The organism is Sporanaerobacter sp. PP17-6a, assembly GCF_900095615.1.
Taxonomy (GTDB): Bacteria; Bacillota; Clostridia; order Tissierellales; family Acidilutibacteraceae; genus Acidilutibacter; species Acidilutibacter cellobiosedens.
Genome location: NZ_FMIF01000017.1, coordinates 57672 through 115342 on the forward strand (window position 1 = coordinate 57672; position 57671 = coordinate 115342).

Genomic DNA, 57671 nt, shown 5'->3' on the forward strand with positions numbered 1-57671 from the left:
TGTGAAGACAGTTACATTACGATTAGCGTTTTTGCCTTTTCCGATGATGAGCTGATAAGTACGGATAGAGTGACAGCATTGACTGCATTCAAAGTGGGCTATGGGGATACTGATCACCATTTACAGGAGTACGGTGCATCTGTCAATCTAAAATCATCTTATATGCAAGATCAACATGACGATGACAGAGCCACAGGGACAGTAACGGGGATGTATATTGATCTGCCGAAAAGCATAGATGCTTCGGCACTGAAACCGGATGATATCAAATGCCAAGCAGTATTTATCAGCGGTTTTGCGATAAAGAAAAATGAATCCGACTGCCACGTTCTCACGACAGGCATTAACGTATCCGCAAATTATACGAGCATTAGTACGAACTGTATATTTAAAGATAATCACGGCGATCAGCAGCTTTCCCAAATCGGTTCCTATGCAAAAGCTACTGTTCTTTACTTAACCAAAAACGGAAATTTAGCTGTATTTATTCCCGATAAATATAAGCGAAGTGATGATGCCGTAAAGCTGGACGATGTTCCGAATCATTTTAAAAATATCAATGCAGACGGCATTAAGGAATATTGGCCGGGACATTTAGATTCAGGCAGCATCACAACTAAACTTGGACAAAAATCTCATATACAAGGGTTCGCGTCATACACGAACTTAAATATCCGTGTTTTTTCTCATAGTTATTTAAGTGATTATGGTTTCTTGATCTTCTCTTACCCAAACTCCTCAAATTATATTAAGATACCGACCTGTGACAATACATTTAATCATCCGGGTGGCATTCAGTCCATAGGGGATTATTTGCTGGTGTCATGTGAAAAATGTGATAGCAATAATGAATCCTACATCAGACTCTACGATATGTCCTTATTAAAATTAAATTTACCGCCTGAACCATGCGAACAATTTCAAATACATCGTAATAGTGAGAATGCCACAGCAGCCGGTATTACCAAATATGATGATATCTATGGTAAATGGTATTTACTCGTGGTACTAAACTGGGGAATATGCGATTTTTATAAAGCAAAAGCCGATAAACCATTGCCTGATTGCGAGTTTGTACATATTTCCCGTCGTGATATGGGAAAAATATGGGATCCTTACGGGAAGGGATATGATGTACAGTGTATTAATCTGGTCACACAAAGCAGAACAGAGCAGACTGATACTACAGAAAAAGTATATATGATTGCTTTTGCCACAAAGGAGTCAGGAGGACCAGCGGGTACATTTGAAGATCATGCTATTCTTATTTCAATTTGTCCGAAAGTCGAAAAAGAAATCAAACCATACGGTTGTACAAATGAAGGATTAGATTGTATCTGTTTTGTGCAAGACAAACATATATATTGCAAGCATAATGAAGCTGTAGGTAAACTGGGAGTACATTTCCGTTACGGTGCAGCCCTTGAGGTAAAAGATAAAAAACTGGTTCTATACGCGACAGGACGAAATTTTAGCAATGGCAAAGTTCTATGCAACTATTTTGTTGAAGATGCAGGAAACAAAGGTGATAATTATGATCGGTAAATTTTATCAAGCTGGCATTCTGTGTCATAGGTACTCTGCTTAGCATATAAATAAAATAATATGAACAGAACAGAGGAATATGGTGGTTAAAATCACTATATCCCTTGTTTTTTTATGCCTTAAATTAATAATTGATTTGGTTAGGGAAATCAACCTATGAGATATGTATAGTGGGTTAAAGCTAAAAAATAGTTTCAAATTACAACTTTATAGTTCCTCGGTATATTATTTATGATATCATATATTTAAATTTACTTATGAGGAGTTGAAAAAATTTGAAAATTTTATACGGAACAGGGAATATTGCAAAAATCAATTCTATGAAAAACATGCTGAGAAATTTAGAAATAGAAATTATTTCTTTAAATGATGTCAATTTAAAAGTAGAAAAAATATATGAAAATGGAAACAGCCCTTTGGAAAATGCCAAGATAAAAGCTTTTGCCTATTATAAAGTGTGGGGGAAACCTGTTTTTTCATGTGATTCCGCCTTGTATATAGACAGAATGGATTTTTATCATCAACCCGGCGTTCATGTAAGAAGGATAAATGGCGGAGAATTAAATGATGAGGAAATGATAAAATATTACACTGAACTTGCCTCAAAAGCAGGCGGTGAAGTAAAGGCAAAATACAAAAATGCAATATGCCTGATTTTAGATGAGAAAAAGGTCTTTGAATATGATGGAAATGATATTGCGGAAGAGTTTATCATTACTTCTGAACCACATAAGAAAAGAAAAAGAGGATTTCCTTTGGACTCAATATCCAAAGATATTAAAGCAGGTAAATATTATATGGATCTACCTTATTATACTGAAAGTCAGAAGAATATGATAAACGGATTTAGAGATTTTTTTATAAGCAGTTTAGCTCTATAGCGATTTCTATGATATAATAATAAACTGTGTGGAAAATTAGAACTTTAGATTTTACATGATAATGGGGGTTTGTTATGAAGGCCATTGTGACAATTATAAGGCAAATGGGAATTATGTACATATTAATGTTTATTGGGTTTATTGTATATCGAAAAAAGATAACTGATGAAAAAGGTTCAAGGCAGATGGCTAATTTACTGGTTTGGGTAATTAACCCGATAGTTATGTTAATATCTTATCAGATGGAATTCTCTATGGAAAAGCTGAAACAGTTAGGCATTTCTTTTGCTCTTTCTTTAGTTTCCATGATTATTGGCATCATTATAGCAGAGATTATATTTAAAGATAATCAAGGTATTGACAAGTTTGCGGTTAGTTTTGCAAATGGAGGGTTTATAGGTATTCCGTTAGTTACTAATGTATTGGGAGTTGAAAATGTATTTTTTTTATCTGCTTACTTAGTTTGTTTTGGAATTTTAAGCTATACTTATGGGATTTATAGAATATCAGAAGATAAGAGTTTGATTACATTAAAAAAGATATTAGTGAACCCGGGAATTATTGCAGTAATTATTGGTTTTCTAATTTTTATTTCTCCGGTTAAACTTCCCAAAATAGTTTATGATGCCTTTAATTTTATCGGAAACACCAACACTCCTATTGCAATGATAGTTTTAGGCACTTATATTGCGGAATCTGGTTTGACTACACTGTTTACAAATAAGCATACATATTTTATTTGTTTTATAAAATTGATTGTAATTCCGCTGATAATGGTAGGACTATATAAGCTACTGCCATCTTCTTTGAACGATATTAAACAGGTGGTACTTATTGCCATGTCTGCCCCGGTTGCTGTAACAGTATCTATGTTTTCCCAAATGTATGAAAGGGATTATAAATATGCTGCACAATTAGTTGGTCTGAGTACTCTGCTGTCATTAGTAACTATTCCGTTGATTATGCATTTGGCCAATATTTTTTGGTAGTACTTTAAGAAATATTTATAAAATGAATATGAAGTGGAAAAAACTTGGGGAAATTTAAATTGTATAAGATTGAAAGCTTTATTATTAAAAAGCTTAAAATTTTTATGCTTTAAAGTTAGAGGATTTTTATAGAATAATTATGGGGAGAAATGATATCATGGATTTCTTTTATGAATTTATAAAAAGGGATAGTGGATTTCCTTTTAAGGTGTTTATCCATAGTGTAGATGAATTTGAGATGCATTATCATAATGAAATGGAAATGATATTGGTATTAAGCGGTTCTATTGAAATAAAGGTGGAAAACAAAACATATATTTCTAAGGAAAATGATGTATTCTTAATAAACAAAAATGAAATGCACAGCATAAACAGGACAAGGGAAGACAATATATTGTTGGCATTGCAAATCGATTTGGAATATTTTTCCCAGGATTATCCTCAAATCAACAATATGGTTTTTGATTGCAAATCTTCTTGTTTTGAGAGAAATAACCGGGGAAAATTTGATTTGATAAGGAAGAATATTGCCCAAATAGTCTGGATTCTCAATAAAAAAAGAAAAGGATACGAACTTGAAGCAAGAAGTGAGATATATTTGATTTTGTCAGATTTGGTTAGATACTTTGATTATTATCTGGGAAATAGGAAAAAAGGTGATTCAAATAAAGCTGTAAGAAGAGTTAAAGAAATTGTGGAATATATAAATGAAAATCTTAATAAGGATATCGACCTTAAAAAAATATCGGATACCCAGAATATCAGTATTCCTTATTTATCTCATCTTATTAAAAATAATTTGGGTATAAGTTTTAAGGAATATTTAGATACTCTAAGGTTAAATAAGGCACTTAGCTTACTGACAAATACCAACAAAACGATAACGGATATTTCATATAGCGTTGGTTTCCCGAGTGTTAAATCATTTAATAATTCTTTTAAGAAAATATTCAAATGCTCTCCTACGGGATACAGAAAAAGAAACGTGAATGAACTGTACCTTCAGGCTCAAAGGCCCGAGGCTGCCGGAAAGCATAAGAAAGGCAGAACTTATCTTGATGTTGACAGGGAAGCTGCTTTAAAAAAGTTATTTTCGTATTTGGATTTGGAATCGGACACGGAAGAGGATTATGTCAATATTACCGGTGAAAAAGAGATCATAAAGTTAAATGACGGGGATAAAGGTACTTATTTTAAACATTATTGGGAAAAACTCATTACATTTACAAGGGCATCGGAAGGATTGAGGGAAGATTGGCAAAAACAGTTTAAAATATTGCAGAAAGAAATTGGTTTTAAATACATAAGATTTCACGGAATTTTTTCTGATGATATGATGATATGCAATTTGGATGAAAACTGTTCCATTGTTTATAATTGGAACTATGTAGACAAGTTGTTTGACTTTTTTAAAAAAGTAAATATCAAACCTTTTATTGAATTCGGATTTATGCCTTCGGAGATAAAAAAGTCCGATGAAACAATGTTTTGGTGGAAAGCGAATGTGTCCCAACCTAAGGATATCAGATTGTGGATAAATTTGGTGACGGAGTTTTTAAAACATTGTATTAACCGATACGGGTTAAAAGAAGTGGAAAAATGGTATTTTGAAGTATGGAACGAGCCGGAATTTGAATATATTTTTTGGGTTGGGAGCAAGGAAGAATATTTTAAATTTTATGAAGAGACTGCGAGGGCTGTGAAATCCGTTTCGGAGAATTTAAGAATAGGAGGACCTTCGATTACCTATATGGATTTGACCGATAAGTTGTGGATGGATGATTTTTTAACTTACTGTGTCAGAAACGACGTGCCCTTGGATTTTATTTCTATCCATATATATCCGGAATCATATGGAGAAGATATAAATTTTAAAGATACTATTGAAAAGATAAAAAGGAACAAAAATAAAGAAGAGTTTATCAAAGATTTAGAAAAAAATCATAAAATTTATTTAGACAAAGACCACACTTACTATGCACTGAAATTAATTGAAGAAAGAATAAAGAAAAACTTATCATACCGCCCCGAAATCCATGTAACCGAATGGAATGCTTCTTCTTATAGCCGAAATTTTATTCATGATACATGTTTTGTATCGACATTTATTATACACAATATTTTAAAATGTATGGGGAAAGCCGATTCTATGGGTTACTGGACATTTACCGATATAAATGAAGAACAGAAAGCCGGCATTTCCGAATTTCACGGGGGATTTGGACTTGTTACTAATAACGGATTGAAGAAACCGTCCTATTTTGCTTATTATCTGTTATCTAAATTAGGAGATGAAATTGTTCGGCAGGGAGAAGATTATATAATAACAAGAAAAGATAAAGATGTACAAATATTAGCTTATAATTATGCGTATTTTGACGATCTTTTCCTTCATGGAGATACTTCTGCATTAACCAAAACAAACAGATACAACATATATGAAGAAAATTCGGAGAAAGAAATTTTAGTTAGTATAAGGGGACTTTCAGGATACTATAAGATTACCGAGTATCAATTGAACAGAAAGAAAGGCTCAGTATTTGACCAATGGGTCAACATGGGGGCTCCAGAGAATATGAATCGGGAGGAATTGGAATATCTTAAAGGCAAGTCTTTTCCCCAAATAAAGGTAAAGTATTTAAAAACAGATGGGAAATTTGAAGAATCAATACATTTGCCGGTACATGGAGTGGAAATGATAACATTGGAATATAAGTTATAGCAGAAAAGGGTATAAATACAGGATATTTTCGACGAGAAGAGAAAATAAAATTTTATCTTATTAAAAAAGGGCATATGTAAAAGCATCATAAGGATAGATATAGAAAATATAATTAAATATAATAATTGATGTATGATTAAATTAATATGGGAAAGGGGAGTTTAATTGAAAAGCTTTTACAAACATTGTAAAGTCGAAATAATTCTGATAATTATTTTGACATTATTAGTACAATTACCGTTGTCAGGTCAGAATTTTTATTCTTATGCTGAAGAAGACACAAAAATGACCGAAGACGGTAAAGCAGAAGGGGAAGAAATATCGTCTGAAGAAGAAATTGAATTACAATCAAAAGAGAGAGAAGAGGTGTCTTTAGAAGAAGATGAATTGGATTCTGAGGATGGACCTAAAGAGGTCAATACAATTGACTCCGTTGAAATGAGGGATAGGGAAGGCAATATAATTGACGAAAATTCAGAAGAACCCATAAAGCAGGATTCTGCCGTGTCCTTATACTATACCTGGTCCATTAAGGATGGGCAGGAAGTTAAACCCGGAGACTATACGGAAGTAAAGGTTCCTGAAGAATTCAGCATATTCAATAATGTGGAAGGCGATCTTGTTATTGGCGGAGGAGAATCGGCGGGAAGGTTTTATCTTGACGCGTCGGGAAATTTAAAGCTGGTTTTTAATGAAACAGCAGAGGAACTTTCTAATGTAGAAGGAACGGTAAAGTTTAACACTGAGTTTAATGTTGAGGTTATCAAGGGAGAAAATCCGGTGGAAATAGTATTTCCTATATCCGGAGAAGAGTCCAAAACAATTGTAGTGAGATTTGAACCTGAGAATATTTCGGGACCGGTAGAGAAATCAGGGAAGGCAAACAGCAGCCTTAATGCAGACAGGATCACATGGATCATTGATGTAAACAAGTCCTTACATAAAATAGACGGGGCAGTGGTGACGGATATTTTATGTAACGGGCTGGAATTTGATGAGAGTTCAGTAAAGGTATATAAACTGAATGTAGACCTTGAGGGTAATGCTGAAATAAAGGGGGAACCCTTAAAAGAAGGATATACGGTAGCTGAGACCGATAACGGATTTACAGTGGATTTGGGAAATATTAGTACAGCTTACAGGGTCACATATGATACAAAGATTACAGACAGAACCCAGACTTCTTTTGATAACATCTCACAGTTCAATGGAGGAGAAGCTACGGCTGATGTCACTACGGAGAAGGGAAGCTCCATAGAAAAAGAAGGGAGACCCGATAAAAGTTATAATCCTGATGTAATCAACTGGACTATTGATGTGAATAAGTCCTTATCCGAAATAGAAGAAGCAGTAGTAACCGATACTTTAGATGAAGGATTGAACCTGAAAGAAGGTTCAATAAAAATTTATAATTTGGTTTGGGAAAACGGAGAATTTGTTGAAGGATCCGAAGTTTCTCCGGCTGATTATTCTGTGGATGAAGGGAAGCTTTCGTTTGGGTTGGGAGATATTAACAGTGCTTACAGGATAAAATATAGCACGGATATTATGGATGAAACCAAAACGGAATTTAAAAACAATGCAACATTTGGAGGAGAGACAGCTTCCGATACGGTAGAGATAAAGAGAGGAACTCTGATAGGAAAATGGGGAAAGGCTCATATAGGTTATAGTGAAAAATATATTGACTGGACAATTGATGTAAATACCAGGGAATCCGAAATGAAAAATGCGGTGGTGGAAGATAGTTTCGGACCCGGACAGAGTTTTCATGAAGGCTCCGTAGAAGTTTATAAATTGGAGTCAGATGGTAACGGCAAATTTACTGAAGGAGAAGAAGTAACACCGCAGATAGGATATATTGAGGATAAGGGAGAAGTCATAGGTTTTAAGGTAACTTTAGGGGATATTGACAGCGCCTACAGAATAAAATACCGTACGGATATTACAAATAATGATCAAGAAGGGTTTAGCAATAAAGCTTCAATATATTCCGGCACAGGACCGGGAACAGGAGAAGGTAAAAGTACAGAAATTACGGTGAAACCTGAAATAAAAAACTATTTTTATAAAGACAATATAAAGAATGGAATTGATTATGCTGAAAAGACCATGGATTGGAAAATTACAATTAAACCGATAAGGGAACCCATCAAGGCTCTTAAAATTGATGATACCTTCCCCAAGGGCGGATTGACTATGCTTCCTGATACAATAGTGGTTAAAAGAGGAAATGCTGAATTAATTAAAGATACGGATTATACTCTTAAGCCTAAGGAAGGAGAAGATTGGAGCAGAGGTTTTGTATTGGAGTTTAAAGACGAAGTGAAAGGAGAAGATTACGTTATTACTTATAAAACGCGATTCGATCCTTCTACTCATTCCAAGGGGGATATGGAATATATCAACGAGGCATCTTTTAGCTATGAGGGATTGGGGACCACCATAGAAAAAAGTGCATCTTATGATATAAGTGATATTGCAAATAACAACGGAAGCAAATTTGGAATTCTGGATAGAAATAATAAAAAAATCACATGGAGTATTAATCTCAATTATTTGTCTAAGAATATGGGAGATTTCGAGGTAACAGACGATATAGAAGAAAACCAGATTCTTGATAAAAACTCCATAAAGGTATATGAATACAGTGTTGATAAGGAAGGGAATATAACAGTTGGGAATTTGGTAGGCAGTAATAGATATGAAATTACGGAGCTCACGGATCATAATTTTAAAATTAAATTTAACTCCGCTAATAGTTCCTACCGTATTGTATTTGATACTAAGATTGTAGGGAAAACTCAGCCCGAATATGTCAATGAAGCTGTTGTAGGAGATACTACTTATAGGGGAAAGGTTTCCTATGAAGATTCTGAAAAGTTTGTGGAGAAGGAAGGAAAACAGTCCGGCAATGATATTAGCTGGAAAATTATAGTAAATAAAAGTCTTTCGGAAATTGACAAGGCTGCCCTTATAGATACATTGAGCTACGGTCATGAGGTTATAGATGACAGCTTTAAGGTATATAAGCAGCCGGGAAATAATTTGGTTTCTCCTGATGAATACAAGGTAACGGTAAATAAGCCAGATCTGACGACAGGAACTCAGACATTTAAATTTGAATTCCTAAACAAAATAGATTCCGTTTATACTATTGAATATAAGACGAGAATTACTACTGAAGAGGATAAGGCTTCAATTACAAACAATGTTTACTTTGAAGGAGAGGGAATATCTACCGAAAACCAGCCCTTTGAAAAGGAAATAGTTGTAAGGATTACGGAAGGCTCGGGAACGGGAAGTGGTGAACTTGGCACATTAAAGATAGTCAAAGTTGACGGAAGTAATTCCGAAATCAAATTAAAAGGAGTTGAATTTGAACTATTTGATTCTAATGGGAAAAGCAAGGGGACGGGAAAGACGGATGAGGAAGGAATTCTTATTATACCCCGTCTTAAATTCGGAAAGTATTTATTGAGGGAAATAGGAGCAGCCGACGGCTATCAAATTCTTGGAGAAAGTGACAATAGTATAGAAGTGGAGATAAACTCGAAAGAAGAAAAGGAAGTACCGGTTTATAATTATAGATTCGGTTCAATAAAAATTAAAAAGGTTGACAGTAAAAACGGGGATGAATTACTGAAAGGAGCAGTATTTGAAGTCAGAGATTCGAAGGGCGATATAATAGCAACCCTTACAACAGGTGAAGACGGCAGTGCTTCAGTCGGTGATTTGGCCTTCGGCGAATATAAGATAGCGGAAGTCAGAGCACCTTTGGGATACAGATTGACTTCGGGGGAGAAAGACGTGACCTTAAATAAGGACAATATTGATATAGAGCTGACATTTGATAATGATAAGATAATACCGAGAGAACCCGATGAAAAGGATGAACCGGATAATCCGGAAGGGCCGGTTAAACCCGAAATTCCGCCGGAAGTTGTGAATCCTCCGAAAACCGAAAATCCGGCAGAACCTGTAATTCCGACTGAACCGGAAAATCCCGGGGAACCTGAGAAGTCAGGAGAACTTACGGAAGAAAATGAAGGCAAAGTTCCCTTCGGAGATACGACGGTAGGTGAAAATGAAAATCCAAAGAATCCGTCCGTTTCTCGACTTCCGAAAACGGGAGAAAACGGGAGAGAAAAATTTTATGCTGCAGGAATATTATTTATACTGATAGGTATAGTTTTGAGGAAAAAAGTCAGAGGATAGTTTAAAAAGGCAGGGTTAAAAACCCTGCCTTTTTAAAGAAAGGTAAGTTGATATGATGAAAAGGAATATAATTTCGTCAATATTTATATTTATGGGAGTTTTGATATTAATGTATCCCAAATTAACAGAGATGTATGCTGATTACCGCCAGAAGCAGATGATAGAAGAATGGCAAAAAAGTTTGTCCTTTGTGGACAGGGGGGAAAAACCTGATGGTGATGGGACGAAAACAGGGTATGATGGCGAAGATGATAACAGCATTGTAATAGATAAATTTAAGAGATATAAAATTCTTAAAGATAAAGAAAAAAAGGAAGAGAAAGCCAAAGAAGAATATATTAAAAATCACATGGAAGGAATATTAAAAATCGATAAAATAGATTTAGAATTGCCTATATTGAAGGGTGCTACAAAAGAGAACCTGAAAATATCCATAGCAAGTGTAGAAGGTACCTGCGGAATAGGCGAAATAGGTAATTATTCCATAGCAGGACACCGAAGTCATGCCTACGGGAAAAATTTTAACAGGTTGGATGAAGTGGAAATAGGAGACATAATAAAGGTTGATAACGGAAAGAGGGAATATAATTATACCGTATTTGAAAAATTGTATGTTTCACCTAAGGATGTATGGGTATTATATCAAAACAAAAAGTACAAGGAAATAACTTTGATTACATGCCACCCTATGATAAATCCGACTCAGAGGTTGATAGTAAAGGGAAGGGTTATTCAATAGATATAGTTAATTAGGACTATATACAATTATAAAAATTTATGATATTATCAACCAATAATAAAATATTATTTGGTGATTTTCCACCGATAAAGGCAAATTTACCGAAAGGTAGAGACGCAAAGCTATAGGGTCTTCCTTATAAAAAAGATGACAGCCAGTTACCGAAAGGAGAATTTTTAATGTTTCGATTACGAATTTTGAGTTTTCTTTTACTTTTGTTTTTATTCTTTCCTACGGAAACATTCGGACAAGTTCCTGACCTGATTTTTGATGATAATTTGGAAAAGGGGATAATATCAGTTAATTATGATCTCAACAAAAACGCTAAAAGAAAAGTAAGGATTGTTAAGGGAAATACAAAATACACTTATGATTTAGGGGCATATAATATTTTTCCTCTCCAGATGGGAAAAGGATTGTATACAATTTCCGTTTTAGAAAAAGTGGAGGGGACTATATACAAAATAGTAGAAGAGAAAAAATTGGATTTTAAACCTAAGGATAAAAATGAAGTTTTTCTTCAATCAATACAGATTATTAATTGGAATAAAGATATGAAGGCTGTAAAAAAGGCTAAAGAATTAACGCAAAACTCTAAAAATGATATGGAAAAAATTATAGTAATATATGATTATATTACTCGTAGTATCGATTATGATTATAGTAAAACAGATGATATTGACATAAGTTATATACCTCACATAGATGAGATTTTAGAATCATCAAAAGGAATATGTTATGATTATGCGGTTTTATTTGCATCAATGCTTAGAAGTATAGGTATTCCTACAAAGTTGGTAGAAGGATATAGAATGGGTATAGATAAATATCATGCGTGGAATGAAGTTTATTTAAAAGATACCGATGAGTGGCTCATTATAGATACCTGTTATGATTCCCCCTTTGTGAAAAAGGGCAAACCTGTTTCCATGATAAAAAATGGGAATCAATATTTTACGGAGAGGCAGTATTAAATTCGGAAAGTTTGTATAACAAGGGAGGGCTGTTATAAGACTTTGCGATGAAAAAGGATAAGAGTAATATACCGATCAGCATAATGAGAATTTTATTTTAAAGCTACAATAAAGGAATAATTACTAATTTGTTTCTTTATTTGTGACTTTTTATTTATGCACTGAGGTTTGAATTATTAGTGATATATTTTAAGACTATGTACTATATTGGCATAATGGATTAAAAATTACGAGCGATTTTTAATTTTTTTAATCGCCCAAAAGGCAAAAATTACTCCTACTGCCAAACATCCAAGAATAATATAGGAGTACATGTTTATTTGGTTTACAAGCTCTTTCCATTGAGAACCTGCAAATGCACCTAAGAATATTAATACGGAATTCCATATAAATGTACCTATACCGGTATAGAGCAAAAATATCCATACATTCATTTTTGCCATCCCTGCCGGAAGGGAAATGAGGCTTCTTACTATAGGGATAAATCTGCAAAAAAATACGGTTATATTTCCGTGACGTACGAACCATCCCTTTGCTTTTTTGACGTCTCCAATTTTTAAATGAAAAATATGCCCCCATTTGTTGATCCATCTTTCTAAACTCTTTGTATTTACGAGCCTTCCTAAACTATAAATTATAATGGCACCTATTGAAGAACCTATTGTGGCAAACACTGCGGCAATCCATATGTTCATTCTGGTATAATTAGTCATAAAACCGCTTAATGTTAATATTACTTCAGAAGGGATAGGAGGAAAGATATTTTCAAGAGCAATTAACAACATTATTCCGATATAACCCGAAGAGTCTATGATTTCAATAATCCAGTCATCCATTTTATAAAATTCTCCCATTATTGTATAAACAAATTTTTAAGATAATATTTCTGTAGCTTTCCTGTTTCAGAAATGATATCATATATTTATTATTTTTATTTTACCATGAATTCCTTGAGGAGGCAAGATGAGTTGCAGGAGAAATGTATGGATAAAATAATTGAAATACCGGATTATAAAAATTGGCGACGGATAGAACAAATAAACAAAGGTTGGTCTGATGATGTAAAATATCACGTTATAGATAAGGACGGCAATGAGCTTTTATTAAGATTATCTGATATTAGTAAATTTGATAATAAACAGGCCGAATATAATTTTATTAAACTTATTAATAATCTTGGTTTTTCTATGTCGGAAGCAATTGATTTCGGAGTTTGTAATGGAGGGAAAAGTACATATATGCTGCTTTCATGGGTTGACGGGAGATCATTGGATGAATGTATTTTATCATTTCCCATTATGGAACAATATGAGTTAGGAATCAAAGCAGGGAGAATTTTAAAACAAATTCACTCAATACCTGTTAATGATAATCTTCCGCTTCATTGGGAAACCAAAATGAAAAATAAAATAGTTTCAAGAATAAATGATTATAAAACTTCTGATTACAGAGTTAAGGGAGACGAAGCCGCAATTCTTTATGTAAGAGAAAATGTAAAGTTAATTGATAATGTTAAAAAAGTATATCAGCATGGGGACTTCCATATGGGAAATCTGGTCCTTACAGATGATAAAAACATCGGTGTAATTGATTTTAACCGATGGGATATAGGTGATTTTGTTGAAGAATTTTATAAGACTCAATCTTTTGATAGAGAATCAAGTATCCCATTTGCAAGAGGAAAAATCGACGGATACTTTGATAATATTCCACCTTTGGAATTTTGGGAAAGGCATGCGCTTTATGTTGCATATTCGTCACTTTTTTCGATCATATGGTCAATACCTTTCGGAAAATCTGATGTTGAAAGTATGATTACACGCTGCCAAATGGCTTTAAATGATTACGACAATTTTAATATTATAATTCCCCGTTGGTACAAAAATATCCTCTGATTTCAGAGGATATTTTTTATTTGGCAAACAATTCTTCCGTTAAATTTTTAATCGTTTTTAATTTTTCCGGAATTTCAATTGACTGGGGACAATGAGTAGCGCATTTACCACAGGCAATGCAATTGTTAATTCTTTCAGATTCGGGCACTTTATTATATGATGTTTTATAACCGTCTTTGTTTTTGCTAATTGCATATTCATTATATAATTTAAATATTTTGGGGATGCTCACACCTTGGGGACAAGGCATACAGTAACGGCATCCGGTACAGGGAATGGTAATATTGGTCTTATATGCAGCCACTGATTTTTCAATGGTTTTATAATCTTCTGAGTTTAACGGTTCGAAATTTGTCATGGTGTTAACATTATCAATAATTTGGTCCATAGTCGACATCCCGCTTAAAACAGTCATAACATTCGGCAAGGTTGCTGCATATCGAATTGCCCAAGATGCAATGCTCTTATCCGGTCTTGCCGCTTTAAATATCTTATTTGACGTATCGCAAAGATTTGCTAAAGCTCCGCCCCGAACGGGTTCCATGATGATACAGGGGATATGGCGCTGTTCCAATATTTCATATTGCTGTTTAGCATCCTGTACTTCCCAGTCGAGATAATTTAATTGTATTTGTACTACATCCCATTCATAAGTATCACAGATTTCTCTTAAAACATCAGGGGTATCATGAAAAGAAAATCCCAAATGACGTATTATTCCCTTTTCTTTTTTTTCTGATAAAAAATCATATAACTTAAATTCCTTGCATTTTTTAAAATGCTCTTTTGTTAAGGAATGAAGCAGATAAAAATCAAGGTAATCTGTTTGAAGCTTTTCCAATTGATCATTGAAAATTCTTTCTATATCCTTAGGAGTATCGACCATCCATACGGGCATCTTGGTAGTTAAAAAATAACTGCTTCTGTCATATTTTTTAAGAGCATGGCCTAAAAATTTTTCTGATGTGCCATCATGATACATATACGCCGTATCAAAATAGTTGATACCGTGAGTAATAGCATAATCGATTATTTCCTGTGCTTTTTCATAATCGATATCACCTTTATCGGGATTTATCTTTGGAAGTCTCATACATCCTAAACCTAATACTGAAATAGATAAATTGGTATTTTTGTAATTTCTTTTTAACATATTAATACCCTCCCCTTATATAATAATTATATTGTAATACTCCAATTTCTTACAAGTCAATAGTGAATAATTTGAATTAGGAATTAAAATATATTTATATTGGATAAAAGGTTAAAATATGCTATAATCAAAAATAATGATTTGTAATACAAATTTTTCGATGGGAGGTGTGTTGTTAAATGATTAAAATTATTGTAGATAGTACTTGTGATTTGCCCCAAGATATACTGAAGGAATACGATATTAAAGTGATGCCTCTCAATGTTCTGATTAATGATGTGGAATATAGAGATAGAGTTGACATACAGACGGATCAGGTGTATGAGTATATGAAAAAAGGAGTTGTTCCCAGAACATCACAGATATATCCTGAGGAAATATATAATACATTTATTGATTATGCCAAAAAAACATATGATTTTATATATTTGGCATTTTCTTCAGCCCTTTCAGGTACGTTTGATTTGGCAAAGATGATACAAAAGGAAATTAAAGACCGATATCCCAAAGTTCATATGGAAGTGGTTGATTCAAAATCCGGTTCCTTTGCAACGGGGATTATAGCACTACAGGCTGCTAAATTAGCAGATAAGGGGTATGAAATTTCTGAAATATTAGAACAAGTAAATTTTATGGTAAAACATATAGAACATATTTTTGTAATTTCGGACTTATCTTGGCTTTTAAAAGGAGGAAGGATAAGCAAAATAGCAGCAAAAACCGGGAGCATTTTAAATCTTAGGCCTTTGTTGGACGTGCAAAATGGACATTTGAAAGTTATCGGCGTGGTTAGAGGAAAGAAAAAAGCACTTCGTGCTATTGTGGATCTGGTTGCTCAAAGAATTAAAAATTTTCCAAACCAAATTGTGGGAATAAGTCATGCTGATGATTTGCAAACGGCTCAGGAGGTAGTAGAACTTTTGAAAGAAAAGATAGGCATTTCAAATACTATGATTGAAAAAATAGGATGTGTATTGGGAGCTCATCTGGGGATAGGCGGTGTTGGAGTATTTTTTCTAAACCTTAAGCCTAAATTATACATAGATTAGTTAATGATGGAATTTATCAAAATAAATTAAAAAATTAATTAAATTTATTCAAATTTTTATTGACAAAGTTTGATGAAACATGTACTATGTCTCATAGTATGTATTTTTGTTGTGCATAATATTAAACAAAGGAGAGATGTGTATATGACTGATTCAAACTCAAAAATTATAGGTTATTTACCTGATGAAACTCCTTCAACGGGGAAACTTTTGCTCTTTTCGCTGCAGCAAATTTTGGTTATGTTTCCGGCAACGGTAACAGTAGCACTTCTTACGGGGTTTCATGTATCTACTACAATATTTGCCAGCGGGTTGGCAACTTTGTGCTTCTTGTTTATAACTAAAGGGAAGATACCTCTTTATTATGGCTCCAGCTTTTCCTATATTGCTGCTATATGTGGGATTACGGGAGCCAAATTTGGAGTTGTTGCCCCAGATGCCCTTATTTCTCAGGCCCAGTTCGGAATTATTTGTTCAGGATTTGTTTCAATTTTAGCAGGAGTTATTGTTAACCGATTTGGGATGAAATATATCGAAAAGGTTTTGCCACCTACCGTTACAGGGTCCATTGCTATGGTAATAGGAATATCCCTCGCAGGTACAGCAATAACAAGTGCTCTGGGATATGATGCGACAACAGGTCTTACCAATAACGCTTCTTCCATTGCTGCTATTGTTACTCTTCTTGCCACTGTTATTTTTTCGGTATACTTAAAAGGAGTTTTAGGACAACTTCCCATTCTTTTCGGAATAATTGTCGGTTATATTGTTAGTATACCTCTTGGTTTAGTCGATTTCTCTCAAATATTCACAGGTAATATTTTTATGGTTCCTCATTTCACGTTACCCACTCCAAATTGGATGTCCGTTGCGGCAATAATGCCTATAGCCATTGCAACAATTCCTGAATCCACTGCTCACTTATTCCAACTTGATGTATATATAAATGATCTTTCTCGAAAGAAAGGAAAAGGCAAATATAAAATTGAAGATAAACTTGGTCTTAACTTAATAGGAGACGGTATAGGAGATATTGTTGCATCAATGTTCGGAGGACCGGCAGGCACAAATTACGGAGAGAATATATCTACTATGGCAATTACTAAAAATTTTTCGGTTGCAATGCTCAAAGTGGCATCAATTATGGCAATGATATTTTCATTCTTTGAACCCTTATCCAATGCTATAAATTCGGTGCCATCTTCTGTAATTAACGGCGCATGTATATTTCTCTTTGGAGTTATCGGCGCTCAGGGAATTGCCATTATGATAAACAAAAAGGTTGATTTATTTAATACTAAAAACCTTTCGGTTATTGCAATAATATTAGTTATAGGTCTTGGAGGACATTATGGTTTCCCTGACAATATGATTCCTTTCTTTGGGATTAAGTTACCCGCTATTGCAACAGCAGCAATTGCAGGAATTATACTTAATCTTATTCTTTCTATAGGAGAGAAAAAAACCACTGATGAAAATTAGAAAATATATATTTATTTTCCGATAATCAAAAGGCAATCAGCAAACATTCAATTTAAGTTTGTTGGTTGTTTTATTTATATGGAAATGATGTTGAAGTTAAATTATAATAGAACGTAGATAGGGGGTGCAAAGAGTTGAAAAGGATTTTGGAAACAGAAAGAACTTATCTACGTGAATTGGCTTGGGAAGATTATGATGATCTATGTGAGATTCTGCAGGATGAGAAAACCATGTATGCATATGAACATGCTTTTAGTGACGAGGAAGTGAGAAATTGGCTTAATAATCAATTTCGAAGATATAAAAATTTTGGGTTTGGATTATGGGCTATGGTTGATAGGAATACCAATTGCTTTATAGGACAGATAGGACTTACCATGCAGAATGTAGAGAACAAACAGGAACTTGAAATAGGATATTTACTTAAAAGAAAATTTTGGCATAAAGGTTATGCCACCGAAGGAGCAATTGCCTGCAAAGAATATGCTTTTAATGTATTAAATAAAAATAGGGTTGTGAGCACTATACGAGATAATAACTATGCTTCTCAACATGTTGCCGAAAGAGTAGGGATGAAAATTGAAAAGCAGTTTATAAAGCATTATTATGATATGGACATGATTCATTATTTATATGTTATAAACAAGATAAAATAGATTATATTCATATATTGTATTAATAAAAGGAGGGGCGATAAGATGTATTTGGTAAGTTTATGTTTGGCAGGTTTTAATTGCAGGTATGACGGAAAAAGCAAAGGAAATGAAGGTATAATTGAATTGATCAATCAGGGCAAGGCTATTGCCCTATGTCCCGAGCAATTATCAGGATTGTGTACTCCGAGACTTCCATGTGAGATTATTATAGATGAAAGGGGAAACAGAAAAGTAATCAGGCAGGATGGAAAGGACCTCACCAAAGAGTTTATCGAAGGCGGAAATAGGGTTTTATCTATAGCAAAAGCTATGGGTATAAAAAAGGCAATATTAAAATCAAAGAGTCCTTCCTGCGGTTGTGGACTTATATATGATGGAACATTTTCAGGGAAAACAGTTCCAGGGAACGGAATAACAACTGAAATTCTAATTAAGAACGGTATTGAAGTTTATACGGAAGAAGATATACATAAACTATCAGGAAAGTTCTAATTTACCTTGATATATACTTTCCGTAAGTGGGTTTCAAGAAAGGCTTCCATTAAAACACAATATATTAATGGAAGCCTTTCTTATAAATTTCTCTAATTATTTCTTGGTATTCCTTGCAGTTCATCTTTAGAAGCTAAACATATTTTATATATATGATCGGCAATTCTTTCAAAATGAGTTATAATGTTTAAAAATATAATTCCTGATTCTACAGAACAAGTTCCATTTTCTAACCTTTTCACATGAGCATTGGAAAATTCTTTACATAGGTCATCGGCTTTGTCCTCAAGCTTTAAAGTTTCTATTAAAAGGGGAATGTCTTTTTCTTTTAAAACTTTTATAGTATTATCATACATTTTGATGACTACATTTTGAAGCTCATGAAGTTCATCTATTGCTTCGTTTGAAAACACAAGTTTTTTTTCAACTTTGATTTCTATAAGTTTTACAATGTCTTCAGCATGGTCTCCTATTCTTTCTATGTTGTTAATACTGGTTATCATTGCCGGTACCATTATGGAACCCGAATCTGAAAGAGCTCTTTTAGATAATTCAACTATATAAGTAGTAATATCTTTTTGCATTTGATTTACTGTTTCTTCATATTCATGAACTTTATTTATCTTATCAAGTTCATTGTCGTAAAAGGCTTCCATTACATCCTTCAGCATCTGTTCAGATATTTCTGCGCCTCTTGTTATTTCTGATATGATAGCTTTAAAAGCAGCAACAGGAGTATCTAAAAGGAGTTTGTCCAAGTATATGGAAGGGCTTTCATAGTTAGGTCCTTTATCTTTAATTATAGTCTCTAAGAATCTTACATAGTATTTAGTTATAGGCAAAAATATAAGGGCACTTAAGACATTAAATATTGTATGAGAATTTGCTATTTGAGCTCCTATATCTGCGTTAGGTTGTATGTAATTTGTAACAATTTGTATTGCATGAACAAATTGAGGCAAAATTAAAGCAGCAATCAAGACACCGGAAATATTATAGATAGTATGTGCCCAGGCTGTTCTTCTGGCATTTATGTTTCCTGTCAAGCTCGCAAGCTGAGCGGTAATACAAGTGCCTATATTATCTCCCAGCATAATACAGACAGCAGACTTTAAATTTATTAGATTTGCTTTTCCCAATATCATTACTAAACCTACAGTGGCACTACTACTGTGAACCATAGCAGTAGCAAAAGCACCCAGTAATATTCCTATAACGGGAACGGATGCGTAGGTCTCAAAGAAGTACCTTAAAGTTTTACTGTGTTCCATATACGGTACTCCGCTGTTTAATATTTTTAGCCCTAAGAACATCATTCCAAAACCCATAATTGCATTACCGATATTTTTGGCGGTTTTATTTTTACTGAAAAAATTTATTCCGAAACCAATTCCGAGTATTGGAAGAGCTATATCCGTTAGCTTAAAATCAAAACTCAAGGCCATAAGTTGAGCCGTTATAGTAGTGCCGATATTAGCTCCGTATATTATTCCTATGGCTTGAGAAAAATTCATAAGACCCGCATTGACAAAACCTACAGTTAGTACAGTCACTGCGGTACTGCTTTGAACAAGGGCTGTCAGAAAAGTACCGACTAAAAACGCACTCCATATTCTTCCTGTCAGAACGGAAAGCATTTTTTTCATCATTTCACCGGAAGCCTTTTCAAGCCCGTCTCCCATTTTGTCGACTCCATACATTAATAAGGCAGTGCCTCCAATTAAACCATAAATTAACTCTGTCATAAATTTCCCCCAAACTATAAATTATTTTTATAACCCATAAAAAAATTCTATTTTGTCTTATTACAGACTTGACCCTAAATGGATTTCAAAAAAAGTTTTTGTTAATATATTAATGCTTTAATGGATACCTTTTCATTATATTACATAATAACTATACAGCAAATAAAAAAACTTATCAACACGAAAATATGGAAGATGCCTATTATGATTTTCATTCAGGAAAGTGTTAATATATTAATTATATGCATTATTATAGATAAATTTATCATGAAGCAATTGATTCTGAAAGTAAAAAGTGTTATTATAATTAACAAAAGATATTTGCGGGGGGACTCCTTTGAGTTGAGAAGGTAAAACCTGACCCTTTGAACCTGTTAGTTAAGACTGGCGTAGGGAAGCAAAATTTGTATGATTGTATTTAATAAATGGTGCTTGCCAAGATCGGCAGGTGCCATTTTTAATTTATAGGAGGAGATAAATTTGGAAAAAGTTCTTACAATTGCCGGCTCTGATTGTAGCGGCGGTGCGGGAATTCAAGCTGATCTTAAAACCTTTGCGGCCCATGGCGTTTACGGCATGAGCGTAATCGTATCGGTAGTTGCGGAGAATACATCCCGTGTTATTGATATACAGGATGTTGCTCCTGAGATGATTGAAAAACAGATTGATGCCGTTTTTGAGGATATCGGGGTAGATGCCGTAAAAGTGGGTATGCTTTCTCAGCCTTGTTGTATGAAAGCTGTAGCACGTAAACTTAAGGAGTATAAACCCCAAAATGTAGTGATCGATCCCGTTATGTATGCTAAAAATGGGTGTCCTCTCATGAATCCCAGTGCCATTGATATACTGATTCATGAAATACTTCCCCTGGCAGATGTTCTTACACCAAATATTCCGGAAGCAGAAAGAATTTCCGGAATACAGATAAATTCTGCTGAAGATATGGAACAAGGGGCAAAATATATATATGATTTGGGAGTGAAAAATGTGCTGGTCAAGGGAGGTCATGCTGTTGGAGATGCCTTGGATATTCTATATGATGGCAAACAGTTTTATTATTTCAGAGCACAACGTATCAATACAAAAAATACCCATGGTACAGGCTGTACATATTCTTCTGCCATTGCTTCCAACTTATCTTTGGGATTTGATTTGCAGGAAGCTGTAAGGAGAGCAAAGGAATATGTCACAACTGCCATTCGTCATTCACTTGCTATTGGTAAAGGCTGCGGTCCTACCCACCATTTTTATGATTTATATCAAAATGGATTGACCAAAACTATCATCAAAAATAATTGACAGTACTATATTTCTTACATATAATTAAAGAAGGTATTTAAATTATTAAGGGGAGCTTTACTAAATGAGCACAATATTAAGATGGATTGTATTTGAATCGAATATTAACGCAAATTTTTCTCTTTACGGGATAGGTGCGTCCAAAAATAGATTCAAGCTGCAAAAACCATATTAGTATTGAGGGATAAACATATTTAAACATGTCCAGTGGAACCCAAGGCTAATTTTGGCTTTGGGTTTTTTTATATATATTTTATGGTCGGGTGGGAAAAGGACGTTTGCAGCGTAATAAATATGGAAAGGAAGATAATAATGATTGAATGCAGTATAAATAATTTAATTAAATATTATGGTGCAAATAAAATATTTGAAAATATATCCTTTGAATTGAAGACAAACGAGAGAATAGGGCTTATCGGAAAAAACGGATGCGGGAAAACCACATTGATGAAGATTCTCATAGGAGCTGAAGATTATCAGGGAGGGAGTATAAATTTCAGTAAGGATACAAAGGTTGGATATTTAGATCAAATATTTGAATTCAAGCCGGATACGACTGTTATGGAAATATTTGAACTGGCTTTTCAGAAACTTTGGGAAATCAAGAAGGAAATGAAATCTGTTGAGCAGAAAATAAAAAAATTGAAGGGAGGAAATTTAGATAAAGTATTAAAAAGATACGGGTATCTTATGGAACAATATGAGATAAACGGGGGATACGAAGTTGAAACCCGTATAAACAAAATATATAATGGGCTAAATATTGCGGATTCATATAGGAAAATGAGATTTGAAGAATTAAGCGGAGGAGAAAAGACGAGGGTTATGCTGGGAAAACTTCTTTTGGAAGAACCGGACATTCTTCTTATGGATGAACCTACCAATCATTTGGATATTTCTTCTGTTGAGTGGTTGGAAGAGTTTCTAAAAAATTATAAAGGAGTTGTATTAGTCATTTCCCATGACAGATGTTTTCTCGATAATGTAGTGAACAGAATTATAGAGTTGCATTCTGACAAAGCGGAATTATATGATGGGAATTACAGTGATTATACAGCAGAGAGAGAAAGACGATTTTTATTGGAGTATAAGGCATACCAAAATCAACAGAAAAAAATCGATACAATGGAAAAGCAGGTTCAAAGATTTAGAATATGGGGAAAAATGAGAGATAGTGAAGTTATGTATAAACGTGCTAAAGAAATTGAAAAACGTTTAGGCAAAATAGAAGTATTGGACCGTCCCGTGTTGGAAAGCAGAAAGATCAGATTACCTCACCAAAAGGCGCAACGTTCTGGGAAAATTGTTCTTAAAGCGGAGATGATTGAGAAATCCTTTGGAGAAAAAATGTTGTTCTCTGATTTGTCCTTTACGCTATTTTATCAGGATAGATTATGTATAATGGGAAATAACGGAAGCGGAAAAACCACTTTACTGAAAATTATTTTGGGAAAGATACCGGCAGATAAAGGTTGCGTTTCCTTGGGAGCCAGTATAAAAATAGGTTATCTTCCTCAGAATGTAATTTTTAGAGATGAAGAAAAAACATTACTTGAATATTTTATAGAGGAGCACAAAGTTACTGTAAGTGAGGCAAGATCAGAACTGGCTAAAGTTTTATATTTTCAGGAGGATGTAAATAAGAAAATTAGAACCTTATCAGGAGGAGAAAAAAGGCGGCTGAAATTATGTTCTTTATTATATGAAGAGGTAAATTTTATGATTTTAGATGAGCCTACCAATCATTTAGACATGGATTCGAGAGAAGTATTGGAAGAAACTTTAACGGACTATGACGGAACTCTATTATTTGTTTCCCATGACAGATATTTTATAAGAAAGATTGCCGATAAAATCATGGTATTGGACAATGGAAATGGAAAATTATACCCAATGAATTATGATGAATATTTGGAAGAGAAAAAGAAGGATCTGGAAGTTGAATTTCCGAAGGAAAATATAAAAGAAGTTCGGAAAACACCCGAGAAGAAAGTTAAAATGCCGGATAAGAACCAGAAATTAAAAAAATTGGAAGAAGAAATGAATTCCATTGAAGAAAAATTAAATCTTATTGATGAACTTATGAATTTAAATAATTCAAATGCGGTACGGCTTAGTGAACTGTTTAATGAAAAAGAAACATTAGAGATGCAATTTGAAGAAGTATTTCTTGAATGGGAAAAGTTACAATAGATGAATACTATATGTATTTTTCTTGACAGAAAAACATATCAATGATAATTTATAATTATAATCTAATGGTGATTAAGTATGAAAGTAGGCGATAAAATGCGTCAATGTATGGATGCGGATAATTTGCATAGACGAATCAAGAAAATTGCTGGTCAGATAAATGCCATAGATAAAATGATTGATCAAGATGTTCCATGTGAAGATATTCTGATTCAAATCAATGCTGCCAAAAGTGCAATGCATAAAGTGGGGCAGATTATATTAGAAGGTCATTTAAACCATTGCGTAAGAGATGGAATCGAGCACGGAGATGCAGAAAAAACTATTGCTCAATTTGCAAAAGCAATAGAGCATTTTTCGAGAATGTCTTAGCATAAATAACAAAGAACAGTTGTTAGAATATAACGGCTGTTTTTTTATGACCCGTATTTTATTATTGACAAAATTATTTTTTTCCTATATTATATACATATAGGGGTATAGGTATGTAACATAGTAAAGAAAGAAGGTGAGCATATGGAATCTGTAAAGATTTTTGATAAAAATAAGGAAAAGCGAGACATATTTTTTCTTATAATTTCGGCTATTTCATTGATAATCAGTTTTTTTCACCTGAGTATTTTTTCTGTTGATGCAGCATGGGTTGCAATTATTTTTTGTGGAATACCGATTTTGAAAGATGCGGCTATTGGACTGTTTACTAAATTTGACATAAAAGCAGATTTATTAGTATCCTTGGCATTAGTTGCTTCCATATTCATTGGGGAAATTTTCGCTGCCGGTGAAATTGCTTTTATTATGGCCGTCGGTTCACTATTGGAAGAGAGAACGGGAGCAAAAGCACGTGCAGGAATTGAAAAACTGATTCATTTAACTCCTATGACAGCAAGAGTTATTAATGACGGAGTTGAGAGTGTTATATCTGCCGAGAAAGTCCAAGTCGGAGATAAATTGAGAGTTCTTGCAGGTGAAACTATTGCAGTAGACGGAATCATTGTCAGTGGACAAACTTCTATTGATCAATCAGTTATGACAGGGGAATCTTTACCGATTGATAAAGAGGTAGGTGACGAGGTTTTCAGCGGTACTGTCAATCAATTTGGTCCTTTTGATATGAAAGCTGTTAGAGTAGGTCAAGACAGTTCCTTGCAAAGAATGATTCGATTGGTAAAATCAGCTGATGCGGATAAAGCAGAAATTGTGGGAATTGCCGATAGGTGGGCAACATGGATTGTAGTTATTGCCTTAATGTCTGCTGTAATTACCTGGTTTTTTACCAAGGAGATTATTAGATCCGTTACTATTTTAGTTGTATTTTGTCCATGTGCATTAATATTGGCTACACCTACTGCGATTATGGCGGGAATTGGTAATGCTGCTACGCATGGTATTTTGGTTAAAGAAGGGGATGCATTGGAACGCCTCGCAAAAGTGACTCGGATTGCTTTTGATAAAACAGGAACGTTGACGTATGGGAGACCTTTTGTTGTTGACATAGTTAGTTTCAAGAAGGACATTACCCCTGATGAATTGCTGTCTTTAGCAGCATCCGCTGAGCTTCGTTCAGAACATCCGCTGGGGAAGACCGTAGTAAAGTACTTTAAATCCAAGTTTAATACATTACCTCAAGAACCATCATCTTTTCAAATAATTGCCGGGCATGGTGTAAGTGCAAAGATATGTAATCAAACAATTATTTCCGGTAATGAACAATTATTAAAAGAATGTTCAATTGATATCCCCCAAGAAATATTAAGTGCAGCAGAGAAATATAAAAACAACGGATGTACTATTATATATGTGGCGATAGATAATTGGGTTGCAGGCATAATTGCTTTCTCCGATATACTTCGTAACAATTTGGCAGTAACGATAGAGAGTATTAACAAAATAGGAGTAAAAAGCCTTTTACTGACCGGGGATAATGAACAGGCAGCTAATCATATAGCAAAGACAGCAGGTATTCCCGATGTATATGCTAATTGTCTGCCGGAAGATAAAATGCTGGCGATAGAACAATATCAAAAGAAAAATGAGTTTATTTGTATGATAGGCGATGGAATAAATGATGCCTTAGCATTGAAGAAGGCTTATATAGGCATAGCAATGGGCAGCATTGGAAGTGATATAGCAATTGATGCGGCAGACATTGCTCTTGTTAACGATAATATAGATAGCATTCCTTATCTGCTGCTTTTATCCCGTAAGGTTATGAAAACTATTAAAATAAATTTGACGTTTTCTATGGGATTAAACTTTGTTTCCATAATTCTTGCAATGGCAGGAATCCTTAATCCGGTAATTGGTGCATTGTTACATAATGCTGGTTCGGTTTTAGTTGTTATAAATTCATCACTTTTATTAAAATGGAGGAATAAATAATGAAGAGAATTTTATCGATTATTTTATGTGTTTTAGTGGGAGCTGGTTTAATTATAGTGGGCTCGTATTATCTAATAAAGGAGAAAGATGATCAAAGTTCTGTAAAGATATATCGTATTTTTATTGCTGTCGGCATACTAATTTTGGTAGCCTCCGGTATATTCTTTTTATAACATTAAACAGAAATGTTCAGAAGATAACTAAATAGTCTAAAAGAGGTTGTTGTACTGCAGCAACCTTTTTTATTTGAATTACATTAAATGTTCATATAACATAAGCAATAAAAATATATTTTCTGAATTTGTTTGAATATTAAAAGCAAAAACAAAATAAATATTCGGCAAATAATGAGATATTATAGAATATGTCCTTATTAATGTTTACTATTATAATATAAATTTTTATCTGTATTTAATTGATATATTGTGTATATTTCGAGGGATATCGTCATAATTTTTATTTTGATTTTTAAATATATTCACAAAATAATGTTCATTTTTATCTTGACTAAACAAAGATTTTTATATAATATAAGTAATATATTAATAAAACTTGGGGAAATTTGTTTGATATTTATATTTTCTCCAAAGTTATGATATTTTAAGGACTTATAATAATTATGGAAAGAGAGGAGTTAAGAATGGAAAAGTTTTTTCAGTTAAATGAAAGAGGGACAAATGTCAGGACAGAAATAATCGCAGGTATTACTACTTTTTTTACAATGGCTTATATTATCTTCGTTAATCCAAACATTTTGTCAATTACCGGCATGGATAGAAACGGTGTATTCGTAGCAACTATTTTAGCTTCTGTAATAGGAACTCTTGTAATGGCCTTAGTTGCCAATGTTCCTTATGCTGTTGCTCCCGGAATGGGGCTTAATGCATTTTTTACATTTACAGTATGCGGACAGTTGGGATTTAAATGGCAAGAAGCTTTAGCAATGGTATTTATATGCGGTATTATTAACATTATTATAACTGTTACCAAAGTTCGTAAAGAGATTATAAAGTCTATACCCCAAAGTCTTCAATTAGCGATTAGCGGGGGAATCGGTATGTTTATTGCTTATATAGGATTGAAAAATGCAGGATTTTTAAAATTTACTGCTGATCCGGGTACTTATGCTCTTTTGGATAGTAAAACCGTTGTTGCTAATAGTTCAATAGTTCCCGCCCTTGTTAATTTCGGCAACAAAGGTGTACTTCTTGCACTGATTGGGCTTGTAATTACGGTTATTCTAATGGTATTAAAAATTAAAGGATCGATTCTTATTGGTATAGTTTTAACTACACTTATTGGTATACCTATGGGGATTACTTCTATTCCCGAGAAAATTTTTGATATCAGTGCAATCGGAGGAATAAATAAAGTAGCGGGTTCTTTCTTTGGAGATGTCGGTTTTAAAAGCATGTTCGCAAATTCTTCAAATATATTTTTAGTCCTTATTACTATATTCGGGCTTAGTCTTTCAGATACATTTGATACAATAGGGACATTTATTGGAACAGGAAGAAAAAGCAACATATTTGATGAAGAAGATGAAAAAGCTCTTCTTCAAAGTAACGGATTTAAATCACGTATAGACAAGGCTCTGTTTGCAGATTCAACAGCTACATCAATAGGTGCTTTACTTGGTACTTCCAATGCCACTACATATGTAGAAAGCGCAGCAGGTATTGGTGCCGGAGGGCGTACAGGCCTTACTTCAGTTGTGGTAGCATGTTTGTTTTTATTATGTCTGCCCTTTGCTTCTATAGTAGGAATGGTGCCTTCTCAAGCTACAGCACCGGCGCTTATTGTAGTAGGGGTTTTAATGGCTGAATCCTTCGGAAAGATTAAATGGGGTGATTTGGAGGAAGCTATTCCTGCTTTCTTTACCGTATTGATTATGACCCTTGCTTATAATATTTCTTATGGAATAGCCGCAGGATTTATATTCTATTGTATAGTAAAAATATGTTTAGGAAAAGCAAAAGAAGTTCATCCTATTTTATACGGAGCAGCAGTACTTTTCATTTTAAACTTTGCTTTGCTGGCAATAAAGGGATTATAGTAAATATTAAAAAAGGATAATTACAAATAAACTAATTTTAAATAAAAATTTTTATAAAAAATGGCTGCTGCACAATGAATGAATAAAAATCATTGTGCAGCAGCCATTTTTTATGCAAAAAAACAAAATGCAGGTTCCGAAAAATCTGCAAATAAAATCTTTAAATTCATAGGCTTATTAAAGTACGCCTTAAACCAACCCATTGAATGACTACGGATAATATCAGTCAATTTTTAGGCTCGATTCTTTTAGTTTACGGATTATTCAGTAGTTTCGGGACATTCTTCTTTTTAGTTGTATTAAGAATACCAACCTGACATAAGTTTAAAGATTTTTTTATTTTAGGTAATTATGCATTAGTTTCGCATACTCGCCCTATTTTTAACATCAAAATGAGCACATTCACTAAATAAATAATGTTGTAAACCAAATTTTTACTTGTTTTGAAGAATCTGATTTCAAATTCAAAAAGAGATGGTTGAAAATGTCAAAGTACCTGAATTACTATTGTCATGAAATTTTATGTTAATGATTTATAAATAATTACAAATAAAAATTCAATTTCTATTGACAATTTTCATGGAGAAGTATAAAATAAAAAATGAAAACAGAAATCATATTGTGGAAACTCAAAGAGTGATGTAGGTTTAATAATGTATATAATGATTATTATAAAAAAGGAGGATATAAAATGATAGAAGTCAGATGGCATGGCAGGGGAGGCCATGGAGGATTTACTGCGGCAAGGTTATTGGGCTTGGCTGCATCTGTATATGGAGGCAATTATGCTCAGGCTTTTCCGTCTTTTGGTCCTGAAAGGAGAGGTGCCCCTGTTTTAGGTTTTACTCGCATTGATGATAAGCCGATTAACGATCATAGTCAGGTTTACAGTTGTGATGTGGTTATTGTTCTTGATGAGAGCTTGATTGATTCTGTTGATGTGACTAAGGGATTGAAAGATAATGGAGTAATGCTTATTAATTCACAAAAAAGTCCGAATTTTTTTAATTTTAATGTAAAGCCAAAGATATACACTATTGATGCTACTCAGATAGCATTGGATATACTGGGAAAACCTATTACCAACACGGTAATGTTGGGTGCGGCTGTTGAAGTGACAGATTTTGTTGATATTGATTCGGTTTATGAGGCCATTGATTCCTTTATGGCGAAAGAGTTATGCGAGAAAAACAAGAAAGCCGCTCAGGCTGCTTATGAATTTATGAAAGGAGGAAATCAGTAAATGTACAAGCCAAAAGTAGTCAGGAACTATCAGTTTCCAAGAACAAAAGAAGAGATGCCCTTAGGCCCCGGTTCCGCCGCAGGAGTATTAATTGATGTCAATTCCGGATGGAGAACTTTTAGACCTGTTATTGATGAGACAAAGTGTAGTATGTGCTATGTATGTTGGTTGGTTTGCCCTGATGGGGTAATAGATAAAACCGGTACTAAACTGGAAATAGACTATGACTATTGCAAAGGCTGCGGAATATGTGCTTATGAATGTCCCTCAAAAGCTATTGACATGATAAAGGAGAGTGAAAAATAATGAGTACAACAGCAGTAGCAACAAAGAAAAATTTTATTTCCGGGGATGAGGCTGTGGCATATGCTGCAAGACTTTGTAAACCGGAAGTTATTGCAGCATATCCTATTACACCCCAGACAATAATTATAGAAAAGATATCGGAATTTATTGCATCTGAGGAAATGAAATGTCAGTTCTTATTAATGGAGAGTGAACATAGTGCAATGGCAGCATCTATGGGTGCTTCAATGATGGGATGCCGTACTTTTACGGCTACTTCTTCCCAGGGGCTTTTGTATATGTCGGAAATGCTTCATTATGTAAGCGGCAGTCGGTTCCCCATAGTAATGATAAATGCCAATAGAACGGTTGCCGCTCCTTGGAACATATATTGCGATCACAGGGATTCCATTTCCGAAAGAGATTCCGGATGGATGCAGCTATATGTGGAAAATGGGCAGGAAGCCCTTGATACTTTGATTCAAGCATATAAAATTGCGGAAAATCCCAAAGTTTTAACGCCGATAATGATTAATTTGGACGGGTATGTTTTGACTCATACTTATGAATTAGTCGATATACCGGAGCAAGAGGATGTGGATGAGTTTCTTCCGCCGTATAATGCTATAAATAAATTCGATTTTAACAATCCAAAGAGCCTTAGCTTTACCGCTTCCCCCGAGTGGCAAACAGAATTCAGATATCAACAGCAGGAAGCAATGGAAAATGCCAAAAAGGTTATTGAAGAAGTTGATGAAGAGTATGGAAATAAATTTGGGCGTTCTTACGGAGGTATGATTGATGAGTATTACGTAAAAGATGATGATTATGTTATCGTTGCCATGGGAAGTGTAGTCGGAACTTCAAGGCTGGTAGTTGATGAACTTAGAAAACAGGGGAAGAAGGTAGGCCTTGTAAAGATTCGTTCTTATCGTCCTTTCCCGAAGGAGTATTTTAAAGAATTAGGAAAGAAAGTAAAAGCAGTCGGCGTTATTGACCGCGATATTTCGTTTGGCTACGAAGGAGCAGTGTATTCGGAGGTAAAATCTTCATTGTATACTCCGGGAGTGAATGTTAAAACGATAAACTTTATTGCCGGGATATCGGGACGTGACATTACAAAGCAATATATTGCAGATATGTTTGGTCAGCTGGAAGCTGCTGACTTAGGTAAAGATGTAGAGGAAGTTCAATTTACGGGATTGAGGTGGAAATAATGATTAAGATGAAAGAATTAAGCGATGAGGAATTGTTTTACGGTCATAAGGCATGCCAAGGATGTGGGGCAGGGATTGTATCACGTTTGGCAATGAAAATTTTGGGGGATAAAACGATAGTTGTTCTTCCGGCAAGTTGTATTTCATCTGTTACTACAATATATCCTCAAATGTCGTTTTTTACAAATAGTATGACAAGCTCTTTTCCGGCAACTGGTGCTGTTCTTTCCGGAATTTCCGCAGCCTGTAAGGCTAAGGGATTAAATGATGTAAATGTTCTCGGATTGGCGGGAGACGGCGGCACGGCAGATATAGGCATTCAGGCTTTGTCAGGGGCAGTAGAACGCGGCAACGACTTTATATATATCTGCTATGACAACGAAGCATATATGAATACGGGCATCCAGAGAAGCAGCCTTACTCCCTACGGAGCATGGACTACTACCACACCGACAAATGACGGCGCCTTGGGAGAGACAAAGTTTAAAAAGAATCTTTTTGAGATCATGATGGCGCACCGTATACCATACTGTGCGACTGCCAGCGTAGGATATCCCTTTGATTTTATCAATAAAGTAACTAAAGCCAAAAAAATTAAAGGCCCTAAATTTATCCATGTATTGTCTCCATGTCCCACAGGATGGGGGTTTGATACGGACAAGACCGTAGAAATAGGGAAATTGGCTGTACAAACGGGACTTTGGTATTTGGCGGAATATGAAAAAGGCAAAATCAGGATTAATATAGAACCTAAATCATTTAAGCCTGTTTCCGAATATTTAGGGGGACAGAAGAGATTCAGACATCTCAACAAAGGCGACTTTGAAGTTATTGAAAAACACAGGGACCGAGAATGGAAAGCTTTAAAGAATCTGGTCGAAGATTAAAGAAATAAAAAATTTATTAACAAATTAATGATAGCTATCTATGAGTATAAGCTAAGGGAGGGACAAGATCATGAAAACAGGAAGTCAATACCGTGAAAGCCTAAAAAGGTTACACCCTATTATTTATTGTAATGGACGCAGGATAGAAGATGTAGTTGATGATAAGATGACCAAACCCCATGTAAATTCTGCGGCTATGACATATGATTTGGCTTTTGAACCGAAGTATGAAGACCTGATGACAGCGACATCCAGTTTAACTGGTAAAAAAATAAACAGGTTTACCCATATTCCACAGAGCACCGGTGATTTAGTGAAAAAAGTAAAGATGTTAAGGATGATAAGCCAACATACGGGAACCTGTTATCAGAGATGTGTAGGGATGGATGCGTTAAATGCTACTTTTATAACAACTTATGAAATAGACAGGGATTGCCATACCAATTATCATGAACGCTTTAAAGAATATTATAAGTATGTTCAGCAAAATGATTTAATGATAGCGGGTTCCATGACTGATGTTAAGGGAGACAGAAGCAAAAAACCGTCACAACAGGCCGATCCTGATTTGTATGTTCATATTGTAGATAAAAGAAAAGACGGAATTGTGGTACGAGGTGCTAAGGCACATCAAACAGGCATGGCTAATTCCCATGAGATGTTGATATTGCCTACGACAAATCTGGGGCCTGAGGATAAGGATTATGCTGTGGCTTGCGCTATTCCCGTAGATGCCCCCGGAGTTATTCATATATTCGGCCGTCAAACAAATGATCAACGAAGGTTAGACGGAGACATTGATTGCGGCAATTCGGAATTTGCCATAGTGGGCGGAGAAACATTAACGATATTAAATGATGTATTTGTTCCGTGGGAACGGGTTTTTATGTGTAACGAATATCCCTATGCCCAGAAATACGTAGAGACCTTTGCTTCCTATCATAGGCAGAATTATGGGGGATGCAAGGTGGGGCTTGCTGATGTAATAATAGGTACGGCTGCGGCGGTAGCAGACTGTAACGGAGTTTTAAATAAATCCCATATCAAAGACAAACTTGTGGAGATGACGTTTTTGGCCGAAACAATGCATTGCTGTTCATTGGCTTGTTCGTCGGAAGGATTCAAGACCCCCGCAGGAAGTTACTATGTTAATACGCTATTTGCTAATGCGGCAAAGCTGAATTGTACGAGAACAATGTATGAGATTTCTCGGCTGGCCCATGATATAGCAGGAGGCTTTATTGCAACACTTCCTTATGAAGCGGATTATAAGTCAAAAGAAGTCGGACAGTATATAGATAAATATCTTGCTGCCAATCCTAAGTATTCCACAGAAGAGAGAATCAGAATGGCACGTCTGCTGGAAAATATGACCGGGGGAACGGCATTGGCCGAATCAATGCATGGCGCCGGCTCTCCTCAGGCTATGAGGATAATGATATACAGACAAGCAAATCTGGAACATAAAATGGATATTGCTAAAAAATTAGCTAAAATAGACAAGATGGAGGGGTAATTTAACGTATGAATGTACATGAAGCTGTAATTGTAAGCGGATGTAGGTTGCCTGTAGGTAAATTTGGGGGCTCATTAAGCAATTTCAATGCACCTGAATTGGGTGCAATAGTAGTGAGGGAAGCACTAAAAAGGGCAAATATCAACGGAAATCAGGTAGACGAAGTTATAATGGGAACCCATTTTCAGGCCGGTATAAAGGCTAATTCCGCAAGACAATGTGCTATATATGCGGGCCTGCCCGTAGAAGTACCTGCCTGGACACCTAATAAAAACTGCGGTACCGGACTTAAGGCCATACAGTGTGCAGTTCAGGCAATAGGAGTGGGAGACGGAAATATTATTGTTGCCGGCGGCTGTGAAACAATGAGCAGGATTCCTTATATAATTCACAATCACCGATTTGGTGCCGGAATCGGCCACGGAGAGTTATTGGACGGCATGTTATACGATGGTTTGATAGACCCGTTTTGCAATTATCATATGGGTGTTACTGCGGAGAATGTGGCAAAAAAATGTGAAATTACGAGAGAAATGCAGGATGAATTTGCTTATAACAGCCACATGAAGGCAGCTAAAGCCAGAAGAGAAGGGAAATTTAAAAATGAGATTATCCCCGTAGAAGTAAAAAAACATAAACAGACTGTGATTTTTGATCAGGATGAAACGATAAGAGAGGATACAACTATTGAGACCTTATCTAAATTGAAACCGGCTTTTAAGGAAAACGGTACGGTGACTGCCGGAAATTCTTCGGGAATAAATGATTGTGCTGCTGCGGTGGTTGTGATGTCGAAAGAAAAAGCAGAAGAAATGGGGAAAAAACCTATAGCCGTATTTAGAGGATTTTCTTCGGCAGGAGTTGATCCTTCAATAATGGGTTATGCTCCGGTGCCGGCAATCAATAAATTACTGAAAAAGACAGGGGTAAGAAAAGAGGACATAGATCTTTTTGAAATAAACGAAGCCTTTGCGGCTCAAGCCGCAGCGTGTGTCAGGGATCTCGGACTTGACCCGGAAAAAGTAAATGTCAATGGGGGAGCCATAGCCTTAGGCCATCCGGTGGGGTGCAGCGGAGCCAGATTAGTGGTGACGGTCGTTAATGAAATGATAAGGCGTAATGCTAAATATGCCGTTGTTGCTTTATGTATCGGGGGAGGCCAAGGAATCGCAAGTCTTATAGAAAGGTGCTGAGATGAAAGTATGACTATTAATAAATTATTTGTTATAGGTTCCGGAACTATGGGTTCGGGTATTGCTCAAACTGCTGTGCAGTCGGGACTTGAAGTGACAATGAGTGATATTAACGAGACCTTCGTTGAAAGGGGAAGGCAGAATATAGAGAAGAGAATAAACAGATTGGTTGAAAAAGGAAAACTTATGGCTGAGGAAAGAGACAAAGCATTAAACAGGCTGGAAACGACAGTCGGTATGAAGGAAGCCAAGACAGCCGACGTAGTAATAGAAGCGGCTTCCGAAGATGAAAAAATTAAGAGCGGGATATTTAAGGAATTGGATGAAATATGTCCTCCTGAAACTATATTTGCAAGCAATACGTCTTCGATTTCTATAACATATTTGGCTTCGTTTACAAAAAGACCCGATAAGGTCATAGGAATGCATTTCTTTAATCCCGTACCTATAATGAAACTTTTGGAAATAACCATGGGATATGTCACATCGCAGGAAACTCTTAGTAAAGCTAAAGAAGTCGGAGAAAAAATGGGGAAGGTTTACGTTGTTGCAAAGGATAAAGCCGGATTTATAGTAAATCGTTTACTTGATCCGATGCTTAATGAAGCCGTTTACTTAGTAGATGAAGGAGTTGCAACAGTAGAAGATATAGATAAGGCACTGGTTTACGGATGTAACTATCCCATGGGGCCTTTGGCATTGACGGACTTAATAGGTCTTGATGTATTGCTGGCTGTAATGGAAACATTTTATAAAGAATATGGGGATCCCAAATACAGGCCGGCTCCCTTGTTGAGGAAAATGGTCAGAGCGGGTAAACTTGGCAAGAAGACAAAAGAAGGTTTTTATAAATACGAGTAAATAATCGTAAGAGGGTGTAATTGGATGGGTTATAAAAATATTATTTTAGACGAAAAAGATGGTATTTTAACAATAACGATAAACCGACCTAAAGTTTTGAACGCACTTAATACTGATACCCTAAATGAACTTGAGAATGTGGTAAGAGATATTGAAAAGGATAAAAGAATTATGGTTGTAATAATAACAGGAAGCGGAGAAAAGTCCTTTGTTGCAGGTGCAGACATTGCAGAAATGAAATCTTTAAATATACATGAAGGGCGAAATATGACAAGATTAGGTCAGTGTGTATTTCAAGAAATTGAAAATCTCAGCAGACCTGTAATTGCGGCCGTAAACGGTTATGCATTGGGGGGAGGCTGTGAACTGGCAATGGCGTGTGATATTCGTATTGCCTCTGAAAAAGCCAAATTCGGGCAGCCGGAAGTAGGGCTTGGTATAATTCCCGGATATGGAGGAACCCAGAGGCTTCCGAGGCTGATAGGCAAAGGCCGTGCTAAATATTATATTTTTACCACAGATATGATAACGGCAGAGGAAGCATTTAATATGGGGTTGGTCGATAAGGTAGTACCTCACGGAAAACTTTATGAAGAGACATTAAAAATTGCCGAGAAGATAATATCTAAGGGACCTATAGCTGTGATGATGGCTAAATATGCTGTTAATAACGGAATGAATATGGATTTGGCTTCCGGGATTGCTTATGAAGCCGAAGCCTATACCACTTCATTTGGTTCCGAGGACCGCATAGAAGGTATGAGTGCATTTTTGGAGAAAAGAAAAGCCGACTTTAAAGATGAATAAAGAAGACTATATGTGGAGGGGAGAAAATGAGCAAATTTAAAGTTGTTGTTACCGACCATGAATATGAATCTATGGAGATTGAAAGGCAAGAGATGTCAAAAATTGATGTTGATTTTTATGATTCCTATCAATGTAAGACGGAAGACGAAGTAATAGATGCAACTAAAGACGCTGACGGTGTTATAGTTCAATATGCGAAGATAACGCCGCGGGTTATCGATCACTTAAAGAAATGTAAAGTTATTTCAACATATAGTATCGGTGTTGACAAAATAGATATAAAATCGGCTACCGCAAAGAATATATGCGTTGCCAATGTTCCCGATTATTGTGTTGATGAGGTATCAGACCATGCTGTACTTCTGATGTTGGCTATTGCCAGAAAACTTACGCTGCTTAACGGAAAAGTAAAATCAGGGGTTTGGGATTATAAAGTTTCAAAGCCAATCTATAGAATAAAGGGGAAGAAACTTGGGCTTATAGGTTTTGGAAAAATACCTAAACTGGTCGCTAAAAAGGCCCAGAGTTTTGGAATGAAGGTCTATGCTTATGATCCCTACATTACGGCAGAAGAGATGTCAAAATATGACGTAAGCAGAATGGAATTTGACGATATTATTCAAACAGTTGATTTTGTTTCTATACATGTCCCCTTGCTGCCGTCTACAAAAGAAATGTTTAACGAGGCGGTATTCAAAAAGATGAAAAAGACGTCATATCTGATAAATGCGGCGAGAGGTCCGGTTGTTGACGAAAAGGCATTGATTGAAGCATTGCAGAATAAAGAAATTGCAGGGGCGGCCCTTGATGTGGTATATAAAGAACCCATATCTAAAGATAATCCTCTGGTGAAAATGGATAATGTAATTATTACACCCCATGTGGCTTGGTATTCGGAAGAATCGGCAGAGGCTCTTCAAAGGACAACCGCTCAGCAGGTAGTTCAGGTGTTGGAGGGATATTATCCTAAAAATCTTGTAAATAGAGAGTTAAAAGGGAAGTTAAATTTAAAAGAAAGATAAAAATTTATATAAAAATAACTTATAGATATGATGAACCGATATCAGCCGAACAATTCACAGATAATTCCCCTATTTTTAAATATTGTGTGAGATTTGAGCTTTACGCCGATATCGGTTCTTATATAATATTTCAAATGAAATTTGATAATTTTATGTATAACAAGGAGGTAATTTATAATGCAGTTTTTTCAGTTTACTCGAGAACAGGAAATGCTTAGAAAAGCTGTACGTGAATTTGCTGAAGCTGAAATAGCCCCTAAAGCGGCTGAGTGGGATGAAAAAGATTATTGCCCCGTAGAACTTTTTCCGAAGATGGGTGAGATGGGAATAACGGGAGTTTTTGTTCCCGAGGAGTATGGCGGAGCCGGATTGGGCCATGTGGAAAGGGCAATATGCTTAGAGGAGATATCAAAATATTCAGCGGGACTTGGAATTGCTTTAATGACTCATCATTTAGGATTGTCTTCAATTTTATATTTCGGAACTGAAGAACAAAAGAAGAAATATCTGCCCGAGTTGGCGGCAGGAACAAAGATTGCCGGTTTGGCTGTGACAGAGCCGGGTGGAGGCTCCGATCTAATGGGAATTAAATCCAAGGCGGAAGAAAAAGACGGCAAATGGGTAATCAACGGACGAAAATGTTTCATAACCAATTCCCATATAGCCGATTACAATGTGTTGGTAGTAAGCATAGGAAAAGATCAAAAAGGGCATAACTTGATGGCAGCATTTATAATAAAAAAAGGTACTCCCGGATATACTCCCGGCAGAAAAGAAAATAAATTTGGTTTGCGTGGCTCTGTAACAGGAGATATTAACTGTGTAAACGTAACTGTCGGATCTGAGGCAATGCTGGGAGGTTCCGGAGACGGGGCCAAAATTGCCATGAAGAGTATAGGAGAAGTGGGACGTGCAGGTATGGCCGCAATCGGCGTCGGAATTTTGCGCGGATGTTTGGAAGAGGCAGTTAAATTTGCTAATGAACGTATCATATACGGAAAACCTCTGTCGAAAATCCAATCGATTCAGTTTAATATAGCCGAAACAAGGCTTGAATATGAATCAGCAAGATTATTGCTTTATCATGCCGCAAGTATGAAAGATGAAAACCTTCCTTGCACAACGGAGTTCGGAATGGCAAAATGGTATGCAACGGAGGCTGCGGTTAATGCTTCCAAACGTACAATGGATCTTATGGGGGGCTATGGTGTAATAAATGAATATCCTGTAGGGCGTTTTTTAAGAGATGCACAGGTTGCTGTTCCTTCCGGTGGTACAACGGATATTCAGAAAATTATTATTGGAAGAGATACAATAAACAAAAATTAAAACATGTGTTTTTATGTATAGAAAAGGGGGTGAAGTTAATTGAGTTACAATATTGCTGTTTGTATAAAACCGGTGCCCGACCCTGATTTTTATGACAAGATAACCATAGATCCAAGGACAAAAAGGATAACCCGCAGCGGTATACCGGCTGTCATTAATCCGGCAGACAAAAATGCAATAGAAGCTGCTTTAGAAATTAAAGAAAAATACGGGGGAAAGGTGACGGTAATAACGATGGCGCCGCCTAACGCAGAAGAAAACATGAGAGAGGCTCTGGCTATGGGGGCGGATGCGGCTTATATTTTAAGTGATCGTGAGTTCGGAGGGGCAGATACACTGGCAACCTCCTATACGCTGGCTCAAGGGTTAAAAAAAATAGGCCAATTTGACATAATCATTACCGGTACGGAAAGTGCCGACGGAGCAACAACCCAAGTTCCTGCCCAATTAGCTCAATGGCTTGAAATCCCGCATCTGTGGGGAGTGAAAAAAATAGAATTTATAAATGAAACAGAACTTAAGGTTAGAGCAAAAATCGAAGGCGGGTCTATAGAGTATTTCATAAAACTGCCGGCTTTATTAGCTGTATCCCGTGAGATTAACAGACCGAGGTATACAACGATTATGGGCATAAAGGGAGCTAAAAAGAAACCGTTGACAATATATGGGGTAAAGGATATTGACATAGATTTAAATAATATAGGCCTGAAAGGGTCTCCTACACAGGCAGGAGCAGTGAATGTTCCCTCTATCGACAGGAAATGTAAAAAATTAAGGGGCGAACCGGATGAAATAGCGGATTTACTTATAAGAGAATTAACGGCAGCCGGTATACCTCTTGAATAAATTGTAAGAAGATATATTGGTGAACAGAGGAAGGGAAAGAAGAATGAATATAGATGAATGGAAAGGCGTTTGGGTTTTAGCGGAACAAAGGTCAGGGCGGATAGATTCAGTCAGCTTTGAGTTAATACAAAAAGCCAAAGAATTAAAAATGCAGTTAAAATCATCTGAGCCTGTAACTGCAGTAATTATCGGAAATGGCATTGAAAAATTAACTGAGGAATTGGGAGAATATGGAGCGGAGGAAGTTATAGTTATAGATGACCCTGCACTGGAAATGTTTAATAATGAAATTTATAGCCTGATTTTAACTGATTTAATAAAGAAAAGAAAACCTGAGATACTTCTTATAGGAGCTACCATATCGGGACAGGATATTGCTTCAATGTTGGGAGTTAGGCTGGGAACAGGTGTTGCAACCCATTCTGTAGGCTTACATATTGATGAGGACAACAACCTTGTTTCTGCTGTACCTGCCTTTGGCGGTAAGGTCATAGGGGATATCATATGCCCTAAACACAGGCCTCAAATAGCTACAGTAAAACCGGGAATCTTGGAAAAAGGGCAAAAAATGCAGGGAAATAAATTTAAAACAATCAGATATGACCCGTCAGATATTATTAAGAAAGATAAAGGATGTATAAAAGCATTGGCAGTTCACAAGAAAGAATATAAGGGCATACCGTTACAGGAAGCTAAAGTCGTGGTGGCCGGCGGGTTCGGCATAGGTTCAAAGGGAAATTGGAATCTTCTCCGGAAATTAGCCCAACTTTTAGGGGGAACCGTAGGATGCAGCCGGCCTGTCGTTGACGAAGGGTGGATACCGGACGACCATTGTATGATAGGGACAAGCGGAAAAACGATTCGTCCTAAGCTGTATATAGGCTTTGGCATATCGGGTTCGACTCATCATGTATGCGGCATGAAGGATTCCGATGTAATTATAAGCATTAATAAGGATGAGAATGCACCGATCTTTAATGTGTCGGATGTAGGGGTTGTAGGAGATGCTGAAATTATACTTAAAGATTTGATTGAGAAAATCGAAAAATTAAAATCAATGTAAATAATCTTTCAACGTAAAAATCGGTTTGAAGATGTATGGGAGAAATGTATATCATGTTGAAAGTCGGAGTTAAATTTTGCGGAAGTTGCAATCCTTATATTGACATGGGATATATATATAAAAATATTCAAGGAATATTGGGTGTTCAATATGTAAGCTGGGAGAGCAAAAATTATGATGTTCTTCTGATAATCAGCGGTTGTCCTAAAAATTGCATTACAAAACCTGATTTTAAGGGCCCTGCGATTATCGTGGCAGGTAATTTTATTGATATGGTTCCGGTATCCGATGAAAAATTAGTCGAGGTCTTAAGGGAAAAAATAGAAAGGCTATCCCTTATGAGGTAGCCTTTTGAGAATAGAAAGGAGGAAAAGGTTACAATCGGCTTGATTTTGTCAAAAAAACAAAAAATTAAATTGGGAGGGAAAAATTTTGGAGGGTATAAAAAGAAAAAGGTTAACTTCAGAGGGACTTGAAGTTGGAGAACTGCCGGATATTGAAAGCGATACCAAGACATTGCTTAAAAAGATCGGACCGGGATTGGTTTGGTCTGCCGCTGCCATAGGTACGGGAGAATTAATATTGATTACGAGAAATTCCGCCATGTACGGTCTTAGGTTTGCATGGATGATAGTATTTTTAATATTTATAAAATTCTTTATAAACTATGAAGTCGGACGATATACTGTTTTAACGGGGCAGCCAATCATGGGCGGAATAGCAAAGGCATCGAAGATTTTGGTTTTCTGGTTTGCATTTTTACCTATTGCATGGCAGGTAATTACTATTTCCACTTATTGCGTAAATTGCGCCACTTTGCTGCAATGGATTTTTGGCGGAAGGGGAAGCTTAGCATTTATGGCGACAATAATTGCACTTTTAACCGGACTGATATTATATTTTGGCAGATATGATACACTGGAGAAATTCTGTACAATCGGTACGTCATTTATGACTTTATGTATATTAATTTCGGCAATTGTTTTTACACCGGGGAAAGGATATGGAGAATTGTTTTTAAACATAATCATGCCTAAATTGCCGCAGAATCCCCAAGCGTGGACTGATATGATGTCTCTCACCGGATTTGTGGGAGCCGGTTGTGTAGGTACTATATGGTACAGCTATTGGCTTAAAGAAAAAGGATATGGGTTTGGTTTAAATAATAATAAAAAAGATGAAAAGGGTATTGATGTGGCGGTAATTCCGGGAGAGACGCCGGAAGAAGTTAGAAAAGGCAAAGGGTGGATGAAAATGTTACGCCTTGATTTAGGAATCGGGACAATTTTGACTTTAGTTGTCTGTTTAAGTTTTTTCCTATGCGGCTATGCAATATTACAACCTCGAGGCTTGGTGCCGGAAGGATTAAAGGTGGTACTTGTTCAGGCCCAGATAATGGTACAGCTAATAGGTCCCATTGGCGAATGAATATATGTAATAGTAGCTATTGAAGTAATGTTTGCTACTTATTTGGCATTCCAAGACGGAACCTCCAGAATGTGGGACGATGCAAGCAGAATACTTGTTCCAAAGCTTACTACTAAATATGACAAGCGTAAGACTTATAGATTTTGGGTAACGATATTTACAATACAATGCCTGATTTCTTTGATAGTTACTTTAAAAGATGCCCAGCCTTTGCTCCTGCTACAGGCACAGTCAATATTAGACGGCGCTTATAATTTGCCGATATTGTCCGTAGTCGTATTAATAGTTAACCTCAAAATACTGCCGAAAATTTATAAACCTACAAAGTGGTGTGTATTTTGGAATATAGTAGGCATCGTTTTCTTTAGTATTTTTGCAATATTCTATACAACTACTTTGGTATAACTGCTTTTATAACAACAGGATAACTCACTAATATAAAAAGGAGTTATCCTGTAACTGTTTTATTAAGTTTATAAAGGGGGTAACTTTGACTTGAAAAAATATATCGGTAGTATTATTATGCTGTTTTTTTCATTAGGTATTTTTGCTTTGGCGTTGATAATCTCTATGAGAAATAATAATTTTATGATTTTGAAGCGAGAAGGGTTTTTCCATAGGGTATTTCTTGCCTGTATTTTAACTATTGTTGCTGGTTTGTTCTTTGATTTATTATTAAAATTAAGAAAAACAAGAAGAACTTTTCTTAAAACATCCATGTTATATTGGGGATTTGTAGCTTTATTAAGCAGAATTCAAATTATTATAGGTATGAATTACAGTTTTTCATTATCATTTTTATTCTCAATGGCAGTAGGGTTAATTGTGATTTTTGGATTAGGCAGCGTGTTCGGATTCTTTTTTTATCGCATATATATGTCAGTATATAAGAAATTAAGCAAGTCACAATAATAATTTTGTGAGGTATATAAAAATTGAATCGAAGGTGGTAAATAATGAATAGATTAGATTTTAAAATTGATTTTCCATCGATTATAAAAATGTCCGACTCCGTATTTATTCCTAAGATGTATAAAGTACGTCAGAATTTCGATACTTTAAAACTTTCAAATTTTATTGAGAAGTTAAAAGGCGAGTTAACAAATAAAAAAGATATAATGGAATCTCTAAATGGCAAAAAAGTATGCATAGCCCTCGGAAGCCGTGGTATCAATAATATATCCTCTATAGCCACTCAAATAGTAAAGGAGGTAAAACAATACGGCGGTGAACCATTTATAATCCCTGCAATGGGAAGCCACGGAGGTGCGACTCCCGAAGGACAGAAGGAATTGTTGGAGGGATACGGTATCACCGAAGATAAAGTAGGAGCTCCTATTATATCAAACCTTGATGTGGAATTTTTAGGGAAGACAGACGAAGATATTCCGGTATTTACAAGTAAGGATGCCCTCAATGCCGATGGGGTTATACTTGTAAATCGTGTTAAACCTCATACGGCATTTCACGGAGATATAGAAAGCGGTTTAATAAAGATGTCTGTTATAGGAATGGGGAAACAAAAGGGGGCAGAATTGTGCCATAAAATGGGATTTAATAACTTTTCCGAGAAATTAAAGAATATGTCAAGGATTGTATTGTCCCATGTACCTGTAGTTCTCGGAGTGGCAATTTTGGAAAATGCATATGATGAAACAGCAGATATAAGGGCTTTGGCTCCGTCGGAATTCTTCACCGAAGAACCGAAACTTTTGAAAACTGCCAAGTCATTAATGCCCCAAATTTTATTAAATAATCTGGACATCCTTATAGTGGACGAACTGGGAAAGGACATCAGCGGAGACGGGATGGACCCTAATATTACGGGAAGATTTGCGTCGGATTATGTAAAAAGTGATTTTAAAGTAAACCGGATCGTGGTGTTGGGGCTTACGAAGGCTACGGATGGAAATGCAAACGGTATAGGAGTAGCCGATATTACTACTTCAAGAGTGCTGAAGGATACGGACTTTACAAAAGGCTATATCAATTCGATTACTGCAGCTATCCCCAGTACTGTACGCTTGCCTATGGTTATGCCTAATGATTATGAAGCTATAAAAACGGCAATAAAGACAGCTAACAATTTGGATTATGACGGCAGAAAATCACGTATAGTACGTATTAAAAATACTTTGAGCCTGAAAAACATATATGTCTCCGAATCGCTTATTGAAGATGTAAAGAAGAATTCAAAGCTTGAGATCATATCGGGGCCTTTTGATTTTGAGTTTGATAAAGAAAATAATCTGATAACAGGCTGGTAGATATTAACGATTAAATGAGAAAGGAGAGAAAGTAAAATGAATTTATTTGACTTGACAGGTAAGGTGGCAGTGGTAACAGGAGGAAGTTCAGGGAATGGGCAGAGTATTGCATATGGTCTTGCACAGGCAGGGGCGGATGTGGCGGTAGTCGGCAATACAAGCCCCTTAAACAAGACAAAGAAGCTAATTGAAAGTACCGGAAGAAGATGTTTACCGATAAAAACTGATTTAAGAGATATACATGAAGCAAAAACTAAGATTATTGATTCCACTATGAAGGAATTCGGAAGAATTGATATACTTGTCAATAATGCGGGTATTCAGAGAAGAAATCCGGTTATGGTTTTTACGGAAAAAGATTGGGATGATGTTTTGGCCGTGAATTTGAAGTCCGTTTTTATTTTGAGCCAAGGAGTAGCTCCTATAATGCAGAAGAATGGATGGGGGAAAATTATAAATATGGCTTCCATGTTGTCTTTTCAGGGAGGTTTAAATGTCCCAGCTTATGCTGCCAGCAAAGGAGGAATAGCCCAACTTACCAAAGCTATGGCAAATGAATGGTCAAAATATGGAATCAATGTAAATGCCATGGCCCCGGGATATATAGTCACTAAGATGAATACCGCCTTAATATCCGATAAAGAACGTAGCAGACAAATATTAGAAAGAATTCCCGCGGGACGTTGGGGAGAACCGACGGATCTGATTGGAGGAGCTATATTCCTTTCATCTCATGCTTCGGATTATGTAGATGGACATGTACTATGTATTGACGGAGGATGGATGGGAAGGTAATATTTATATAAAATTAATATTGAGAAGTTAGTTGTTAATTTGGGCGTATTTTCCAAAATACGCCCAAATAATTTTTTTGATTAAATATAGAAATTCCCTGTATTTACAGTAGAACTGTTTATAATACTTGACAACAGGGTATTACATGAATATGATTTATTTATAATAAGGATGTTGATATTTATGCAATATGTCAAAAAAATTACGATTTGGTTTTATTTAAACAGTATTATTTTGAAGAGGAGAGAAATTTATGCAAAATGGAGAACCTGAAAGAAAAAATAAGTTTTTTGTGCAATCTTTACATAGGACATTTGAAATAATCGATATAATCAGTAAAGCGGAGGGAAAAGGTGTCAACGTTACAGAGATAAGCAAAAAAATTAAACTACCCATAAGTACGGTTTATAGATTATTACAAAACTTAATAGAAGGGGGTTATGTAGAAGAAATAGACGGTTGTAACTATATTCTCGGACTGAAATTTTTAGAATTAGGGGTAAAAGTTCAAAAAAATATTGATATACGTAATGTTGCACGGGACTTTCTTGAAAAGATTAATGAAGAAACGAAAGAAACCATATATGTTGCAAAGTTTGACTCTAAACAGTTAAATATAATTTATATTGAAAAAATACAAAGTAAGAGAAATATAACATTAACTGCAGGGATAGGTTCGAGAAACTATGTTCATTCTACCGCTAATGGGAAATGTCTTCTGTCCGGTTTTAGTGATGAAAAGATAATAGAAATTTTGAAAAAAACAGGGATGCCTTCTTTAACTGATTATACCATAGTTGATGCGGAACAGTATTTAGAAGAAATAAGAAAGGTACGACAAGATGGATATGCAATTGATGATAGGGAGAATGAAAACGATGTACGTTGTATTTCTTCCCCGATATTTGATCATGAAAATAAAGTGACGGCAGCAGTAAGTATTTCCGGGGTAATAAATAACATGGATTTAGAGCTTATGCATACAAAATATAGGGATCTTATAATAGAGACTGCAAGATCTATATCTGAAAAATTAGGATACTGGAAGTAATAAACAGACTTTAATAAATACGATAGCAAACAAAAATGCAAGTTTTTATATAAAAACTTGCATTTTTGTTTGCTATTTTTTTATATACGTGTTAAAATATATTTTATAATTTCAATAATATACATATCCAATATATAATATATGTAAGAATAAAATAATAATTAGATATGCGGCATTCTGTAAAATGAATATATTGGTTATCGATATTGCATTAATTGAGATATAAGAAAAGCTTCTATAGGAATATTATAAGGTAGTTTTTCTTGAAGCTCATTTACGGAAAGTTCTTTTTAATCAATATTTTATAAGTGAGAACTTTCCTATTCGTTATAAAAATATAATCGGGAGGGATTAACGTGTATAATCCAGTAGATGTACTAAAGCCAAATCTTTATAAGAGTATATTTCCTTATTCGGAAATTCCCAAGGTTGTTTTTAATAATATTCAACTGCCTATGGAATTGCCGGAGAACATATGGATTACGGATACTACTTTTAGAGATGGGCAGCAGTCTATGTCTTCTATGACGGTGAAACAGATAGTCAAGATTTATGATTATCTGCATGAATTAGATAACGGTTCAGGGGTTATATGCCAATCCGAGTTTTTTCTGTATTCCGATAAGGATAGAAAAGCTGTAGAGAAATGCAGAGAAAGAGGATATGAATTTCCACAGATAACATCCTGGATTAGAGCAGATAAGAGGGATTTTAAGTTAGTAAAGGATATGAAAATTAAAGAAACGGGAATATTGATGTCCTGTTCGGATTATCATATATTTCACAAATTGAATATGACGAGAAAACAAGCCATGAACAAATATCTTTCCATTGCGGAAAGCGCATTGGAATACGGCATAATTCCGAGATGCCATCTGGAAGATATAACAAGGGCAGACTTTTTCGGATTTGTTGTTCCGTTGGTTAAAAATCTGATGGAACTTTCCAAAAAATCGGGAATACAAGTAAAAATAAGAGCTTGCGATACATTAGGAGTGGGAGTTTCCTACGACGGAGTGGAACTTCCCAGAAGCGTACCTGCGATTATTCACGGTTTAAGGTATTATTGCCATGTTCCTTCGGAATCCATTGAATGGCATGGACATAATGATTATTACGGAGTAGTGACTAATTCTACAGCTTCTTGGCTATATGGGTGTTCTTCGGTAAACACCACATTATTCGGAATCGGAGAAAGATCCGGGAATTGCCCTCTGGAAGCCATGATAATGGAATATGCTCAGTTAAAAGGTACGACAAAAAATATGAACCTAAAGGTTATTTCTGATATATCCGATTATTTTCAAAGAGAATTTAATTATAAAATACCTGTGCGTACACCTTTTGTAGGAAGTGAATTCAATGTTACAAGGGCCGGAATACATGCGGACGGATTGTTAAAAAATGAAGAGATATATAATAGTTTTGATACCGAAAAGGTATTGAACAGGCCTATAATAGTAGCGGTAAATTCTTATTCGGGATTGGCGGGAATAGCAGCCTGGATAAACAGTTATTTTAAGCTTAAAAGTGACAAAAAAATAGATAAAAATGACGAAAGAGTGCTTTCGATTAAAAAGTGGGTAGATGAAGAATATAAAAGGGGAAGAACTTCGAATATAAAAAATGACGAACTGAAAGAGATTGTATTAAAATATTTTCCAAACATTTTAAACGATGATAAAACAAAGGCCATAGAGGCATAATAGGAGGAAATAATATGAGACTGACGGTAGCGCAGAAAATCATAAAAGATCATTTATCGATTGGAGAAATGAAAAAAGGAACTGAAATAGGGATAAGGATAGATCAAACCTTAACTCAGGATTCTACAGGAACTATGGCTTACCTTCAACTGGAATCTTTGGGAGTTGATAAGGTTAAGACTAAAAGATCCGTGGCTTATATAGATCATAATATGCTTCAGACGGGTCCGGAGAATGCAGATGATCATAGATATATTCAAAGTGTAGCAAAAAAATACGGAATATATTTTTCAAAGCCCGGAAACGGCATATGCCATCAGGTTCACTTAGAAAGATTCGGAGTGCCTGGGGAAACTTTATTAGGCTCCGACAGCCATACTCCGACTTGCGGAGGAATAGGAATGATTGCTATAGGTGCCGGCGGATTGGACGTGGCTGTGGCTATGGCAGGAGGAGAATATTTTATAACCATGCCCGAGATTGTTAAAGTGGAGCTGAAGGGCTGCTTAAAGCCGGGAGTGTCGGCTAAGGATATAATCTTGGAGATATTGAGAAGATATAAAGTTAAAGGCGGAGTAAATAAGATATTTGAATACTGGGGAGAAGGAGTTAAAAGTTTAACGGTTCCCGAAAGAGCTACCATAACAAATATGGGAGCCGAACTCGGAGCGACTACATCTGTTTTCCCTTCCGATGAGGTTACTTATGAATTTCTGAAAGCTCAGGGAAGAGGCAGTGATTATAGAGAAATAACCGCCGATGAAGGAGCTGTTTTTGATGAAGAGTTTGTAATAAATCTTGATGAGCTAAGGCCGTTAGTAGCCCGCTATCATAGCCCCGACAATGTAGTGCCCATAGGGAAAGTGAAAAATATCAGGGTAGACCAAGTTGCTATAGGAAGCTGCACTAATTCTTCCTATAGGGATTTAATGAGAGTTGCTCAAATTTTAGATGGAAAGACGGTAGCCGAACATGTTTCGCTGACTATTTCTCCGGGTTCCAAACAAGTACTGAATATGCTTGCGGAAAACGGAGCTTTGTCAAAGATTATTTCGTCTGGAGCAAGAATATTGGAATGCGGATGCGGACCATGTATCGGAATGGGGCAGGCGCCAAATACCGACGGGGTTTCTTTGAGGACTTTTAACAGGAATTTTAAGGGAAGATCCGGAACTCCTTCGGCAAAGGTATATTTGGCAAGTCCCGAAGTAGCGGCAGTATCAGCTTTAACGGGATATATCACTGATCCAACGAAATATATTTCCGAAGGTGATATAAATCTGCCGAAACATTTTCTTATAAATGACAACTCCATAATTCCGCCGGCAGAAAAAGGAGAGAATGTTGAAATAGTCAAGGGACCGAATATAAAACCCTTCCCTCAAGGAAAGCCATTAACAAGAGATATCGGCGGGAAAGTACTTATTAAGTTGGGAGATAATATAACAACGGATCATATAATGCCGTCAAATGCAAAATTATTGCCTTACAGATCCAATATTCCATATTTAGCTGACTATTGCTTGTTGCCCTGTGATAGTGAATTTCCAAAAAAAGTAAAAAAATTTGGAGGAGGAATAATTGTTTCCGGATTTAACTATGGTCAAGGTTCAAGCCGTGAACATGCAGCATTGGTTCCTCTGTATTTGGGAGTTAAAGCTGTTTTGGCCAAGTCCTTTGCCAGAATTCACAAACAGAATTTAATTAACAACGGAATAATTCCCCTTACTTTTCGACAAGAAAAAGATTATGATGATATAGATGTTATGGATGAACTGGTTTTAGAAAATATTTTGGAGCAGATGGAAGGAGACACCATTGTTGCAAATAATGTGACTCAAAATAAAAGATATACTTTGATATTGGACGAAACGGAAAGACAAAGAGAAATATTAAGGGCGGGGGGACTTTTAAACTTTATAAAAAGCAGGTAAACCTAAAATTGATATTTAAGCAATTGGAAGGATGGTGAGATGATGCACAATATAACATTGATATATGGAGACGGAATAGGAAAAGAAGTAATAGCTTCGGCTAAAGAGATAATTGATTATTCGGGTGCTGATATTAATTGGGATATTGTTGAAGCCGGCTATTCTGCTCAGGAGAGATACGGGACTCCTCTTCCTGATCATGTGACAGACAGTATAAAGAAGAATAGAATAGCATTAAAAGGGCCGGTGACGACTCCCATAGGCAAGGGGTTCAGAAGCGTAAATGTGGCTTTAAGAAAACAATTAAATCTTTTTGCTAATGTAAGGCCGATAAAATCATATGACGGTGTCGACAGTATTCATAAAAATGTGGATTTTGTCATAGTGAGAGAAAATACCGAAGATTTATATTCCGGAGTTGAGCATATGGTAGGAGAAGATGCTGCGGAGAGCATAAAGATTATAACGAGAAAAGCAAGTGAAAGGATATGCAGGTTTGCTTTTAACTTGGCGAGGAAGGAAAACAGGAAGAAGGTAACTTTAGTTCATAAGGCGAATATTATGAAACTTTCCGATGGACTTTTCTTAAATAGTGGGATAAAATGTAGTAAGGAATATGAGGATATACAATTTGAAGACATGATAGTTGATGCAATGAGTATGAAGCTTGTTCAATCCCCACAGGACTATAGCGTGATAGTGGCGCCTAATCTTTACGGGGATATATTATCGGATTTGTCTGCAGGGTTGATAGGAGGATTGGGATTGGCTCCGGGAGCTAATATAGGAGAAAATATAGCGGTGTTTGAACCGGTTCATGGCTCAGCACCGGATATTGCAGGGAAGAATATTGCAAATCCCACATCTGCTATATTATCGGGTATAATGTTGTTAAAATATATCGGAGAAGTAAACAGAGCAGAGACGATAGAAAAAGCTTTGAAAGAAATATTTAAAGACAAGGCTAAATGTACCGAAGATTTGGGAGGAAGCCTTGGGACAAGAGAATTTACTCAGGAAATTATCAATCAAATGAAAGGATAATTAAAGAAGAAATTTTGTTGTGTTAATGGAGGTAATTTAAATGAATAAGAGATTTAAAAAGGTTTTAGTTGCAAACAGAGGAGAAATTGCCATAAGAGTATTCAGAGCCTGTAATGAATTGGGAATAAGAACCGTAGCCATATACTCCGATGAGGATAAAAATTCTCTTTTCAGAACTAAAGCCGATGAATCTTATTTAATAGGAAGAAATAAAGGGCCTGTAGAGGCATATTTGGATATTCATGAAATTATTAAGATTGCTTTGAAAAGGGGAGTAGACGCTATTCATCCCGGTTATGGATTTTTATCCGAGAATCCGGAATTTGCAAGAAAATGCGAAGAAGTAGGGATTGAATTTATAGGACCTACTCATGAGATAATGGAAAAACTGGGAGATAAAATACAATCCAAGATTGTGGCTCATAACGTGGGAGTACCTATTATCCCGGGAATAGAAAAATCAGTATATTCTAAGGAAGAAGCTTTGGAATATGCTGATTATTGCGGTTATCCCGTTATTCTAAAGGCATCTGCCGGAGGCGGCGGCAGAGGAATGAGAGTGGTGAGGAATAAAGAGGACTTGATAAAAGAGTATTACAGTGCTAAAAGCGAAGCTAAAAAAGCTTTTGGAATAGAGGATATCTTCATAGAAAAATATATAGAAAAGCCTAAGCATATAGAAGTTCAAATTTTAGGGGATAAATACGGAAATATTGTACATCTTTACGAAAGAGATTGTTCAATACAGAGAAGGCATCAAAAGGTTATAGAATTTACCCCTGCCTTTTTTATAACGGAGGAACAGAGGAAAAAGATATGTAATGATGCTATAAAGATAGCAAAAGCCGTTGACTACAGGAGTGCAGGGACAGTTGAGTTTTTATTGGATTCCGACGGAAATCACTATTTTATTGAAGTGAATCCCAGAATTCAGGTGGAACATACCGTTACGGAAATGGTTACGGGGATTGATATAGTTGAGAGCCAAATTTTAATAGCCGAAGGGTATTCCCTTGATTCCGATGAGATAGGGATTAAAAGCCAAAAAGATGTAAAGCCGAGAGGGTATTCCATTCAATGCAGGGTAACTACTGAAGACCCTCTAAACAAATTTGCACCGGATATAGGAACAATAGATACCTATAGAACAGGTTCGGGCTTTGGAATAAGACTTGACGGAGGTAACGGATTTACAGGTTCCAATATAAGCCCCTATTATGACAGCCTTTTGGTAAAAATAACTTCTTGGTCCAGAACCTTTGAGGACGCTGCACGAAAATCAAGCAGAGCTTTGAAGGAATTGAAAATAAGAGGAGTAAAGACAAATGTCCCGTTTTTAATAAATGTACTTAATCACGAAGACTTTTTAAGGGGAAGATGTAATACCGGATTTATTGCTGATAATCCGGAACTATTCGATATAATTACGAAAAGAGATATAGAATTGCGGATATTGAATTATATAGGAGAAAAGGTAATAAACGAGACTAAGGGCAATAAACCGGATTTTGATATTCCCGTCGTTCCCAAAGTTGTTAGGCCTAAAGAGCAGTACGGAACAAAACAAATATTGGATGAAAAAGGACCCGACGGGCTTATAGAATGGATTAAGAACCAAAAGGGCCTTCTTCTTACTGACACTACCATGAGAGATGCTCATCAATCTTTGATGGCAACAAGAATGAGGACGAGGGATATGATGAAAATAGCCAAGGCGGTATCCGTGCTGGGCAATGATTTGTTTTCCCTGGAAATGTGGGGGGGAGCAACTTTTGATGTTTCCTACAGATTTTTAAAGGAATCTCCATGGGAAAGATTGGAATTATTGAGAAAGAAAATACCCAATATACTTTTTCAAATGCTTTTAAGGGGAGCCAACGGAGTCGGATATAAGAATTATCCCGATAATGTTATAAGGGAATTTGTAAGGGAATCGGCTGAAAAGGGCATAGACATATTCAGAATATTTGATTCTTTAAATTGGTTAAAAGGAATGGAAGTAGCCATAGATGAGGCTTTAAAGTCGGGAAAGATTGCGGAAGCATGTATATGTTATACGGGAGATATATTGGATGAGAGCAAAGATAAATATACTCTTGATTATTACGTTAAGACGGCAAAGGAAATAGAAAGGACCGGCGCTCAGATTTTAGGAATAAAGGATATGTCGTCTTTGTTAAAACCTCAGGCAGCTTATAAACTAATAAAGGCTTTAAAAAATGAAATTGGTATTCCTATACACCTTCATACTCACGATACAAGCGGAAACGGAGTGGCAACTGTTTTTATGGCTGCTTATGCGGGAGTGGATATTGCGGATACTGCTTTTAACAGTATGGCAGGGTTGACAAGTCAGCCGGCTCTTAATTCGGTAGTTGCAGCTTTGGAACATACAGACAGAAGTACGGGGCTTAAATTAGACGACCTTCAAAAAATTTCGGACTATTGGGCAGCAGTAAGACCTGTATATAAGAATTTTGAATCAGGGTTAAAATCAGGTACAGCCGAAATATATAAATATGAGATTCCCGGGGGACAATATTCCAATCTAAAACCCCAAGTCGAGAGCTTCGGATTGGGGCATAGATTTGAAGACGTAAAGAAAATGTATATGGCAGTAAATAACATGTTTGGGAATATAGTAAAAGTGACACCTTCTTCTAAGGCTGTAGGAGATATGGCTATTTTTATGATACAAAACGGATTAACTCCCGAAAATATTTATGATAAAGGAAAAGATATGGCATTTCCCGATTCCGTCGTTTCATATTTCAAGGGGATGATGGGGCAGCCCATGGGAGGGTTTCCGGAAGAACTTCAGAAACTTGTATTAAAAGGAGAAAAGCCTATAACAGGCAGACCCGGAGAACTCCTTGAACCTGAAAATTTCGGGAAAATAGAATCATATCTGAGAGATAATTATAAGATAGAGCCTAAAAAGGAAGATGTTCTGTCCTATGCTTTGTATCCGAAAGTATTCGAAGATTACTTAAAATATGTCGAGGAAAACGGAGATTTAAGCAGGATGGACAGTGACGTATTTTTCCATGGGTTAAGAGAAGGAGAAACATGTGAAGTAGAAATTGAAGAAGGAAAAACCTTAGTCATAAAACTTATAGAGATAGGCAAATTAGATGATGACGGAAACAGAACATTGTATTTTGAAGTAAATGACAGTACAAGAGCAGTAAAAATTCATGATAAAGCAAGCAAGACAATAAAGGAAACTTCCCTTACGAAATTGGCAGATCCGAAAAACAAGCTTGAAATCGGAGCAAGCATACCGGGAACTATTATAAAAGTATTGGTGGAGCCGGGACAAAAGGTTAAGGAGAATCAATTGGTTGCCATAATAGAGGCAATGAAAATGGAAACTCAAGTTTTATCTCCTGTTAATGGGTCCGTAAAATCAATATTTGTAAAAGAAGGGCAAAAAGTGGAGAGCGGAGAGCTGCTCATTATGCTAAAATGATGAAATAAAAGTGAATGAACAATATAGTTTAAGCATAAAAACCATATACTGAAGTTTAAATGTATATGGTTTTTTTATATAGTGTAATTCTGCTATAACTTTGTTGAAAAACGTTAATCTTTTTCTGTCATATGCTTTCAAATATAATAGAAAATGAAAGAGGTGATAATTATTATACTCAATGTAAGGCGGATGCACATACTTTTAAACCTCATGGATTTAAATTCTCCCATAAACATATCTGATCTGGCAAATTTGTTTAAAGTGAGCAATAGGACAATTTGTAACGACCTTGACTGCATTGATGAGTTTTTGAATCATAATAAATTACCTCCGCTGATCAGAAAGCCAAATGTGGGAGTTCAATTTCGCGAACCGAATAAATATAAAGATGATGTGTTAAAGGCAATGGGAAATATCAGCATTTATCATTATAACCTTTCCGTGAGGGAGAGAGTAAACATTATTTTGGATAACCTCCTTCAGGAAAGGGATTTTACAACTATTAATGATATGGCAGATAAGCTTTATGTATCCCGCAGTACTATTGTTAAAGATCTCAGTCTGGTAAGAAAATGGCTTAAAGTAAGGGGATTAGAGCTTCAATCTATTCCTAAACACGGAATTAAAGTGATAGGAGATGAGAAAAAACTTCGCAAAGCAGCTATGGAATTGTTGACGGAATCATCGAATTTAGACAATAAATCCGAGAAATCCGAGATACCAATGATAGTTCGTGTAAATTTAGGGGTTGACAGGGAGATAAATAATTTTTTTAAAGATATAGATATTGTTTATATCGAAGAATGCATAAAAACTGCAGAGAAAGAACTTAACACCGTTTTTTCAGATGCGGCTTATTCGGGAATCGTGATGCATTTGGCTATAGCTGTGAAGAGGATAAAGCTCGGCCGAGATATTATAATGCCGGAAGATGAGTTAAAATCTCTTCAAATTACAAAGGAATTCAGCGTAGCTTCAAATATAACAAATATGTTGGAAAAGCATTTTGAAATAAATATTCCTTCCGATGAGATAGGATATATAACGGTACATTTGTTAGGTGCAAATATATCCAACACCAATCGTAACAAGAATAAAAACTGGATTGACTACGAACTGATAACTGAAAGGATTATATCTGAAGTTGACAGCAAACTGAATATGGATTTATCTAAAGACAGTCAACTTTTCGAGGGATTGCTGGAACACTTGGAACCGGCAGTATATAGGTTAAAACATGATTTATTGTTAAAAAACCCTCTTTTAAATGATATCAAGCTGAAATACAATAATCTTTTTAATATAGTAAAAAGCGGTCTAAAACCCTTAGAAAATTATGTGGGAAATGATATTGATGAAGAAGAAGTCGGCTATTTTACAATACATTTTGGTGCCGCAATAGAAAGATATAAAACCTCTCATATGAAAAAAACCGATGTTTTGGTTGTTTGCAGTACTGGGGTAGGTACCGCCAAGATGTTGTCGTCAAGATTACAAGCGGTATTTGACGTTAACATAGTAGATTGTATCGCATATCACCAGATAAAAGATTTTATAATTAAAAATCCGGTAGATATTATAGTCACCACAATTCCAATAAAAGTTGAGGGAATAAAAACAATAACAGTTAATCCTCTTTTACCTGAAAGGGATATAGAAAATCTGAGGAAATATCTTAATATATCTAAGCCAAAAGATAGCGTTTTAAAAGAACTTATAAACATCATAGAAAAGCATTGTACTATATTGGATAAGGATAGCATCGTCAAAGAATTATCAATATTTTTGAATACGACAACAATTGAAAAAACGAGAGGAGTTGTTCAGCCATTGTTAAAAGATATTTTGACAGAAGAAGTAATAAAATTGAATGTTGAAGTTAAAGATTGGGAAGATGCGGTAAGAAAGGGGGGATATTTGTTAGAAAAAACAGGTGCGGTAGAACATCGGTACGTGGATGCCATGGTTAATTCGGTAAAGAATATAGGACCATACATTGTAATAGCTCCAGGAATTGCTATGCCTCATGCAAGGCCGGAATCGGGATCAAACAAGGTTGGAATGAGTTTGATAACATTAAAAAATCCTGTAAATTTCGGCAATAAGGAAAACGATCCTGTAAAAATAGTGGTTTGCCTTTGTGCAATAGATCATGTGACTCATTTGAAAGCATTGTCAGAGCTTGTAGAAATGTTGGGAGATGATGAAAATGTGAAAATTATCAGCAGTTCAACTGATGTAAATGAGGTGCTTGGAATGATTAGAAGAAGTAGTGACAAATTTAAAAATTGAGGTGAAAATTATGGATAAAAGATATGAAATTACGGCTTTATGCGGAATGGGATTAGGTTCAAGCAGTATAGCAAGGATGGCAATAATGGAGTTCGTTGATAAATATAAAATCAATGCCTTTGTAAATGTTGCGGATATTGGTATGATAAAAGGATTAAAAAGCGATATTGTTTTAACTACAAAAAGTATGGAAAGCCACATACCTAAAGAAATGTATGAGAACATGAAGGTTGTCTTTGTTACAAATCTTATGAAAAAAGATGAAATAAACAATTCCCTTTATAAAATATTTAAAGAGTGGGGAGCAATAAAATAATTTTATAAATATAAAAGGAGGATGAGAGAATGAAAACGGTTATACATTTTATTATTTTCCAGATACTTGATCAGGCTCCTATATTTTTAGGAATTATAGCTCTTGTCGGACTACTGGTTCAGAAAAAGAAATTCTCGGATATTTTTGATGGAGTTATAAAAACGATAGTAGGTTTGATAATACTTTCCTTGGGAGCAACGGCAATATCTGATTCCATAGGTCCTGTGATTGGCCTGTTGAACAACGTTGTTAAGGTTAAAGGGGTAATGCCCATGAATGAAGCCGCTTTTGGGGTATCTATGTTAAAGATTGCTAATCAAGTAGTTTTAACATTTATCATCGGATTTTTGATCCATTTGGCCCTTGTATTTATATTACCGTGGAAAAATTTTAAGAATGTTTATTTAACAGCTCATATGATGCTTTATCTATCGGTATTTTTAAATTTGTCATTGGGATCGGTTTTAGGTATCAAGGGAACTTCATTGGTTATTGTTTCGGCGATATTTGCTGCAATATATTGGACTTTCACTCCGGCAATTCCGAGGGTACTTGGGAGAAAGTTTGTTGGAGATGACTTTACATTGGGACATGCTCAACAGTTCGGTGCTTTAATAGGTGCCG

General features: G+C 35.6%; 47 protein-coding genes and 2 riboswitches (1 of these 49 only partly in view). Of the genes, 44 read left to right on the forward strand and 3 right to left on the reverse strand.

From position 1 onward, the window contains the following. Positions 1-162: 162 nt before the first annotated feature. From PP176A_RS08670 to PP176A_RS08700, 7 genes are all read left to right on the forward strand, one after another. A complete protein-coding gene (locus tag PP176A_RS08670; RefSeq protein ID WP_143037671.1) occupies positions 163-1545 on the forward strand; it encodes a hypothetical protein in 1383 nt (460 codons plus the stop codon). Positions 1546-1820: 275 nt separating this feature from the next. Further along, positions 1821-2426: a non-canonical purine NTP pyrophosphatase gene (locus PP176A_RS08675; RefSeq protein ID WP_071140078.1), complete on the forward strand. Its 606-nt coding sequence runs from the start codon at positions 1821-1823 to the stop codon at positions 2424-2426. A 74-nt stretch (positions 2427-2500) separates the two neighbouring features. After that, complete coding sequence (locus tag PP176A_RS08680; protein WP_071140079.1) at positions 2501-3415, forward strand: AEC family transporter; 915 nt, start codon at positions 2501-2503, stop codon at positions 3413-3415. A 157-nt stretch (positions 3416-3572) separates the two neighbouring features. Continuing rightward, positions 3573-6137, forward strand: coding sequence for a GH39 family glycosyl hydrolase (locus tag PP176A_RS08685; protein ID WP_071140080.1), 2565 nt, complete (start codon positions 3573-3575; stop codon positions 6135-6137). 165 nt (positions 6138-6302) lie between these two features. After that, positions 6303-10355: a collagen binding domain-containing protein gene (locus PP176A_RS08690; protein ID WP_071140081.1), complete on the forward strand. Its 4053-nt coding sequence runs from the start codon at positions 6303-6305 to the stop codon at positions 10353-10355. A 109-nt stretch (positions 10356-10464) separates the two neighbouring features. Then, the gene (locus PP176A_RS08695) at positions 10465-11094 is read left to right on the forward strand and encodes a class D sortase (protein WP_234958891.1); all 630 of its coding nucleotides are present in this window, start codon (positions 10465-10467) and stop codon (positions 11092-11094) included. 81 nt (positions 11095-11175) lie between these two features. Continuing rightward, positions 11176-11260, forward strand: a riboswitch (cyclic di-GMP riboswitch). A gap of 13 nt (positions 11261-11273) precedes the next feature. Further along, entirely contained in the window at positions 11274-12068 is a 795-nt protein-coding gene (locus tag PP176A_RS08700) for a transglutaminase domain-containing protein (protein ID WP_071140083.1), read from the forward strand. Between the two features lie 227 nt (positions 12069-12295). Here the strand turns inward: PP176A_RS08700 and PP176A_RS08705 are convergent, their stop codons facing one another. After that, the gene (locus PP176A_RS08705) at positions 12296-12904 is read right to left on the reverse strand and encodes a DedA family protein (protein ID WP_071140084.1); all 609 of its coding nucleotides are present in this window, start codon (positions 12902-12904) and stop codon (positions 12296-12298) included. 147 nt (positions 12905-13051) lie between these two features. On the opposite strand from PP176A_RS08705, the gene PP176A_RS08710 reads away from it, so the two are divergent. Further along, positions 13052-13963: an aminoglycoside phosphotransferase family protein gene (locus tag PP176A_RS08710; RefSeq protein WP_071140132.1), complete on the forward strand. Its 912-nt coding sequence runs from the start codon at positions 13052-13054 to the stop codon at positions 13961-13963. Between the two features lie 16 nt (positions 13964-13979). Here the strand turns inward: PP176A_RS08710 and PP176A_RS08715 are convergent, their stop codons facing one another. Next, positions 13980-15116, reverse strand: coding sequence for an aldo/keto reductase (locus PP176A_RS08715; RefSeq protein ID WP_071140085.1), 1137 nt, complete (start codon positions 15114-15116; stop codon positions 13980-13982). A gap of 179 nt (positions 15117-15295) precedes the next feature. Between PP176A_RS08715 and PP176A_RS08720 the strand changes: the two genes are divergently transcribed. From PP176A_RS08720 to PP176A_RS08735, 4 genes are all read left to right on the forward strand, one after another. Next, positions 15296-16165 carry a DegV family protein gene (locus tag PP176A_RS08720; RefSeq protein ID WP_071140086.1) on the forward strand — a complete coding sequence of 290 codons (870 nt, stop codon included), beginning with the start codon at positions 15296-15298 and terminating at the stop codon, positions 16163-16165. A gap of 144 nt (positions 16166-16309) precedes the next feature. Continuing rightward, the gene (locus tag PP176A_RS08725; RefSeq protein ID WP_071140087.1) at positions 16310-17647 is read left to right on the forward strand and encodes a uracil-xanthine permease family protein; all 1338 of its coding nucleotides are present in this window, start codon (positions 16310-16312) and stop codon (positions 17645-17647) included. A gap of 134 nt (positions 17648-17781) precedes the next feature. Further along, on the forward strand, positions 17782-18303 hold the full coding sequence (locus PP176A_RS08730) for a GNAT family N-acetyltransferase (protein ID WP_071140088.1): 522 nt from the start codon (positions 17782-17784) through the stop codon (positions 18301-18303). Between the two features lie 42 nt (positions 18304-18345). Beyond that, positions 18346-18795, forward strand: coding sequence for a DUF523 domain-containing protein (locus PP176A_RS08735; protein ID WP_071140089.1), 450 nt, complete (start codon positions 18346-18348; stop codon positions 18793-18795). A 92-nt stretch (positions 18796-18887) separates the two neighbouring features. Here the strand turns inward: PP176A_RS08735 and PP176A_RS08740 are convergent, their stop codons facing one another. Next, positions 18888-20540 (reverse strand): Na/Pi cotransporter family protein, encoded by a 1653-nt coding sequence (locus PP176A_RS08740; protein ID WP_071140090.1) that lies wholly within the window; start codon positions 20538-20540, stop codon positions 18888-18890. Positions 20541-20855: 315 nt separating this feature from the next. Next, positions 20856-20954, forward strand: a riboswitch (TPP riboswitch). A gap of 66 nt (positions 20955-21020) precedes the next feature. Here PP176A_RS08740 and thiD point away from each other — a divergent pair. From thiD to PP176A_RS08895, 32 genes are all read left to right on the forward strand, one after another. Continuing rightward, positions 21021-21839 (forward strand): bifunctional hydroxymethylpyrimidine kinase/phosphomethylpyrimidine kinase, encoded by an 819-nt coding sequence (gene thiD / locus PP176A_RS08745; RefSeq protein WP_071140091.1) that lies wholly within the window; start codon positions 21021-21023, stop codon positions 21837-21839. Between the two features lie 312 nt (positions 21840-22151). Then, positions 22152-24032, forward strand: a complete 1881-nt coding sequence (abc-f, locus tag PP176A_RS08750; RefSeq protein ID WP_071140133.1) for a ribosomal protection-like ABC-F family protein — start codon at positions 22152-22154, stop codon at positions 24030-24032. 78 nt (positions 24033-24110) lie between these two features. Further along, complete coding sequence (locus PP176A_RS08755; RefSeq protein ID WP_234958895.1) at positions 24111-24404, forward strand: metal-sensing transcriptional repressor; 294 nt, start codon at positions 24111-24113, stop codon at positions 24402-24404. Positions 24405-24548: 144 nt separating this feature from the next. Beyond that, positions 24549-26414 (forward strand): heavy metal translocating P-type ATPase, encoded by a 1866-nt coding sequence (locus PP176A_RS08760; RefSeq protein ID WP_071140092.1) that lies wholly within the window; start codon positions 24549-24551, stop codon positions 26412-26414. Next, on the forward strand, positions 26414-26587 hold the full coding sequence (locus tag PP176A_RS16425) for a hypothetical protein (protein WP_200796105.1): 174 nt from the start codon (positions 26414-26416) through the stop codon (positions 26585-26587). Before PP176A_RS08760 ends, PP176A_RS16425 begins: the two co-directional genes overlap by 1 nt. Positions 26588-27054: 467 nt before the next feature. After that, positions 27055-28470: an NCS2 family permease gene (locus PP176A_RS08765; protein WP_071140093.1), complete on the forward strand. Its 1416-nt coding sequence runs from the start codon at positions 27055-27057 to the stop codon at positions 28468-28470. Positions 28471-29161: 691 nt separating this feature from the next. Continuing rightward, entirely contained in the window at positions 29162-29713 is a 552-nt protein-coding gene (locus PP176A_RS08770; RefSeq protein ID WP_071140094.1) for a pyruvate ferredoxin oxidoreductase subunit gamma, read from the forward strand. Then, positions 29714-30019 carry a 4Fe-4S binding protein gene (locus tag PP176A_RS08775; protein ID WP_071140095.1) on the forward strand — a complete coding sequence of 102 codons (306 nt, stop codon included), beginning with the start codon at positions 29714-29716 and terminating at the stop codon, positions 30017-30019. Beyond that, a complete protein-coding gene (locus PP176A_RS08780) occupies positions 30019-31215 on the forward strand; it encodes a transketolase C-terminal domain-containing protein (RefSeq protein ID WP_071140096.1) in 1197 nt (398 codons plus the stop codon). Before PP176A_RS08775 ends, PP176A_RS08780 begins: the two co-directional genes overlap by 1 nt. Continuing rightward, entirely contained in the window at positions 31215-32102 is an 888-nt protein-coding gene (locus PP176A_RS08785; RefSeq protein ID WP_071140097.1) for a thiamine pyrophosphate-dependent enzyme, read from the forward strand. The genes PP176A_RS08780 and PP176A_RS08785 overlap by 1 nt, the downstream gene beginning before the upstream one ends. A 70-nt stretch (positions 32103-32172) precedes the next feature. Further along, positions 32173-33618: a 4-hydroxyphenylacetate 3-hydroxylase family protein gene (locus PP176A_RS08790; RefSeq protein ID WP_071140098.1), complete on the forward strand. Its 1446-nt coding sequence runs from the start codon at positions 32173-32175 to the stop codon at positions 33616-33618. An 8-nt stretch (positions 33619-33626) separates the two neighbouring features. Then, positions 33627-34811 carry a thiolase family protein gene (locus PP176A_RS08795; RefSeq protein WP_071140099.1) on the forward strand — a complete coding sequence of 395 codons (1185 nt, stop codon included), beginning with the start codon at positions 33627-33629 and terminating at the stop codon, positions 34809-34811. A gap of 9 nt (positions 34812-34820) precedes the next feature. After that, positions 34821-35672, forward strand: a complete 852-nt coding sequence (locus PP176A_RS08800) for a 3-hydroxyacyl-CoA dehydrogenase family protein (protein ID WP_071140100.1) — start codon at positions 34821-34823, stop codon at positions 35670-35672. Between the two features lie 24 nt (positions 35673-35696). Further along, positions 35697-36479, forward strand: coding sequence for an enoyl-CoA hydratase-related protein (locus PP176A_RS08805; RefSeq protein WP_071140101.1), 783 nt, complete (start codon positions 35697-35699; stop codon positions 36477-36479). Between the two features lie 26 nt (positions 36480-36505). Beyond that, positions 36506-37501 (forward strand): C-terminal binding protein, encoded by a 996-nt coding sequence (locus tag PP176A_RS08810; RefSeq protein WP_071140102.1) that lies wholly within the window; start codon positions 36506-36508, stop codon positions 37499-37501. Positions 37502-37678: 177 nt separating this feature from the next. Continuing rightward, positions 37679-38830 (forward strand): acyl-CoA dehydrogenase family protein, encoded by a 1152-nt coding sequence (locus PP176A_RS08815; RefSeq protein WP_071140103.1) that lies wholly within the window; start codon positions 37679-37681, stop codon positions 38828-38830. 39 nt (positions 38831-38869) lie between these two features. After that, positions 38870-39676, forward strand: a complete 807-nt coding sequence (locus PP176A_RS08820) for an electron transfer flavoprotein subunit beta/FixA family protein (protein WP_071140104.1) — start codon at positions 38870-38872, stop codon at positions 39674-39676. A 19-nt stretch (positions 39677-39695) separates the two neighbouring features. Beyond that, entirely contained in the window at positions 39696-40739 is a 1044-nt protein-coding gene (locus PP176A_RS08825; RefSeq protein ID WP_083381878.1) for an electron transfer flavoprotein subunit alpha/FixB family protein, read from the forward strand. Positions 40740-40792: 53 nt separating this feature from the next. Then, positions 40793-41086, forward strand: coding sequence for a hypothetical protein (locus tag PP176A_RS08830; RefSeq protein WP_071140105.1), 294 nt, complete (start codon positions 40793-40795; stop codon positions 41084-41086). Between the two features lie 85 nt (positions 41087-41171). Beyond that, positions 41172-42167 carry an Nramp family divalent metal transporter gene (locus PP176A_RS08835; RefSeq protein ID WP_071140106.1) on the forward strand — a complete coding sequence of 332 codons (996 nt, stop codon included), beginning with the start codon at positions 41172-41174 and terminating at the stop codon, positions 42165-42167. A gap of 27 nt (positions 42168-42194) precedes the next feature. Continuing rightward, positions 42195-42572, forward strand: coding sequence for a hypothetical protein (locus PP176A_RS08840; RefSeq protein WP_143037674.1), 378 nt, complete (start codon positions 42195-42197; stop codon positions 42570-42572). A gap of 90 nt (positions 42573-42662) precedes the next feature. Further along, the gene (locus PP176A_RS08845) at positions 42663-43079 is read left to right on the forward strand and encodes a hypothetical protein (RefSeq protein WP_071140108.1); all 417 of its coding nucleotides are present in this window, start codon (positions 42663-42665) and stop codon (positions 43077-43079) included. 44 nt (positions 43080-43123) lie between these two features. Next, positions 43124-44434, forward strand: a complete 1311-nt coding sequence (locus PP176A_RS08850) for a lactate racemase domain-containing protein (RefSeq protein WP_071140109.1) — start codon at positions 43124-43126, stop codon at positions 44432-44434. 36 nt (positions 44435-44470) lie between these two features. Beyond that, on the forward strand, positions 44471-45229 hold the full coding sequence (locus PP176A_RS08855; RefSeq protein ID WP_071140110.1) for a glucose 1-dehydrogenase: 759 nt from the start codon (positions 44471-44473) through the stop codon (positions 45227-45229). A gap of 253 nt (positions 45230-45482) precedes the next feature. Continuing rightward, the gene (locus PP176A_RS08860) at positions 45483-46280 is read left to right on the forward strand and encodes an IclR family transcriptional regulator (protein WP_071140111.1); all 798 of its coding nucleotides are present in this window, start codon (positions 45483-45485) and stop codon (positions 46278-46280) included. Positions 46281-46636: 356 nt separating this feature from the next. Further along, on the forward strand, positions 46637-47986 hold the full coding sequence (locus PP176A_RS08865) for a 2-isopropylmalate synthase (RefSeq protein ID WP_200796106.1): 1350 nt from the start codon (positions 46637-46639) through the stop codon (positions 47984-47986). A gap of 14 nt (positions 47987-48000) precedes the next feature. Next, entirely contained in the window at positions 48001-49920 is a 1920-nt protein-coding gene (locus PP176A_RS08870) for an aconitate hydratase (RefSeq protein ID WP_071140113.1), read from the forward strand. 39 nt (positions 49921-49959) lie between these two features. Then, positions 49960-50964, forward strand: coding sequence for an isocitrate/isopropylmalate dehydrogenase family protein (locus PP176A_RS08875; RefSeq protein ID WP_071140114.1), 1005 nt, complete (start codon positions 49960-49962; stop codon positions 50962-50964). A 40-nt stretch (positions 50965-51004) separates the two neighbouring features. Next, positions 51005-54436 (forward strand): pyruvate carboxylase, encoded by a 3432-nt coding sequence (locus PP176A_RS08880; protein WP_071140115.1) that lies wholly within the window; start codon positions 51005-51007, stop codon positions 54434-54436. A 192-nt stretch (positions 54437-54628) separates the two neighbouring features. Beyond that, the gene (locus PP176A_RS08885) at positions 54629-56731 is read left to right on the forward strand and encodes a BglG family transcription antiterminator (RefSeq protein WP_200796107.1); all 2103 of its coding nucleotides are present in this window, start codon (positions 54629-54631) and stop codon (positions 56729-56731) included. Positions 56732-56741: 10 nt separating this feature from the next. Then, a complete protein-coding gene (locus tag PP176A_RS08890) occupies positions 56742-57047 on the forward strand; it encodes a PTS sugar transporter subunit IIB (RefSeq protein ID WP_128752177.1) in 306 nt (101 codons plus the stop codon). A 29-nt stretch (positions 57048-57076) separates the two neighbouring features. After that, positions 57077-57671, forward strand: the start of a protein-coding gene (locus PP176A_RS08895) for a PTS ascorbate transporter subunit IIC (protein ID WP_071140118.1). The gene runs 704 nt beyond the window's last position; 595 of the gene's 1299 nt are visible here — the first part of the coding sequence; it begins with the start codon at positions 57077-57079; the stop codon falls past the right edge of the window.

What these genes read in the sequence shown, in the direction of transcription:
- PP176A_RS08850 (WP_071140109.1), top strand. Translation starts at nt 43,124, where the DNA reads ATGAATAGATTAGATTTTAAAATTGATTTTCCATCGATTATAAAAATG.
- PP176A_RS08840 (WP_143037674.1), top strand. Translation starts at nt 42,195, where the DNA reads ATGTTTGCTACTTATTTGGCATTCCAAGACGGAACCTCCAGAATGTGG.
- PP176A_RS08685 (WP_071140080.1), top strand. Translation starts at nt 3,573, where the DNA reads ATGGATTTCTTTTATGAATTTATAAAAAGGGATAGTGGATTTCCTTTT.
- PP176A_RS08770 (WP_071140094.1), top strand. Translation starts at nt 29,162, where the DNA reads ATGATAGAAGTCAGATGGCATGGCAGGGGAGGCCATGGAGGATTTACT.
- PP176A_RS08855 (WP_071140110.1), top strand. Translation starts at nt 44,471, where the DNA reads ATGAATTTATTTGACTTGACAGGTAAGGTGGCAGTGGTAACAGGAGGA.
- PP176A_RS08785 (WP_071140097.1), top strand. Translation starts at nt 31,215, where the DNA reads ATGATTAAGATGAAAGAATTAAGCGATGAGGAATTGTTTTACGGTCAT.
- PP176A_RS08765 (WP_071140093.1), top strand. Translation starts at nt 27,055, where the DNA reads ATGGAAAAGTTTTTTCAGTTAAATGAAAGAGGGACAAATGTCAGGACA.
- PP176A_RS08740 (WP_071140090.1), bottom strand. Translation starts at nt 20,540, where the DNA reads ATGACAGAGTTAATTTATGGTTTAATTGGAGGCACTGCCTTATTAATG.
- PP176A_RS08880 (WP_071140115.1), top strand. Translation starts at nt 51,005, where the DNA reads ATGAATAAGAGATTTAAAAAGGTTTTAGTTGCAAACAGAGGAGAAATT.
- PP176A_RS08680 (WP_071140079.1), top strand. Translation starts at nt 2,501, where the DNA reads ATGAAGGCCATTGTGACAATTATAAGGCAAATGGGAATTATGTACATA.
- PP176A_RS08700 (WP_071140083.1), top strand. Translation starts at nt 11,274, where the DNA reads ATGTTTCGATTACGAATTTTGAGTTTTCTTTTACTTTTGTTTTTATTC.
- PP176A_RS08670 (WP_143037671.1), top strand. Translation starts at nt 163, where the DNA reads ATGCAAGATCAACATGACGATGACAGAGCCACAGGGACAGTAACGGGG.
- PP176A_RS08815 (WP_071140103.1), top strand. Translation starts at nt 37,679, where the DNA reads ATGCAGTTTTTTCAGTTTACTCGAGAACAGGAAATGCTTAGAAAAGCT.
- PP176A_RS08725 (WP_071140087.1), top strand. Translation starts at nt 16,310, where the DNA reads ATGACTGATTCAAACTCAAAAATTATAGGTTATTTACCTGATGAAACT.
- PP176A_RS08800 (WP_071140100.1), top strand. Translation starts at nt 34,821, where the DNA reads ATGACTATTAATAAATTATTTGTTATAGGTTCCGGAACTATGGGTTCG.
- PP176A_RS08755 (WP_234958895.1), top strand. Translation starts at nt 24,111, where the DNA reads ATGAAAGTAGGCGATAAAATGCGTCAATGTATGGATGCGGATAATTTG.
- PP176A_RS08775 (WP_071140095.1), top strand. Translation starts at nt 29,714, where the DNA reads ATGTACAAGCCAAAAGTAGTCAGGAACTATCAGTTTCCAAGAACAAAA.
- PP176A_RS08735 (WP_071140089.1), top strand. Translation starts at nt 18,346, where the DNA reads ATGTATTTGGTAAGTTTATGTTTGGCAGGTTTTAATTGCAGGTATGAC.
- PP176A_RS08790 (WP_071140098.1), top strand. Translation starts at nt 32,173, where the DNA reads ATGAAAACAGGAAGTCAATACCGTGAAAGCCTAAAAAGGTTACACCCT.
- PP176A_RS16425 (WP_200796105.1), top strand. Translation starts at nt 26,414, where the DNA reads ATGAAGAGAATTTTATCGATTATTTTATGTGTTTTAGTGGGAGCTGGT.
- PP176A_RS08830 (WP_071140105.1), top strand. Translation starts at nt 40,793, where the DNA reads ATGTTGAAAGTCGGAGTTAAATTTTGCGGAAGTTGCAATCCTTATATT.
- PP176A_RS08720 (WP_071140086.1), top strand. Translation starts at nt 15,296, where the DNA reads ATGATTAAAATTATTGTAGATAGTACTTGTGATTTGCCCCAAGATATA.
- PP176A_RS08715 (WP_071140085.1), bottom strand. Translation starts at nt 15,116, where the DNA reads ATGTTAAAAAGAAATTACAAAAATACCAATTTATCTATTTCAGTATTA.
- PP176A_RS08795 (WP_071140099.1), top strand. Translation starts at nt 33,627, where the DNA reads ATGAATGTACATGAAGCTGTAATTGTAAGCGGATGTAGGTTGCCTGTA.
- PP176A_RS08710 (WP_071140132.1), top strand. Translation starts at nt 13,052, where the DNA reads ATGGATAAAATAATTGAAATACCGGATTATAAAAATTGGCGACGGATA.
- PP176A_RS08780 (WP_071140096.1), top strand. Translation starts at nt 30,019, where the DNA reads ATGAGTACAACAGCAGTAGCAACAAAGAAAAATTTTATTTCCGGGGAT.
- PP176A_RS08760 (WP_071140092.1), top strand. Translation starts at nt 24,549, where the DNA reads ATGGAATCTGTAAAGATTTTTGATAAAAATAAGGAAAAGCGAGACATA.
- PP176A_RS08885 (WP_200796107.1), top strand. Translation starts at nt 54,629, where the DNA reads ATGCACATACTTTTAAACCTCATGGATTTAAATTCTCCCATAAACATA.
- PP176A_RS08810 (WP_071140102.1), top strand. Translation starts at nt 36,506, where the DNA reads ATGAGCAAATTTAAAGTTGTTGTTACCGACCATGAATATGAATCTATG.
- PP176A_RS08695 (WP_234958891.1), top strand. Translation starts at nt 10,465, where the DNA reads ATGTATCCCAAATTAACAGAGATGTATGCTGATTACCGCCAGAAGCAG.
- PP176A_RS08890 (WP_128752177.1), top strand. Translation starts at nt 56,742, where the DNA reads ATGGATAAAAGATATGAAATTACGGCTTTATGCGGAATGGGATTAGGT.
- PP176A_RS08870 (WP_071140113.1), top strand. Translation starts at nt 48,001, where the DNA reads ATGAGACTGACGGTAGCGCAGAAAATCATAAAAGATCATTTATCGATT.
- abc-f (WP_071140133.1), top strand. Translation starts at nt 22,152, where the DNA reads ATGATTGAATGCAGTATAAATAATTTAATTAAATATTATGGTGCAAAT.
- PP176A_RS08860 (WP_071140111.1), top strand. Translation starts at nt 45,483, where the DNA reads ATGCAAAATGGAGAACCTGAAAGAAAAAATAAGTTTTTTGTGCAATCT.
- PP176A_RS08705 (WP_071140084.1), bottom strand. Translation starts at nt 12,904, where the DNA reads ATGGATGACTGGATTATTGAAATCATAGACTCTTCGGGTTATATCGGA.
- PP176A_RS08875 (WP_071140114.1), top strand. Translation starts at nt 49,960, where the DNA reads ATGATGCACAATATAACATTGATATATGGAGACGGAATAGGAAAAGAA.
- PP176A_RS08805 (WP_071140101.1), top strand. Translation starts at nt 35,697, where the DNA reads ATGGGTTATAAAAATATTATTTTAGACGAAAAAGATGGTATTTTAACA.